This window comes from Microbacterium sp. NPDC058389, from assembly GCF_042722305.1.
Classification (GTDB): Bacteria; Actinomycetota; Actinomycetes; order Actinomycetales; family Microbacteriaceae; genus Microbacterium.
The window spans coordinates 57672-113676 of record NZ_JBHXJQ010000003.1; the positions used below are offsets into that span (position 1 = coordinate 57672).

52 protein-coding genes (2 of these 52 only partly in view) are annotated in these 56005 nt (G+C 71.1%); 20 read left to right on the forward strand and 32 right to left on the reverse strand.

What is annotated here, in order from left to right; translation table 11 throughout:
- Positions 1–201, forward strand: partial view of a metallophosphoesterase gene (locus ACFWJ8_RS05485; RefSeq protein WP_378809692.1) — the 3' end only. The gene continues 3732 nt to the left of window position 1, outside the view; only the last 201 of its 3933 coding nucleotides appear in the window; the start codon falls outside the window, past its left edge; the stop codon is at positions 199–201.
- 64 nt (positions 202–265) lie between these two features.
- Here the strand turns inward: ACFWJ8_RS05485 and ACFWJ8_RS05490 are convergent, their stop codons facing one another.
- The 4 genes from ACFWJ8_RS05490 to ACFWJ8_RS05505 are packed head-to-tail and all read right to left on the reverse strand — an operon-like array spanning position 266 to position 3590.
- The gene (locus ACFWJ8_RS05490; protein ID WP_378809694.1) at positions 266–1132 is read right to left on the reverse strand and encodes a hypothetical protein; all 867 of its coding nucleotides are present in this window, start codon (positions 1130–1132) and stop codon (positions 266–268) included.
- Between the two features lie 33 nt (positions 1133–1165).
- Positions 1166–2026, reverse strand: a complete 861-nt coding sequence (locus ACFWJ8_RS05495) for a hypothetical protein (protein WP_378809695.1) — start codon at positions 2024–2026, stop codon at positions 1166–1168.
- 29 nt (positions 2027–2055) lie between these two features.
- The gene (locus tag ACFWJ8_RS05500) at positions 2056–2808 is read right to left on the reverse strand and encodes a cache domain-containing protein (protein ID WP_378809696.1); all 753 of its coding nucleotides are present in this window, start codon (positions 2806–2808) and stop codon (positions 2056–2058) included.
- Entirely contained in the window at positions 2805–3590 is a 786-nt protein-coding gene (locus ACFWJ8_RS05505; RefSeq protein WP_378809697.1) for a FadR/GntR family transcriptional regulator, read from the reverse strand. Before ACFWJ8_RS05505 ends, ACFWJ8_RS05500 begins: the two co-directional genes overlap by 4 nt.
- A 127-nt stretch (positions 3591–3717) precedes the next feature.
- Here ACFWJ8_RS05505 and ACFWJ8_RS05510 point away from each other — a divergent pair, with 127 nt between their 5' ends.
- The 5 genes from ACFWJ8_RS05510 to ACFWJ8_RS05530 all read left to right on the forward strand — a co-directional run bounded on the left by ACFWJ8_RS05510 (position 3718) and on the right by ACFWJ8_RS05530 (position 8640).
- A complete protein-coding gene (locus ACFWJ8_RS05510) occupies positions 3718–4752 on the forward strand; it encodes an ABC transporter ATP-binding protein (RefSeq protein ID WP_378809698.1) in 1035 nt (344 codons plus the stop codon).
- An 83-nt stretch (positions 4753–4835) separates the two neighbouring features.
- Complete coding sequence (locus ACFWJ8_RS05515) at positions 4836–6014, forward strand: ABC transporter substrate-binding protein (protein WP_378809699.1); 1179 nt, start codon at positions 4836–4838, stop codon at positions 6012–6014.
- Positions 6015–6091: 77 nt separating this feature from the next.
- Positions 6092–7015: an ABC transporter permease gene (locus ACFWJ8_RS05520; protein ID WP_378809700.1), complete on the forward strand. Its 924-nt coding sequence runs from the start codon at positions 6092–6094 to the stop codon at positions 7013–7015.
- Between the two features lie 9 nt (positions 7016–7024).
- Positions 7025–7825 carry an ABC transporter permease gene (locus tag ACFWJ8_RS05525; RefSeq protein ID WP_378809702.1) on the forward strand — a complete coding sequence of 267 codons (801 nt, stop codon included), beginning with the start codon at positions 7025–7027 and terminating at the stop codon, positions 7823–7825.
- A gap of 164 nt (positions 7826–7989) precedes the next feature.
- Positions 7990–8640, forward strand: a complete 651-nt coding sequence (locus tag ACFWJ8_RS05530; protein ID WP_378809704.1) for a PadR family transcriptional regulator — start codon at positions 7990–7992, stop codon at positions 8638–8640.
- Between the two features lie 11 nt (positions 8641–8651).
- Here the strand turns inward: ACFWJ8_RS05530 and ACFWJ8_RS05535 are convergent, their stop codons facing one another.
- From ACFWJ8_RS05535 to ACFWJ8_RS05595, 13 genes are all read right to left on the reverse strand, one after another.
- The gene (locus ACFWJ8_RS05535; protein ID WP_378809705.1) at positions 8652–9605 is read right to left on the reverse strand and encodes an NAD(P)/FAD-dependent oxidoreductase; all 954 of its coding nucleotides are present in this window, start codon (positions 9603–9605) and stop codon (positions 8652–8654) included.
- Complete coding sequence (fdxA, locus tag ACFWJ8_RS05540; RefSeq protein ID WP_378809706.1) at positions 9598–9927, reverse strand: ferredoxin; 330 nt, start codon at positions 9925–9927, stop codon at positions 9598–9600. Before fdxA ends, ACFWJ8_RS05535 begins: the two co-directional genes overlap by 8 nt.
- On the reverse strand, positions 9924–11342 hold the full coding sequence (locus ACFWJ8_RS05545; RefSeq protein ID WP_378809708.1) for an FAD-dependent oxidoreductase: 1419 nt from the start codon (positions 11340–11342) through the stop codon (positions 9924–9926). The genes fdxA and ACFWJ8_RS05545 overlap by 4 nt, the downstream gene beginning before the upstream one ends.
- On the reverse strand, positions 11339–12157 hold the full coding sequence (gene cobA, locus ACFWJ8_RS05550; RefSeq protein ID WP_378809710.1) for a uroporphyrinogen-III C-methyltransferase: 819 nt from the start codon (positions 12155–12157) through the stop codon (positions 11339–11341). Before cobA ends, ACFWJ8_RS05545 begins: the two co-directional genes overlap by 4 nt.
- Positions 12154–13062, reverse strand: coding sequence for an ABC transporter permease (locus ACFWJ8_RS05555; protein ID WP_378809712.1), 909 nt, complete (start codon positions 13060–13062; stop codon positions 12154–12156). Before ACFWJ8_RS05555 ends, cobA begins: the two co-directional genes overlap by 4 nt.
- On the reverse strand, positions 13052–13930 hold the full coding sequence (locus ACFWJ8_RS05560; RefSeq protein ID WP_378809714.1) for an ABC transporter ATP-binding protein: 879 nt from the start codon (positions 13928–13930) through the stop codon (positions 13052–13054). Before ACFWJ8_RS05560 ends, ACFWJ8_RS05555 begins: the two co-directional genes overlap by 11 nt.
- Before the next feature lie 3 nt (positions 13931–13933).
- Complete coding sequence (locus ACFWJ8_RS05565) at positions 13934–15022, reverse strand: ABC transporter substrate-binding protein (RefSeq protein WP_378809715.1); 1089 nt, start codon at positions 15020–15022, stop codon at positions 13934–13936.
- Positions 15023–15078: 56 nt separating this feature from the next.
- Positions 15079–16389, reverse strand: coding sequence for a sulfate adenylyltransferase subunit 1 (locus tag ACFWJ8_RS05570; RefSeq protein ID WP_378809717.1), 1311 nt, complete (start codon positions 16387–16389; stop codon positions 15079–15081).
- Positions 16389–17390, reverse strand: a complete 1002-nt coding sequence (gene cysD, locus ACFWJ8_RS05575) for a sulfate adenylyltransferase subunit CysD (protein WP_378809718.1) — start codon at positions 17388–17390, stop codon at positions 16389–16391. Before cysD ends, ACFWJ8_RS05570 begins: the two co-directional genes overlap by 1 nt.
- Positions 17387–18130, reverse strand: a complete 744-nt coding sequence (locus ACFWJ8_RS05580) for a phosphoadenylyl-sulfate reductase (protein WP_378809720.1) — start codon at positions 18128–18130, stop codon at positions 17387–17389. Before ACFWJ8_RS05580 ends, cysD begins: the two co-directional genes overlap by 4 nt.
- Positions 18127–19857 carry a nitrite/sulfite reductase gene (locus ACFWJ8_RS05585; protein WP_378809722.1) on the reverse strand — a complete coding sequence of 577 codons (1731 nt, stop codon included), beginning with the start codon at positions 19855–19857 and terminating at the stop codon, positions 18127–18129. Before ACFWJ8_RS05585 ends, ACFWJ8_RS05580 begins: the two co-directional genes overlap by 4 nt.
- 162 nt (positions 19858–20019) lie before the next feature.
- Positions 20020–20712 (reverse strand): sirohydrochlorin chelatase, encoded by a 693-nt coding sequence (locus tag ACFWJ8_RS05590; RefSeq protein WP_378809724.1) that lies wholly within the window; start codon positions 20710–20712, stop codon positions 20020–20022.
- A 137-nt stretch (positions 20713–20849) separates the two neighbouring features.
- Positions 20850–21701: a MarR family winged helix-turn-helix transcriptional regulator gene (locus tag ACFWJ8_RS05595; RefSeq protein WP_378809725.1), complete on the reverse strand. Its 852-nt coding sequence runs from the start codon at positions 21699–21701 to the stop codon at positions 20850–20852.
- Between the two features lie 114 nt (positions 21702–21815).
- Here ACFWJ8_RS05595 and ACFWJ8_RS05600 point away from each other — a divergent pair, with 114 nt between their 5' ends.
- Complete coding sequence (locus ACFWJ8_RS05600; protein ID WP_378809727.1) at positions 21816–22436, forward strand: MarR family winged helix-turn-helix transcriptional regulator; 621 nt, start codon at positions 21816–21818, stop codon at positions 22434–22436.
- 18 nt (positions 22437–22454) lie between these two features.
- Here ACFWJ8_RS05600 and ACFWJ8_RS05605 read toward each other — a convergent pair whose 3' ends face one another.
- The 3 genes from ACFWJ8_RS05605 to ACFWJ8_RS05615 form a co-directional block, all read right to left on the reverse strand.
- Complete coding sequence (locus ACFWJ8_RS05605; RefSeq protein ID WP_378809728.1) at positions 22455–24590, reverse strand: substrate-binding domain-containing protein; 2136 nt, start codon at positions 24588–24590, stop codon at positions 22455–22457.
- 122 nt (positions 24591–24712) lie between these two features.
- Entirely contained in the window at positions 24713–25270 is a 558-nt protein-coding gene (locus ACFWJ8_RS05610) for a hypothetical protein (protein WP_378809729.1), read from the reverse strand.
- 127 nt (positions 25271–25397) lie between these two features.
- Positions 25398–26855: an MFS transporter gene (locus ACFWJ8_RS05615; protein ID WP_378809730.1), complete on the reverse strand. Its 1458-nt coding sequence runs from the start codon at positions 26853–26855 to the stop codon at positions 25398–25400.
- 212 nt (positions 26856–27067) lie between these two features.
- On the opposite strand from ACFWJ8_RS05615, the gene ACFWJ8_RS05620 reads away from it, so the two are divergent.
- Together ACFWJ8_RS05620 and ACFWJ8_RS05625 are read left to right on the forward strand one after the other, a co-directional pair.
- Positions 27068–28801: a sensor histidine kinase gene (locus ACFWJ8_RS05620; RefSeq protein WP_378809732.1), complete on the forward strand. Its 1734-nt coding sequence runs from the start codon at positions 27068–27070 to the stop codon at positions 28799–28801.
- On the forward strand, positions 28792–29442 hold the full coding sequence (locus tag ACFWJ8_RS05625) for a response regulator (RefSeq protein ID WP_378809734.1): 651 nt from the start codon (positions 28792–28794) through the stop codon (positions 29440–29442). Before ACFWJ8_RS05620 ends, ACFWJ8_RS05625 begins: the two co-directional genes overlap by 10 nt.
- 197 nt (positions 29443–29639) lie before the next feature.
- Here the strand turns inward: ACFWJ8_RS05625 and ACFWJ8_RS05630 are convergent, their stop codons facing one another.
- From ACFWJ8_RS05630 to ACFWJ8_RS05640, 3 genes are read right to left on the reverse strand one after another with little or no spacing between them, the layout of a single operon-like run.
- The gene (locus tag ACFWJ8_RS05630) at positions 29640–30218 is read right to left on the reverse strand and encodes a dihydrofolate reductase family protein (RefSeq protein ID WP_378809736.1); all 579 of its coding nucleotides are present in this window, start codon (positions 30216–30218) and stop codon (positions 29640–29642) included.
- Positions 30219–30231: 13 nt separating this feature from the next.
- On the reverse strand, positions 30232–31047 hold the full coding sequence (locus tag ACFWJ8_RS05635; RefSeq protein ID WP_378809737.1) for an alpha/beta fold hydrolase: 816 nt from the start codon (positions 31045–31047) through the stop codon (positions 30232–30234).
- 53 nt (positions 31048–31100) lie between these two features.
- Positions 31101–31823 (reverse strand): AraC family transcriptional regulator, encoded by a 723-nt coding sequence (locus tag ACFWJ8_RS05640; protein ID WP_378809739.1) that lies wholly within the window; start codon positions 31821–31823, stop codon positions 31101–31103.
- A 69-nt stretch (positions 31824–31892) separates the two neighbouring features.
- On the opposite strand from ACFWJ8_RS05640, the gene ACFWJ8_RS05645 reads away from it, so the two are divergent.
- Positions 31893–32498 carry a hypothetical protein gene (locus ACFWJ8_RS05645; protein ID WP_378809741.1) on the forward strand — a complete coding sequence of 202 codons (606 nt, stop codon included), beginning with the start codon at positions 31893–31895 and terminating at the stop codon, positions 32496–32498.
- Between the two features lie 111 nt (positions 32499–32609).
- Here the strand turns inward: ACFWJ8_RS05645 and ACFWJ8_RS05650 are convergent, their stop codons facing one another.
- Complete coding sequence (locus ACFWJ8_RS05650) at positions 32610–33185, reverse strand: GNAT family N-acetyltransferase (RefSeq protein ID WP_378809742.1); 576 nt, start codon at positions 33183–33185, stop codon at positions 32610–32612.
- The gene (locus ACFWJ8_RS05655) at positions 33182–33607 is read right to left on the reverse strand and encodes a VOC family protein (protein ID WP_378809744.1); all 426 of its coding nucleotides are present in this window, start codon (positions 33605–33607) and stop codon (positions 33182–33184) included. The genes ACFWJ8_RS05650 and ACFWJ8_RS05655 overlap by 4 nt, the downstream gene beginning before the upstream one ends.
- Before the next feature lie 230 nt (positions 33608–33837).
- Between ACFWJ8_RS05655 and dnaK the strand changes: the two genes are divergently transcribed.
- The 7 genes from dnaK (at position 33838) to ACFWJ8_RS05690 (ending at position 40138) form a co-directional block, all read left to right on the forward strand.
- Entirely contained in the window at positions 33838–35703 is a 1866-nt protein-coding gene (gene dnaK / locus ACFWJ8_RS05660) for a molecular chaperone DnaK (protein ID WP_378809746.1), read from the forward strand.
- A gap of 2 nt (positions 35704–35705) precedes the next feature.
- Positions 35706–36290, forward strand: coding sequence for a nucleotide exchange factor GrpE (locus ACFWJ8_RS05665; protein WP_378809748.1), 585 nt, complete (start codon positions 35706–35708; stop codon positions 36288–36290).
- Between the two features lie 24 nt (positions 36291–36314).
- Positions 36315–37310, forward strand: coding sequence for a DnaJ C-terminal domain-containing protein (locus tag ACFWJ8_RS05670; RefSeq protein WP_378809750.1), 996 nt, complete (start codon positions 36315–36317; stop codon positions 37308–37310).
- A 115-nt stretch (positions 37311–37425) separates the two neighbouring features.
- Positions 37426–37890 (forward strand): heat shock protein transcriptional repressor HspR, encoded by a 465-nt coding sequence (locus tag ACFWJ8_RS05675; RefSeq protein ID WP_378809751.1) that lies wholly within the window; start codon positions 37426–37428, stop codon positions 37888–37890.
- A 49-nt stretch (positions 37891–37939) separates the two neighbouring features.
- Positions 37940–38341 (forward strand): YciI family protein, encoded by a 402-nt coding sequence (locus ACFWJ8_RS05680; RefSeq protein WP_378809752.1) that lies wholly within the window; start codon positions 37940–37942, stop codon positions 38339–38341.
- Positions 38338–39636 (forward strand): RNA polymerase sigma factor, encoded by a 1299-nt coding sequence (locus ACFWJ8_RS05685; protein WP_378809753.1) that lies wholly within the window; start codon positions 38338–38340, stop codon positions 39634–39636. The genes ACFWJ8_RS05680 and ACFWJ8_RS05685 overlap by 4 nt, the downstream gene beginning before the upstream one ends.
- Positions 39637–39676: 40 nt before the next feature.
- Positions 39677–40138 (forward strand): VOC family protein, encoded by a 462-nt coding sequence (locus ACFWJ8_RS05690; RefSeq protein ID WP_378809754.1) that lies wholly within the window; start codon positions 39677–39679, stop codon positions 40136–40138.
- Between the two features lie 56 nt (positions 40139–40194).
- On the opposite strand, the gene ACFWJ8_RS05695 is transcribed toward ACFWJ8_RS05690, so the two are convergent.
- On the reverse strand, positions 40195–43566 hold the full coding sequence (locus tag ACFWJ8_RS05695) for a DUF5979 domain-containing protein (protein ID WP_378809756.1): 3372 nt from the start codon (positions 43564–43566) through the stop codon (positions 40195–40197).
- A 132-nt stretch (positions 43567–43698) separates the two neighbouring features.
- On the opposite strand from ACFWJ8_RS05695, the gene ACFWJ8_RS05700 reads away from it, so the two are divergent.
- Complete coding sequence (locus ACFWJ8_RS05700; protein WP_378809757.1) at positions 43699–44109, forward strand: MmcQ/YjbR family DNA-binding protein; 411 nt, start codon at positions 43699–43701, stop codon at positions 44107–44109.
- Positions 44110–44116: 7 nt separating this feature from the next.
- Here ACFWJ8_RS05700 and ACFWJ8_RS05705 read toward each other — a convergent pair whose 3' ends face one another.
- The 3 genes from ACFWJ8_RS05705 to ACFWJ8_RS05715 all read right to left on the reverse strand — a co-directional run bounded on the left by ACFWJ8_RS05705 (position 44117) and on the right by ACFWJ8_RS05715 (position 49573).
- On the reverse strand, positions 44117–45505 hold the full coding sequence (locus tag ACFWJ8_RS05705) for a DUF2252 domain-containing protein (protein WP_378809759.1): 1389 nt from the start codon (positions 45503–45505) through the stop codon (positions 44117–44119).
- Between the two features lie 92 nt (positions 45506–45597).
- Positions 45598–47100 (reverse strand): arylsulfatase, encoded by a 1503-nt coding sequence (locus tag ACFWJ8_RS05710; RefSeq protein ID WP_378809760.1) that lies wholly within the window; start codon positions 47098–47100, stop codon positions 45598–45600.
- 148 nt (positions 47101–47248) lie between these two features.
- On the reverse strand, positions 47249–49573 hold the full coding sequence (locus ACFWJ8_RS05715; protein WP_378809761.1) for an arylsulfatase: 2325 nt from the start codon (positions 49571–49573) through the stop codon (positions 47249–47251).
- Positions 49574–49753: 180 nt separating this feature from the next.
- Between ACFWJ8_RS05715 and ACFWJ8_RS05720 the strand changes: the two genes are divergently transcribed.
- Both ACFWJ8_RS05720 and ACFWJ8_RS05725 read left to right on the forward strand, forming a co-directional pair.
- On the forward strand, positions 49754–50425 hold the full coding sequence (locus ACFWJ8_RS05720) for a GAP family protein (RefSeq protein ID WP_378809763.1): 672 nt from the start codon (positions 49754–49756) through the stop codon (positions 50423–50425).
- 18 nt (positions 50426–50443) lie between these two features.
- Entirely contained in the window at positions 50444–51358 is a 915-nt protein-coding gene (locus ACFWJ8_RS05725; RefSeq protein WP_378809764.1) for a formylglycine-generating enzyme family protein, read from the forward strand.
- 19 nt (positions 51359–51377) lie between these two features.
- Here the strand turns inward: ACFWJ8_RS05725 and ACFWJ8_RS05730 are convergent, their stop codons facing one another.
- The 3 genes in view from ACFWJ8_RS05730 to ACFWJ8_RS05740 are tightly spaced (at most 44 nt apart) and all read right to left on the reverse strand, a layout consistent with a single transcriptional unit that may run on beyond the window.
- The gene (locus tag ACFWJ8_RS05730; protein ID WP_378809765.1) at positions 51378–52301 is read right to left on the reverse strand and encodes an HAD family hydrolase; all 924 of its coding nucleotides are present in this window, start codon (positions 52299–52301) and stop codon (positions 51378–51380) included.
- A gap of 44 nt (positions 52302–52345) precedes the next feature.
- On the reverse strand, positions 52346–53704 hold the full coding sequence (locus ACFWJ8_RS05735; protein ID WP_378809767.1) for a DUF2252 domain-containing protein: 1359 nt from the start codon (positions 53702–53704) through the stop codon (positions 52346–52348).
- 41 nt (positions 53705–53745) lie between these two features.
- Positions 53746–56005, reverse strand: the 3' portion of a protein-coding gene (locus ACFWJ8_RS05740; RefSeq protein WP_378809768.1) for a LuxR C-terminal-related transcriptional regulator. It continues 296 nt past the right edge of the window; only the last 2260 of its 2556 coding nucleotides appear in the window; its start codon lies off the right edge, out of view — the gene reads right to left on this strand; its stop codon occupies positions 53746–53748.

Consider the following 56005-nt stretch of genomic DNA (forward strand, 5'->3'; position numbering starts at 1 on the left):
ATCGCGCAGTCGGCCGGCGGCGGTCGCACGGCGTCGCCGCCCAGCGTGTTCGTCACGACCGGGGCGAAGTCGGGCGGCGTGGCGCCCGACCCGGCACCGCGTGCGACGCCGACGCCGACCGGGCCGACCCCGACGCCGTCGCAGTCGGTCACCCCGACGCCGTCGGCGCCTGAACCCACGGGGTCGCCGTCGGCGCGATGACCGGGCGCCGATGACGAGCGGGCGCCGCCTCGACCCCACGAGGGTCGAGGTGGCGCTCCGCGTCTCAGCCGCCGACGGCGGACGAGCCGGGGACGGACGCCGGCGTGGAGGCGCGGATGCCGGGGCTCTTCGCGTACACGTGCACCTGGTCGCCGTCGAGCACGAACTGCAGCGAGGTGCCGACGGGGAACGCGTCGCGCAGTTCGCGCGGCGCGGTCTCGATCACGGTCAGCGAGGCGGCGGCGGGGAATTCGACGTTCCCGCATCCCCACGCGCCGAGGCTGCCGGAGCCGTCCGACGCGGACTGCACCGAGATGCACACCTGGTCCACGCCGCCGCCGAAGCCCTGGCCGAGTCCGAAGACCGACAGTCCGTGGAAGTCCTCGAACCGCAGCGCACCCGGAGGCCGCTCGCCGAACATCTGCGTCGGCCACTCGCCGTCCCGGTCCACGGCGAGCGTGGTGACCTTGCCCGAGGTGATCGCCTGCACCGACAGCGTCAGGCCGACGCCCAGCAGCAGCGCGATGACGAGCGATCCCACCCACACCGCGCGCCGCCGACGCCACCACGGCCGCGCAGGTTCCGGTTGCGCGGGTTCCGGCTCGGGGGAGGGGATGTCGTCCTCCGGGGCGGACGGCGCGTCCGACGTGTCGGCGGCCCGCGCACGGGCGGCCGGGGTGAGTTCATCGGGTGCGCGATCGTCGACCGGCCGGGTGGTCACGGGGACGGCATCCGTCCCCGTCTCCTCGAACAGGGCGAGCGGGGACGGCTCGTCGAGGACGGGTGCGGTGGCCGTCCGGCGCTGCGCCTCGAGCTCCTGCAGACGGGCGAGAGCGGCGGGGTCGGCGTGGATGTCGGCGTCGGGTCCGTAGGCACGGGCCCGCAGGGCGCGCAGCTCGTCGTCGCGGGAGGGGTCGGTCGGCGTTGACATCGACACCATCCTGCCTCACGTCGGAGCGGTGGTTCAGGGCGTCCGCTGCACGACGCCCGGCGCCTTCGCGTAGACGTGCACCTCGGTGTCGTCGAGGACGAACTGCAGCGCCGTGCCCTCGGCGAAGGCGTCGCGCAGGCCCGCCGGCGCAGACCTGTCGACGATGAACGTCGCGGTGGCGGGGAAGGGTCCCGCGCCGCAGGTGCCGCTCGCGTAGGTGATGTTGCCGTTCATCTCGCTGTAGACGATGATGCACGGCGTCTCGGGCTGCGCCTCGGTCCGCCCCGGTTGCGGCTGCGAGAGCACGAACAGCCCGTGGAACGATTCGAACGCCAGCGACCCCGTGGTGGGGCCGCCCCACACCTCGGTCGGCCAGTCCGCGTCGGCGTCTTCGTGCAGCACCGCGATGTGCCCGGCGTCGAGGCTCTGCGTCCAGAGCGTCAGTCCCGCACCGAGCACGAGCGCCGCGACCACCGAGGCTGCCCACAGGAGCGGGATGTGCCGTCGCCACCAGGATCGGCGGGGTCCGCCGGCCGGATCCGGGATGCCGTCGTCCTCCGGATCCGCGTCCTCCGGCGCGGTCCCGCCGTGACTGCTCGCGAACGCGCCCGCGGCGGCGCCGACCGTGGTCGCGGCCGTCGCGGCCGTCGCGGGCCCAGGCGCCGGCGCTGGGCCGTCGTCGGGCACGGGGAGGGGCCATGCCACCGCGGACGCCGAGGCGACGGCATCCTGCTCCGGCTCTCCCATGACGGCGACGGTGACCGCGTTGCGGGCCTCGAGCTCCTGGAGGCGGGCCAGCGCACCCGGGTCGTCCTGGATGTCGGCATCGGGCCCGTAGGCGCGGGCGCGCAGCGCGCGCAGCTCGTCGTACGACGGGTCGGTCGGCGATGGCATCGGACCCATCCTGCCGCAACCGAACGGCTTCAGCGTCCGACGACGAGGGCGAGCGACGTGTCGCCGCACGCGAGGACCGATGCGCCGCCCGGCAGCGTGACCGGCGTCGGCGACAGGGCCTTGACTGCCAGGGTGATCCCATCGTCGCGCAGCATCGATCCCGGTTCCCGGCGGGAGTCCGTCGAGGTCACGACCCGGCAGGACGCGTTGACAAGGGTCGCAGGCGTCGCGCCCGTGCGCAGCACCGGCAGCAGCACGCGCTCCAAGCGGTCCACGAGCGCGTCCGCGCCGACCACGCCCACCATGCGCCCCTCGCGGACGACAGGCGTCGTGATGGTCACGGTGTAGTCGTCGGTGCACACGTAGTCGACGTACGGCCCAGTCAGGTGGCGCGCTCCCGTCGTCGCCGGGACCCGCCACCACTCCAGGGCCGTGTAGTCCCGGAACTGCTCGTGCGACGGGTCGTCGATCGTCGCCAGGCGGCGTGCGACGTGCGGCGACGCCGATGTGCCCAGCCACCATGCCAGGTGCCACTCGGCGTCCTGGAGCGCGCCGGGCGCGGCGACGAAGCCCGCTCCGGTGAGCAGCGTCTCGCCCGAGACCGCCGGCACCGCGAAGGTCTCGACGATCCCGTCGACGGTCTCGGCGGTCAGCGCGTCGGCGGCGGCGAGCCGCTGCTCGAGGAGGTCGCGCCAGCCGTCGATCATGGCGAAGATGCCGTCGATCGTCTCGGCGACGCGGATCGCCACGTCGGCAGGAGACCGGGTCGCGATGGTGGTCATGGCATGTCCTTCGGGTCGGATGCCGCGCCGTCGCCGCGCGCGTCGATGCGCGCTCGCTCGTCGATGAGCCATTCGAAGGCGCTGTTGATGTGTGCGATGGTCGTGGTGCGCGCCGCGTCGGGATCGACGTCACGGATGGCCGCGATGACGTGCGTGCGCACTTCGGCACTGCGGTCACGGTACTCCTGCTCGCGCAGGCACATCCAGAGGAGCGAGCCCGCCTCGCCCTGCAGCCGCATCTCCTCATGGACCAGTCGTGGCGACTGGCTGATCGCGGCGACCTCGAGGTGGAAGCGGCTGACCGCCCGGCGCGCCCCGCCCGCCGAGTGCAGGTCGGCGGCGCCGGCGATGCGCACCAGCGTCTCGATGTCGTCGTCGCTGGCCCGGACGGCGGCCGTCTCGGCCGCGGTGCCCGCGATCGCCGACGCGAGCAGCGCGACGTCGCGCAGTTCGATGCGGCTGTGCTCGCGCAGTCGGCGTTCGAGCAGCCGCGTCGCCGACTCGCGGTCGAACGTGACGAAGCTGCCTCCGTCGCGGCCGCGGCGGGTCTTGACGAAACCCTTGTCGCGCAGCACCTCGAGCGCCTCGCGCGCGGTGACGACCGCCACCCCGAGGCTGCGCGAGAGGTCGGCCTCGCTGGGCAGACGCTCGCCGTCGTGGAGCACCCCGGTGACGATGGCGTTCGTGAGGCGCTGCTCCACGAGCTCGGCGCGGCCGGTGCCGTCCAGCGGTGCGAAGACGACGGCGCGCGCGGCGTCGACCCGTCCCGTCGCGTGCGGCATGGAACCCCCGGTTCTGGCGGCGGAGGAGTCCTTCCTCGCGGACCGTGACACGACGGTAACACGCCCGTCCCTCTTTTGACATATGGATCCATATGATTTACTTCCATCGACATCGAAGGAGACGTCCATGACCGAGCAGCAGCCCGCCATCCGGCTGACCGGACTCACGAAGGAGTTCGGAGCCGTCACCGCGGTCGACCACGTGGACCTGGAGATCGCCGCCGGCGAGTTCTTCTCGATGCTCGGACCGTCGGGATCGGGCAAGACCACCGTGCTGCGGCTCATCGCCGGCTTCGAGCAGCCCACCGGCGGCACCATCGAGCTGTTCGGCCAGGACGTCAGCAAGAAGGCGCCGTTCGACCGCGACGTGAACACCGTCTTCCAGGACTACGCGCTGTTCCCCCATATGACCGTGCTCGACAACGTCGCCTACGGGCTGCGCGTGCGCGGGGTGAAGCGGGCCCGTCGCCGCGATCTCGCGATGAAGGCGCTCGCCGCGGTCCGCCTCGACCAGCTGGCCGGGCGCAAGCCGTCGCAGCTGTCGGGCGGTCAGCGCCAGCGCGTCGCGCTCGCACGCGCCACCGTCGTCGAGCCCAAGGTCCTCCTGCTGGACGAGCCGCTCGGAGCCCTCGACCTCAAACTGCGCGAGCAGATGCAGGTCGAGCTCAAGCAGATCCAGCGAGACCTCGGGATCACGTTCATCTTCGTGACGCACGACCAGGAGGAGGCGCTCACGCTGTCGGACCGCATCGCGGTGTTCCACGACGGCCGCATCGAGCAGCTGGGCACGCCGCAGGACCTCTACGAGCGCCCCGCCTCGAGGTTCGTCGCGGACTTCGTCGGCACCTCCAACCTCTTCGACGAGGAGCGGTCGGCGGAGCTGATCGGACGCTCCGGACAGCACTCGATCCGCCCCGAGAAGCTCACGCTCTCCGCCGCCGCCGCGACGGCCCCCGGCGAGCACTCGGCCGAGGGGACCGTGGTGGAGTCGATCTACGTCGGCAGCGGCATCCGCCGGGTCATCGACCTCGACGCGGGTATGCGGGTGACCGTCCTGGAGCGAAACGACCGCACCCGGCGCTCCGACGACGACCGCGGCGATCGCGTCCACGTCACGTGGCACGACGAGGACGTCGTCTCCCTCATCCCTCCCGGCGCCTGAGGCGCTCACAGACCTGGGCGTCCTGCCCCGGAGCACACAGCACGACAGCATCCCGTCGAGGGAGCTTCACAGAGAGGTGGCACATGATGCGCATGTCACGCGGAGCGCGGCTCGCCGCGACCGCACTGGCGGCAGGATCGATCGCGGTCCTTGCCGGATGCGGCACGTCCGGCGGGAGCGGCGCGCAGCCGTCTGCCGAGGCGACCGAGCTCGGGGACTACGAGGGTCAGGTGTCGATCCTGGCCTGGCCGGGATACGTCGAGGACGGCAGCAACGACCCTGCCGTCGACTGGGTGTCGGGCTTCGAGGACAAGACCGGCTGTCAAGTGACGTCGAAGTCGTACGGCACCTCGGACGAGGCGGTCAACCTCATGAAGACCGGCGACTACGACGTCGTGGCCGCGTCGGGCGACGCCACCCTGCGCCTCATCGCCGCGGGCGACGTGGCGCCGGTGAACACCGACCTCATCCCGAGCTACGAGGGGGTCTACGACTTCCTCAAGGAGAAGGACTGGAACTCGGTCGACGGCCAGTCGTACGGCGTTCCGCACGGCTACGGCGCCAACCTGCTGCTGTACAACACGGATGTCGTGACCCCCGCGCCGACGTCGTGGGACGTCGTGTTCGACGGCGCGAGCGCGTACTCGGGCAAGATCACGGCGTACGACTCGCCGATCTACATCGCCGACGCCGCGGTGTACCTCATGGCGCACCAGCCCGATCTGGGCATCGAGAACCCGTACGCCCTCGATCAAGACCAGTTCCAGGCGGCCGTCGACCTGCTCAAGGAGCAGCGCCAGCACGTCGGCGAGTACTGGTCGGACTACCTCAAGGAGATCCAGGCCTTCGAGACCGGCGACTCCGTGGCCGGCACCACGTGGCAGGTCATCCAGAACTCGCTCGAGGCCGAGAGCGCCCCGACGGCGGCGATCCTCCCGGAAGAGGGTGCGACCGGCTGGTCGGACACCTGGATGATCGCCTCCGAGGCGAAGAACCCGAACTGCGCCTACGCGTGGCTGGACTGGATCGCCAGCCCCGAGGTCAACGCTCAGGCGACCGCGTACTTCGGTGAGGCGCCGTCGAGCCAGGAGGCCTGCGACTACCGCGACGACTGCGAGGCCTACCACGCCGGCGACGCCGATTACGCGTCGCAGATCTGGTACTGGACGACGCCCATCGCGAAGTGCGTCGACGGCCGCACCGACGTCGAGTGCGTCGACTACGCCAAGTGGACCGAGGCCTGGGCCGAGATCAAGGGCTGACGCCCGGCATGCACCGGAGCGGGGGCGGCGCCTCTGACGCCGCCCCTGCTCCGCACCCCGACACGACCGGAGAACCGATGACCGACACCCTGTCCGCCCCGCCGCCCGCACGCTCGGTGGCGGCGCCGCGCCAGACGCCCGCCCGCCGAGCCTCCGCGTGGCTCAGCGCGCACCCGCGGTTCCGCCTGGCGTTCCTGCTGACGGCGCCGCTGTTCTGGCTCGGCGTGGTGTACATCGTCGCGCTCGTGCTGCTGCTGGTCACGGCGTTCTGGACCGTCGACAGCTTCACCGGCGAGATCGTCACCGACTGGACCCTCGACAACATCGTGACGGTCCTCACGGGGGCGCTGTATCAGACGGTCACGCTCCGCACCGTGGGCGTGGCGCTGCTGGTGACCCTCATCGATGTCGTGCTGGCGCTGCCGATCGCGTTCTACATGGCCAAGGTCGCGTCGCCGCGCACGCAGCGGTTCCTCGTGATCGCCATCCTCATGCCGCTGTGGGCGAGCTACCTGGTGAAGGCCTACGCCTGGCGGTCGGTGCTCTCGCAGGAGGGCATCCTGGAGTGGCTCCTCGCCCCGTTCGGCCTCCACACCCCCGGGTACGGGCTCACGGCGACCGTCATCACGCTGTCGTACCTGTGGCTGCCGTACGTGATCCTGCCCATCTACGCAGGACTGGAACGTGTGCCGGACTCCCTGCTGGAGGCATCCGCGGATCTCGGCGGGCGGACGTGGCGCACCCTCGCGAGCGTCGTCCTCCCCCTGGCCTTCCCGGCGATCATCGCGGGCACCATCTTCAGCTTCTCGCTGTCGCTCGGCGACTACATCACGGTGAACATCGTGGGCGGCGCGAACCAGATGCTCGGCAACCTCGTCTACACGAACGTCGGAGCGGCCAACAACCTGCCGCTCGCGGCGGCGATCGCCCTGATCCCGATCGTCATCATCTTCGGCTACCTCGCCCTCGTGCGTCGCACCGGCGCCCTGAACAACCTCTAGGACCCGGAGATGCGACTCTCGCGCACGGCCCGCACGGTGCTCGGCATCGTCACCGCCCTCATCCTGCTCGCCGTCTACCTGCCGCTGTTCGTCGTGCTGGTCAACTCGTTCTCGACCTCGACCTCGCTCACGTGGCCGCCACCGGGATTCACGCTGGAGTGGTGGGGCAAGGCGTTCCAGAGCGCGGGCGCGCTGGAGGCCGTGGGCACGAGTGTCGCGATCGCGCTGGTCGCCACGATCGTGTCGCTCGTGCTCGGGACGCTGATCTCGCTGGCACTGCAGCGGTTCGAGTTCTTCGGCCGCGACGCCATCTCGCTGCTGATCATCCTGCCGATCGCCCTGCCGGGCATCATCACCGGCATCGCGCTGAACAACTTCTTCCGCACCATCATGGGCGTGCCCCTGTCGATCTGGACGGTCGTCATCGCGCACGCGACGTTCTGCATCGTGACGGTGTTCAACAACGTCATCGCCCGGCTGCGGCGCACCGGCACGAACCTCGAGGAGGCATCCGCCGATCTGGGCGCCGGGATCTGGACCACGTTCCGGCTCGTGACGTTCCCGCAGCTGCGCTCGGCGCTGCTCGCCGGGGCGCTGCTCGCCTTCGCCCTCAGCTTCGACGAGATCATCGTGACGACGTTCACCGCCGGGTCGGGCGTCACGACGCTGCCGATCTTCATCCTGAACAACATGTTCCGGCCGAACCAGGCGCCGGTCGTCTCGGTGATCGCCGTGGTGCTGGTGATCGTGTCGATCGTGCCGATCTACCTGGCGCAGCGGTTGTCGGGGTCGGAGCAGACGCGCCGCTGACGAGGGCCATGTGCGGCGGGCGGCCCCCAGACGCGCCCGCCGCTCCGACGATCGCGGGCCCCCACAGCCGCTCACGCCGATGGTTACTGCAATCTGCAGTATATGGTCGAAGCGGCGCCGCCGCGCTACTGTTTCTTTTCCGGCCCACGGAATGAGGACACGCTTTGCCCGACCGCGATCTCTCGACGACGGGATACCTCACCCTCGGCCTGCTCGCGGGCCAGGACTGGTCGGCGTACCAGCTCGCCGAACAGCTCGGGCGCGGTGTGGCCGAACTGTGGCCGTCGGCGGATCGCGGCCGGTACGCGGTGCTGAACCGCCTCGCCGAGCTGGAGTACGTGGGCACGCGGCAGGAGCACACCGGCAAGCGCATCCGCACGATCTACTCGATCACCCCCGCAGGGCGCGAGGCGCTCGCCGCGTGGCTGAGCACACCGCCGCGGCCGCCGAGCATCGAGTTCGAGGGCATGGTGCGCGTGCTGCTGGCCGACCAGGGATCGCTCGACGACCTGCGCGCGACGCTGCAGCACACCCGCGAGAGCGCGCTCGCCAACCGCGAGATGTTCGCGCGCTACGCCGCCTACATCAGCGCCACCGGCGGCACGTTCCCCGAGCGGCGACACCTGTTCGCGCTCGCGAACACGTTCATGATCGGCCACTACGACCACATCCTGAGATGGACCGACTGGGCCGAGGGGCAGCTCGCCGATTGGCCCGACACCGTGACGCCCGCGAGCACCCACGAGGCGCAGGTGCGCGACATGCTCACGCCCGGCCGCGAGGCGTGGGAGCAGGACCACTCCGGCAGCGCCTGACGCGCCCGCGATCAGTGCGCGGTGCGCACGCCGATCAGGTCGTGCACGAGCACCGCGGCGGCGCGCGCGCCCTGACCGGCCGCGACGATGAGCTGCTGCGGGCCGGGGGAGGCGGCATCCCCTGCCGAGTACAGCCCCTCGACGGACGTGCGGCCGGAACGATCGGTGACGAGATTGCCGAACGCGTCGCGTTCGAGGTCGATGCTGCCCAGGAAGTCGAGAGCGGGATGCCACTGCGGGCGTACGAAGCCGCCCTCGATGCCGATGCGGGTGCCGTCGGCGAGGCGCACCGCCGACACGATGCCGCGGTCGCCCTCGAGATCGTCGATGCGGCGTCGCTCGACGACGATCCCGGATGCCGCGAGCTCCGCCTCCTCGACGGTGTCGACGGCGTCCGACCCGTTCGTGAACACGGTGAGGCGGTCGGTCCAGCGGGCGATCAGGCGCGCCCGCGACGCGAGGTCGGGGGTCTCGCCGATGAGGGCCAGCGGGCGGTCCTGCAGCTCCCACGCGTCGCACGCGGCGCAGCTGAACACCGTCATGCCGTAGAACGCACGCAGGCTCGGGATGTCGGGCAGCGTCTCACGGAGTCCCGTGGCGACGAGCACCGACCGTGCGGAGACGGCGGGAGGGATGCCGGCGCCCCGGCCGTTGAGCGCCGCGAGGAAGCGGCGGCCCTCCCCGTCGTCCCGCTGCTGCAGCGCCGTCACGACCGTGCGGTCGAGGACGCGGACGTTCGGGTATGCGGCGAGCTCCGCGCGGGCGAGCTTGCGCAGCTCCAGCGGCGGCACGCCGTCGCGCGTGAGGAACCCGTGCGACCGCAGCGTCGCCGCGTTGCGGGGCCGGCCGGCGTCGACGAGCACCACCGAGGCGCGGGCGCGCCCGAGGTTCAGCGCGGCCGAGAGGCCTGCGGGCCCGCCGCCCACGATGACGACGTCGACCTCGGTCGTGGGGGCGTCAGTCATGGCCCTCTCCTTGCGGTGGGAGCGCGGCGATGATCGGGTGATCCTTCGCGAAGACACCCGACTTCGCGGCGCCGCCGGGTGAGCCGATGTCGTCGAAGAACTCGACGTTGGCCTTGTAGTAGTCCTGCCACTCGTCGGGCAGGTCGTCCTCGTAGTAGATCGCCTCGACCGGGCACACCGGTTCGCAGGCGCCGCAGTCCACGCACTCGTCGGGGTGGATGTACAGCGAGCGGTCACCCTCGTAGATGCAGTCCACCGGACACTCGTCGATGCAGGCGCGGTCCTTGACGTCCACGCACGGGAGCGCGATGACGTAGGTCACGGGACGAGGGCTCCGCGGGAGATCTGCACCTGCTCGTCGCGGGGCACGACCTTGACGCGCTCGCGGGTGTGCTCGTGGGTCGCGCCGAGCTCGCGCTCGTGCGCGTCGAGGGCGAGCCAGCCGTCCCACGTCGTGAAGGCCACCTCGCGCTCGTCGAGCAGGTCGAGCACGTCGCCGTCCACCGTGGGGGCGGTCAGGCGCCCGCCTTCAGCATCCGCGACGAGGTGCGCGATCGTCTCCATCGCGTCCGACTTGGTGTGACCGATCAGGCCCACCGGCCCGCGCTTGATCCAGCCCGTGGCGTACAGGCCGGCGACCACCGGTGCGTCCTCGTCGCCCGTGGTGGCGGCATCCCTCACCCGTCCTTCGACGTTCGAGACGACACCCGCGCGCACGTCGAACGGCGCGTCGATGACAGGCGTGCCGTAGTAGCCGACCGCGCGGTACACCTGCTGCACGGCGAACTCGCGGAACTGGCCGGTGCCCTGCACTCTGCCGTCGCCCACGGGCTCGTTGCGCTCGAACCGGATGCCGCTCACGCCGGTCTCGGGCGAGCCCACGACCTCGACGGGCGAGTGGTAGAAGTGCAGGTGCAGGCGGCGGCTCGCTCCCGTGGACTCGCGCGTGCGCCAGCTGTTCAGGATGCGGAGCATCACCTTGAGCTGGTTGTTCGCGGCGTTCGCGGGGTCGGCGTCGGCGAAGTCCTCGTCGTGCACGACGATGTCGACGTCGGGCACCTCACCGAGCTCGCGCAGCTCGATCGGCGTGAACTTGATGTCGCCGGGACCGCGGCGTCCGAACACGTGCACGTCGGTGACCGCCGAGGACTCCAGGCCGGCGAGCACGTTGTCGGCGATCTCGGTGGGGCGCAGATCGACGGCGTGCTTCGCGAGCACGCGGGCGACGTCGAGCGCCACGTTGCCGTTGCCGATGACCGCGACCTCGCGCTGGTCGAGCGGCCACTCGGTGGGGACGTCGGGGTGGCCGTCGTACCAGGCCACGAAGTCCGCCGCGCCGAACGAGCGGGGCAGGTCGATGCCGGGGATGTCGAGCGCCGCGTCGCGGATGGCGCCGGTCGCGAGGATCACGGCGTCGTAGCGCTCCTGCAGTTCGGCGATCGAGATGTCGCGGCCGACCTCGACGTTGCCGATGAACCTCGTGGTGCCGGCATCCAGCATCTCGTGGAGCGAGTTCACGATGCCCTTGATGCGGGGGTGGTCGGGCGCGACGCCGTAGCGGATCAGGCCGTACGGCGCGGGGAGCGACTCGAACAGGTCGATGCGTGCTTCGACAGGCTCAGCATCCGGTCCCTGAGCTTGTCGAAGGGCGTTCGTGAGGATGTTCCCGGCGTAGATGCCGGCGGGACCGGCGCCGACGATCGCGACGCGGAGGTTCTGGAGGTTCGACGAGGTCACTGTGCGGGGGCCTTTCGGATGCTGCCCGCGGTGCGCGCGAGCGGGTCGTACGTGTCGAGTTCGAGGGTCTTCAGGTCGGCGGGCGCGTACGGGCTCAGCCGCACGACATCGCCCACGACCACGACGGCGGGGGAGCGCACGCCGCGCGCGGCGGCCTGGTGCGCGATGGTCGAGAGGGTGCCGACCGTGACGCGCTGGCCGGAGCCGTAGCCGTCCTCGACGATCGCGACGGGGCAGTCGCCGCCGCGCTCGCCGCGGGCCAGCGTGATCGCCGAGTTCGCCAGCGTGCCGACGCCCATGAGCAGCACGACGGTGTGGTCGCGGCCGCCGCCGAGCGACTCGATCTGGTCGTGCGCGGTCGCGACGGTGAACGCCGTCGCGACGCCGCGATGGGTGAGCGGGATGCCGGCGACCGCGGGCACCGAGACGGCACTGGTGATGCCGGGCACCACCTCGACCACGACGCCCGCGTCCTGGCACGCGAACAGCTCCTCGCCGCCGCGGCCGAAGACGTAGGGGTCGCCGCCCTTGAGCCGCACGACCGTCTTGCCGTCGTGGGCGAGCTGCACGAGGAGCGCGTTGATCGCGTCCTGCGGCACGGCGTGGTGACCGGGGCGCTTGCCGACGTCGACGACCTCGGCGGTCAGCTCCACGCCGTCCGCCGCGAGACCGTCGAGCACGGCGCGGGCGCCGAGGCGGTCCGCCACGATCACGTCGGCGGCCTCGAGCGCGCGCAGCCCCTTCAGGGTGAGCAGGCCCGCGTCGCCGGGGCCGGCCCCGACGAGCCAGACCTTGCCGGTGGGTGCGGCGGTCATCGTGCGCCTCCCGTGATGAGGAGCCCGCGGCGCTTCAGCATCCGTCGCTCCAGCGGGCCGAAGAAGACCAGCTCGATGAGCACGCCGATCGCGAGGATCACCAGGATCGTGCCGAGCACGCCCGCGAGATCGGCCAGCTCGCGAGACTGCTGCAGCATCGTGCCGAGGCCGAAGCCGATCGTGCCGCCGACCGTGATGATCTCCGCGGCCATGAGCGACCGCCACGAGAACGCCCAGCCCTGCTTGAGGCCTGCGAGATAGCCGGGGAGCGCGGCGGGGAGGATCACCGAGGTCGCGAGCTGCCAGCGCGAGGCGCCGAGCACCGTGCCGACGCGCCGCAGCTGCGGCGGCACCTGGTCGATGCCGGCGATGAGGCCGTTGACGATCGACGGGATCGCGCCCATGAGGATCACGAAGTACACCGTCGCGTCCGACAGGCCGAACCAGATGATCGCGGCCGGCACCCAGGCCACCGACGGCAGCACCTGCAGGCCCGAGATGATCGGGCCCACGGCGCGCCGGATGGGGCGCACCTCGGCCAGCAGCAGGCCGATGGGCGTGCCGACGACGATCGCGATGAGGAAGCCGATGACGCCGCGTTCGAGGCTCGTCGCGACCGCCTGCTGCAGGCGGCCAGAGTCCCACGCCTCGCCGAGCGCGGCCGCGACGTCGGCCGGACCGGGGACGATGTCGGGGCGCGGGTGGGCGAGGACGACGTACAGCTGCCAGACCACGATGAGCAGGATCACGAACGCGATGGGCGGCAGCACGCTCGACGCGAAGCGGCGCCAGCGGCTCGGGCCGGCGTCGGCGTCGGTCTGGAGCTTGTCGAGACCGGAGGCGAGGCTGCGGAGGTCGCTGTCGTCCTCGGCCGGCCGGTCCAGGGTCACAGTGTCACGCGGCATTGCGACGGATCTCCTTGCGCAGCTGGTCGGTGATCTCGACCGACAGGGCGGCGACCTCGGGCGACTCGATGCGCCGGCCGGTGGTCTTGGCGATCCGCCACTCCTGCACGATGCGCCCGGGGCGGCTGCCCATGAGCACGACGCGCTGACCGAGGCGCGCGGCCTCGCGCACGTTGTGCGTGACGAACACGATGGTGCGGCCGGTGGCGCGCCACACGCGCTCGAGCTCCTCGTGCAGGAGGTCGCGCGTGATGGCGTCGAGTGCCGCGAACGGCTCGTCCATCAGCAGCACGGGCCGGTCCTGTGCGAGGGCGCGCGCCAGGGCGACGCGCTGCCGCATGCCGCCCGAGAGCTCGTGCGGGCGCTTGTCGGCGGCGTCCGCGAGGTTCACCGCATCCAGCAGCGACAGCGCCTTCTCGCCGCGTTCGGAGCGAGGAACACCGCGCAGGCGCAGCGCCAGCTCGACGTTGCGGCGCGCGGTGAGCCACGGCATGAGCGCCGACTCCTGGAACATGACGGCCGAGCCGCCCGCGGGGGTCTCGATGGTCCCGGCCGTGGGCCGGTCGAGTCCGGCGATGAGGTTGAGGAGCGTGGACTTGCCGCATCCCGATGCGCCCAGCAGGCACACGAACTCGCCCGGTGCGATATCGAGCGACACGTCGTCGAGCACGACCGGGCCGTTGCCGAAACGCTTGGACACGCCGTCGATGCGGACGGCGGGGGCGGGTGCCGCGGCGACCGGCGGGACCGGCGCGACGCCGTCGAAGCTCGGGCCGAGCAGGTTCGCGGGCTTGCCGGCCGAAGCCGGCGCGCCCGCCTCCGGGGCCGCGCTGGCGGCCCCGGAGGCGGAAGCGGGAGCGGTGCTCATGTGTCAGTCCTCGCCGAGCCCTGCGGCCGAGACGGTGTCTTCACCCTCGGCCTTGAGCTGCTCGTTGAGCAGGCGCAGGTCGAACAGCCCGTCGATCGAGCCCTTCTTCTGCGTGCCCGCGTCGACGCCGTTCTGGACGAGCGTCTCGAACGTGTCGGCGACCGGGTCGACCGAGAACGTCACGTGCTCCAGCGCGCGCTCGATGACCGCGTCGTCGAGCGGCTTGCCCGTCTCCTTCTCGATCGCGCCGTTGATGACTCCGGGCGCCTCGTCGGGGTTGTCGGCGATCCACTTGACCGCCGCTTCGTGGCCCTTCAGCAGCTCGGCGACCACGTCCGGGTGCTCGTCGAGGAACTGCTTGCGCACGAGCAGCACGGTCGTCGGGAAGTCGCCGTCGTCCCACAGGTCGGCCTCGTCCTGCAGCACGTGCGCGCCGGCGTCGATGATGAGGCGCGACACCCACGGCTCGGGCAGCCAGGCGCCGTCGAGCTGGCCCTGCTGGAACAGGGTCAGGGTCTGCGCGTTCTCGGTGGGCGTGACGTGCACGTCGCCGCCACCGGCGGTGTCGGTCTCGTAGCCCTCGTCGCCGAGCCACTTGCGCAGCGCGACGTCCTGCGTGTTGCCGAGCTGCGGTGAGGCGAGCGTGGTGCCCTTGAGGTCTTCGGGCGAGTCGATGCCGTCGCGCACGACGAGTGCGGCACCGCCGATCGCCGCGCCCGCGACGATGCGCGCCGACTCGCCGCCGGACTGGATGAACGTGTTGATCGACGGGTTCGGCCCGATGTAGGTCGCGTCGATGGCGCCGGCCGAGAGCGCCTCGATCGCGGCGGGACCGGCGTTGAACACCTGCGTCGTGATCTTCACGTCGTCGCCGAGCGCGTCGGCGAACAGGCCCTCCTCCAGGCCGACGAGCGCGGGGGCGTGGGTGACGTTGGCGAAGTAGCCGAGGCGCACCTCGCTGACCGAGGGGCTGTCGGACGTGGCGTCGGCGGCGGGCTTCTCGTCCGCCGCGGCGGAGGCGCAGCCGGCCATCATGGCCGCTACGAGTCCCAGGGTTGTGAGTGCTGTCGTGGTGCGGATGATCTTGTTCACGGTGTCGCCTCCTTAGGTCGGGTGTTGCTCGATGGATGGGGTTGAGCGCGACGGGTTCAGTCGCGCACGATGCCGGCGGCGAGCGTCGCGCCGTCGGACGGATGGATCACGAGGAACGAGCCCCCGTGGCGGCTGGTGCGGTAGGGCTCCAGCGGCAGGTCGGCCGCCAGGCGCAGCCGTACACGGCCGATGTCATTGGTCTGCAGGGTCTGCGCCGGCTCGTGGGTCAGCGCGTCCAGGTCGTAGCGGGACTCGATCTGCGCCACGATCGCCTGCACGGTCGCGGTGCCGTGCTTGACGAGGACGCGGATGCCGGGGGTCAGCGCCCGTGCGTCGAGCTGGAACAGCTCGGCGTCGACCTCGCGCTGCGCGGCCGGCAGCGTGCCGGCCGCGACGACGAGCGCTCCGCGGGCCGCGTCGATGTCGGCGTCGAACTCGAGCGACACGGACTGGGGCGCCGTGGCCTCGGCGACCTCGACACCGGCCGAGCGGATGCCGCTGACCGTCGCGGCGGTCCCCGCGGGGAAGAGCTCGACCCGGTCGCCGACGCGCACGACGCCGCTCGCGATGCGGCCGGCCACGGCACGGTAATCGCGCAAGCGCTCGGCCTCGTCGGGGGCGATGCCGGGCGCGAGCCCGCCCTGCGGGCGCAGCACCAGCTGGACCGGCAGGCGCAGCGGCTCGAGCTCCTGCTCGAGCTCATCGGCAGCCGGGAGGGTTTCGAGGAGCTCCAGCAGCGCCGGGCCGTCGTACCAGGGCGTGCGCGCGGAGCGCTCGACGATGTTGTCGCCCTCCAGCGCCGACACGGGCAGCACGTGCAGCCCCTCGATGCCGAGCTCGGTCGCGACGGCCTGGGCCTGTGCGGCGACGTCGGCGAAGGCATCCGCCGAGAAGCCGATGAGGTCGATCTTGTTGACCGCCACGATCACGTGCGGCACCCGCAGCAGCGCGACCACCGCGAGGTGGCGGCGCGTCTGCTCCAGCACGCCCTTGCGGCCGTCGACCAGCACCACGACGGCGTCGGCCGTCGTCGCACCGGTGACCATGTTGCGCGTGTACTGCACGTGGCCGGGGCAGTCGGCGAGGATGAACGACCGCGCGCCGGTGGAGAAGTACCGGTAGGCCACGTCGATCGTGATGCCCTGCTCGCGTTCGGCGCGCAGGCCGTCGGTCAGCAGCGCGAAGTCGAACGCGCCGTGCGCGAAGCCGCGGTCGGCCGACGTGCGGGCGACCTGCTCGAGCTGGTCGGCGAGGATCGCCTTCGAGTCGTGCAGCAGGCGGCCGACGAGCGTCGACTTGCCGTCGTCGACCGACCCTGCCGTGGCGAAGCGGAACAGCGTGGGGGTGGCGGTGAGCGTCGCGGTCATCAGAAGTACCCGTCCTTCTTGCGGTCCTCCATGGCCGCCTCGCTGAGGCGGTCGTCGGCGCGGGTGGCCCCACGCTCGGTGAGGGTGGAGACGGCGACCTCGGCCACGATCGCGGCGAGATCGGCGGCATCCGATTCCACCGCGCCCGTGCAGCTCATGTCGCCGACGGTGCGGTAGCGCACGGTGCGCACCTCGACGCTCTCGTCCTCGCGCGGCGGCGAGAACGGGCCGACGGGGCGCCACATGCCGTCGCGCTCGTAGACCTCGCGCTCGTGGGCGAAGTACAGCGGCGGCAGCGCGATGCCCTCGCGCTCGATGTACTGCCACACGTCGAGCTCGGTCCAGTTCGAGATCGGGAACGCGCGCACGTGCTGGCCGGGCGTGTGGCGGCCGTTGTACAGGCTCCACAGCTCCGGGCGCTGGTTGCGCGGATCCCACTGACCGAACTCGTCGCGCAGCGAGATGATGCGTTCCTTGGCGCGTGCCTTGTCCTCGTCGCGGCGGGCTCCGCCGAACACGGCGTCGTGCCGGCCGGCGGTGATGGCGTCGAGGAGCGGCACCGTCTGCAGGGGGTTGCGGGTGCCGTCCGCCCGCTCCTGCAGGCGGCCGTCGTCGATGTAGTCCTGCACGCGGGCGACCTCGAGGCGGATGCCGAGGCGCTCGACGGTCTCGTCGCGGAAGGCCAGCACCTCGGGGAAGTTGTGGCCGGTGTCGACGTGCAGCACGGGGAACGGCACCCGGCCCGGCGCGAACGCCTTGGTGGCCAGGTGCAGCACGACGACGGAGTCCTTGCCGCCGGAGAACAGCAGCACGGGCCGCTCGAACTCGGCGACGACCTCGCGGATGACGTGGATCGCCTCGGCCTCGAGCAGGTCGAGGGTCGACAGTCCACGGGCTCGGTCGCCCGGCTCGGAGATATCGCCGTACTCGGAGATCTCGGGTGAATCGGTCCGAGCCTGGCCGGATCTCCGAGTCTCGCGGGCGGTGGTGGAGAGGGTCATTCGTGCAGCCCGCATTCCGTCTTCGAGGATCCGGCCCAGCGGCCGGACCGGGGGTCTTCGCCGGCGGCGACCGGCTTGGTGCACGGCTCGCAGCCGATCGAGGGGTAGCCGAAGCCGACCAGGAGGTTGACCGGCGCCTTGTGCTCGGCGGCGTACTCCAGCACGTCGTCGAAGCTCCACGCGGCGACCGGGTTGACCTTGACGAGGCCGTTGCGCTCGTCCCACGTGACCAGGGGCGTGTTCGTGCGCGTGGGCGCCTCGTCGCGGCGCACCCCGGTGAACCACACCTCGTATCCGCCGAGCGCGTCCTGCAGCGGCGCGACCTTGCGGCGCGCGCAGCACAGGCTCGGGTCGCGCTCGAACAGCTTCGCACCGAACTCCGCGTCCTGCTCGGCGACCGTCTGGTCGGGCGTGATGTCGACGATCCGCACGTCGAGGGCGCGCTGCACCTCGTCGCGCGTCGCGTAGGTCTCGGTGAAGTGGTAGCCGGTGTCGAGGAACAGCACGTCGACGCCCGGCAGCTGCTCGGCCACGACATGGGGCAGCGCGGCGTCGGCCATCGAGCACGCGACGGCGGCGGCATCCACCGAGAAGTTGCGGGCCACCCACGCGACGACCTCGGCGGCGGATGCCTCGTGGTCGGTCAGGCTGCCGAGCTCGAGGTTGCCCTGCTCGGCGAGCGCCTTGAGCTCTTCGTGCGTGCGCGTGACGGCGACACGGGGAGCGAGCGAGACGGTCATTGGAGGGCCTCCTCTTCTGCGCGGTGTGCCCACTGCGCGAACGTCTCGTCGCTGGCGGCATCGCGCTCGGCGAGGAACCGCTTGACGACCCGCTCGGTGTAGTCGGCGATGCCATCGGCGGCGACCTTCAGCCCGCGCACGGTGCGGCCGAGGCCGGCCTCGTCGCGGTCGGCGTTCACAAGCCCGCCGCCCAGATGCACCTGGTAGCCGGGCACCTGCTCGCCGTCGATCGTGACGAGCTGTCCCTTCAGGCCGATGTCGGCGGTCTGGATGCGGGCGCACGAGTTGGGGCAGCCGTTGACGTGGAGCGAGATCGGATGCGGCAGCTCGAACTGCTCGAGACGCTTCTCGAGGTCGAGCACCGCGGCCGTCGCATACGCCTTGGTCTCGACGATGGCGAGCTTGCAGAACTCGATGCCGGTGCAGGCGATCGTGCCGCGGCGGATGAGGCTCGGGCGTGCCGACAGCCCGAGCTCGTCGAGGCCGGCGATGAACGGCTCGACGCTCTCCTTCGGGATGTCGAGGAACACGAGCTTCTGGTGGGGCGTCGTGCGCAGGCGGGTCGAGCCGTGAGCCTCGAGCAGGTCGGCGAGCTTCGCGAGCGTCGGGCCCGAGACGCGGCCGACGATCGGCGTCGCGCCGATGTAGAAGCGGCCGTCCTTCTGCTCGTGCACGCCGACGTGGTCGCCCTGTGCGAGCGGCTTCGGAGCGGCGGGGCCGTCCGGCAGCTCGTAGCCCAGGTACTCGTCCTGCAGCACCTGACGGAACTTCTCGGTGCCCCACTCGGCGAGCAGGAACTTCAGGCGCGCCTTGTTGCGCAGGCGCCGGTAGCCGTAGTCGCGGAAGATCTGCGCGACGCCGTGCCACGCCTCCGCCACGCGCTCGGGCGAGACGAAGACGCCCAGGCGCTCGGCGAGGCGCGGAGTGGTCGACAGGCCGCCGCCGACCCACAGGTCGTAGCCGATGCCGAGCTCGGGGTGCTCGACGGCGACGAAGGCGACGTCGTTGATCTCGTGCACGACGTCCTGGCTGGGGTGGCCGGTGATCGCGGACTTGAACTTGCGGGGCAGGTTCGCCAGCGACGCGTCGCCGATGAAGCGCGACGTGATCGCGTCGATCTGCGCCGTCGGGTCGATGAGCTCGTCGGCGGCGATGCCGGCGACGGGCGAGCCGAGGACGACGCGGGGCACGTCGCCGCACGCCTCGGTGGTGCCCAGGCCCACGGCCTCGAGGCGGCGCCAGATCTCGGGCACGTCCTCGACGCGCACCCAGTGCAGCTGCACGTTCTGGCGGTCGGTGAGGTCGGCGGTGCCGCGGGCGAAGTCCGTGGAGATGCCGGCGATGACGCGCAGCTGCTCGGTGGTGAGCTGACCGCCGTCGATGCGCACCCGCATCATGAGGTACTCGTCCTCGAGCTCTTCGGGCGTGAGGGTCGCGGTGCGGCCGCCGTCGATGCCGGGCTTGCGCTGCGTGTAGAGGCCCCACACGCGGAAGCGGCCGTGCAGGTCGGTGGGGTCGATGCTCTGGAAGCCGCCGACGGAGTACACGTTCTCGATGCGCTCGCGCACGCTCAGGCCGTCGTCGACCTGCTTCCACTCCTCGTTGCCGTTGAGCGGCGCCTTGCCGTCGATCTTCCACTGGCCGTTGGGCTTGGACGACGGGCGCGGAGGGCGCACGGCGGCGCGCGGGCGATCCGCCGCGTGCGGTTCGGTGTCGCTGATGGTCACGGTGCCTCCGGGGTGGATCCCGGGGCGCGGCCCCGGGCGGGACTCTACCGAGTCCATTCCGTGAGGCTAGAAGCGGCGACCGTGTCGGCCTATCCGAACGTCAAGTGACGTTAACCGGCGTAACCGGGCGTCACACAGTTGCAGCGCGACGCCTTTGTGGACTCAGTCCGACAAACCGGCGGACCCGTTGTAGCGATCCACGACGAGGTCGACGAGGGATGCCGGCGGCTCATCGCTCCCGAGCAGCGGCGGTGCGACCGTGGCCGAGCCCGAGAGCGTCACGGCGAGGTCGTGGAAGTACCCCGGCGCCAGCAGATAGTCGGCGACGACCACGCGTTCGCCCGCAGTGGACACGGCGACGTCGAGCCGCGGATCCGCGGCGGCGAGGAACCCGACGGCCACGTCGCGGCCGAGCCGCGCGCCCAGCATCCGCGCGGTGACGCGGCAGTCCTCGTTGGCACGGTCGTCGCTGGACCCCGCGACGGCGAGCACGAGCGCGTCCTCCGGGCGCGGTTCGACGGTCGCGAGCCGTGCGGCCAGGGCGTCGACGAGCCGCGCGTCGGGTCCGAGTGCCGGCGCGATCGTGACGTCGTCGCGACCCGCGGACTGGTGGATGAGATCGACGCGCACGTGATACCCGGCCGACAGCAGCAGCGGCACGATGACGACGGGCGTCCCGGCGGGGATCGCATCGAGGGATGCCGCCACGTCCGGCTGCTGCACATCGACATGGCCGAGTCGCACGATGGTGCCGGGCAGGCGGGCGGCGACGGCGTCGACGAGGGCGGCCACGGCCGCCTGGCCCGCGGGCGAGGACGTGCCGTGCGAGATCGCGAGGAGCGCGGGACGTGTCACGCACTCATCATGCCCGCACGATGTGACGCCCGTGTGACGCCGGGTGCGGCATCCCCCGTCTGCCGGGGTGCGAGAGAGGGCGGGTCCGCCGCGCCGAAGCGCCGTGGACCCGCCCTGTAGGAGAGGGATGCCGCACCTCAGGCGTCGCGGTCCTCGCGGCCGCGGGCGAACCCGGCGTCGAAGCCGCGCTCGTACGCCTCCTGTGCGCGCCGGCCGCCGCCCTGACCGCGGCCGTGCCCGCCGTAATGCGGGTGGTCGTGGTGGCCGTGGCCGCCGTGCGGGTGGTCGCGGCCTTCGTCGCAGCCGGGCTGCGGCCCGTGACCGCGGCCGCGCATCTGCTCGTCGCCGCGCTCGGCCGGACGTCCGGGGCGACCCGGGCCGAAGCCGCGGTGGCGGTTCGGGCCGAATCCGTCGCGGATCTCGGGCTCGAACGGGCGCGGGCGCCCGCCGAAACCGAAGCCCGGGCCGAAGTCCGGACCGAAGCCCGGAACGCCGAACGGCGGACGGCCGAAGCCGGGACGGCCGAAGCCCGGGCGACCGAAGCCGCGCTCGGCGGCGGTGGTCTCGTCCCAGCCCAGTTCGCGGGCGATGGCCTCGAGCGAGGTCGTGAGCTGCGTGTACGCGTCGTCGCCGACCGCGCCGGTCACCCGCGAACGGATGCCGTCGACGATGGCGCCGATGCGCTCCTTCTCGGCGCGGCCGAGGTCGGTGAGCTCCCAGGTGCCGTCGCCCTTCTCGAGCACCCAGCCGCGGTCTTGGAGCGACCGCAGGCGCTTGCCCTTGCGGGCGAGGCGCTCGGCGAGGCCGGGCGCGTCGACGTCGCCGGACACCACGTTGAGCAGCATCCAGTCGCGACGGGAGACGCCTTCGGCGTCGAGCGCCTCGGCGAAGGCGCGGGTGAGCAGACCGTCGACGGCGCGCAGCCAGTAGCCGAGCGGGCGGGCGGGCGGGGGAGTGTCGTTCTCTTCGTTCAGATTCATGTCGTCCATGAGAAGTCCTTTCGTGGCGGCCGAGGTCCGGCCGCGGATTACATGTCTTAGTGCATGTACATGCAGTGTGACATGCACTTGGAGTACATGTCAAGTCACATGTAAATTGGGATGATGCCGGCCACACCTGACGACCCCTCCGACGCCATCGCCGCCGCCCTCGCCCGGCTGCGGGGTCGCCGCCCGCCACGGCCGCCGTGGGCGGAAGGGCCTCACGGCGGCGGGCCACATGCGCACGGCGGCCCGGCGCCCGGCGCCCGCGGTCACGGGGGACCGCACGCAGCGCCCGGCTTCGACGCGGACGGCGCCGGCGCCTTCCCCGGGCGCGGCGGTCCCTGGGGCCGCGGCATGCCCGGCGGGCACGGGGGTCCGCCGTGGGGCGGAGGAGGGCGCTTCGGCGGCCCCGCGCGCATGCGGCTGCTGGAGGCGCTGGCCGCGGCATCCCATCCGCTCTCGGTCGGCGAGATCGCCGAAGCCGTCGGGGTCGATCAGCCCCGCGCGTCGCGGCTCGTGCAGCAGTCGGTCGAGCTCGGACTGGTGCGGCGCGAGGCCGACCCCGACGACGCGCGGCGCACGCGCGTGGCGCTGACGGATGCCGGCACGCGGCTCGTGCGCGGGTTCCGGGGCGAGCGGCGCGAGGCGATCGACGCCGCGCTCGCCGCGTTCACCGACGCCGAACGTGCGGAGCTGGCGCGCCTGCTCACCAAGCTCGCCGACTCCTGGCCCGGCGCCTGACGCACCGGGCCCGCAACGTCAGAAGCTCGTGACGAGGTCGCCGAGGACGGCCTCGAGCTTGGACGGGTCGGTCGCGTCGTAGTAGTGCGCACCGGTCGCGCTGGAGATCGACTGCAGCGTCGGCACGTCGGCGTCGGCGCCGTACGCGAGCGTGAAGATCAGCACCGGCGTGTCGTGGTGCATGCCCTTCAGATCGGCGATCATCTGCTCGGCGCCGATGGTCGGTGCGTTCGGGGTGTCGTTCTTGCCGTCGCTCAGCAGCACGATGGCGTTGATGTGATCGCTCGACCACGTCGACGCCTGCTGCTTCGCGAACTCGTCGACCGCCTGGTACAGCGGGGTGTCGCCCATCGAGGTGATGCCGTTCAGCGCGCCGAGGAACCCGTCGCGCGACGTGCCGATGTCGGACACGGGCGCCACGAGGCCCGGCACCATGGCGCCGTCGGGCGCCTGCGCGAACCCGGCGAGGCCGACGTCGTCGCCCGTCGTGAAGTGTCCGAGCGCCGCCTCGATCGCCTTGCGCGCCTGGCTCAGCTTGGTGTCGCTCGGCGAGATGGGCTCGTCCATCGAGCCCGAGACGTCGAGCAGGAACAGCACGTTGGCGCGCTTGCGGACGTCGGGGAACGAGGCTTGCACGGCCGTCACGACGTCGGCACCGGGGAACGCGAGAGCGGTGGTCAGGTCCGCCGAGAGCTGGCCGACCTTCTGTACGCTCTCGTCGAGTGCGCGGTTGAGGTCGCGGTAGCCGGCTCCGCGCACGACGGACTGGCCCTGCGCCGTGAGCGCGTAGCGGATGAAGTCGGCGGCGGCCTCGGACTCGACCGGGTCGATCCAGGCGCCGGTGAGGCGCATCGCCGGGTTGTCCGCGGCGTAGTAGCCGTCGGTCGGGTAGATCGGGATCAGCTGCTCGGCCGGAGGCTCGGCCTGCGTGCGGTTGATGCCGTCGCGGCTCGTGATGCCGCGGTTGTAGTCCCACACCGACTTCTCGTCGACGATCACGGCCGACAGGAAGTCGGCGGACGAACCGGATGCCTCGGCCTGGCGCGCGTGCCACAGGAAGTGCTCGGGCGTGGCCATGTAATGGCTCGTCGCCGTCTCGTTCTCGTGCACGGTGCTCTGGATCGCGGGGTCCTCGACCTGCGCTGCGGTCAGGTCGGCGACGGAGCCGGCCGCGGTGCCGTACGAGGCGTACATGGCCGCCTCGCCGGAGGTGGCGACGAGCGGGCTGGTCTTGCCGAGCTTGAATGCGCCCCACTCGGGGTGGCCGAGGCCGCTCCACAGGTCGGAATCCCCTGCCGCCTCGAACACATCGGTCCAGCTCGGCGCCTCGGACGACCACCCGATGGCCTGGGCGAGAGGCTTGGGCATGGCGAGCACGATGTTGGAGATCGCGACGCTCGTCCCCTCCTTGCCGATCGAGGTCGCGCCCTCGGACTGCGCGACGTCGATCCACGTCGACGAGTCGGGCAGCCACACGGTGGGCTTCTGGTCGTCGGCGGAGTTCGGGAAGCCGGTGGCCACGACGGCCGCGGCAGCGCCCGACTTCTCCTTGCTGGAGGTGACGGTCACGCACGAGCCGGCGACGTTGCGGGGCTGCGCGTTGTAGGCGGTGGCGAGGCTCTCGACCATCTCGGCGTTCTCGTACGACGAGAGCACCCGGACGGTGACGCACAGCTCGGCGCCGGCCGTGGCGGCCGGCTCGTCCTGCGGGAAGGTGATCGGCTTGACGGCGGCGGGGACCGCGGGCGGCGCGTCGGCGGCAGCCGGGCCGGAGCCGGCCAGGTTCGACACGATCGCGTACGACACGGTGCCGATCGACCCGACGAGCACGACGATGCCGAGGACGGTCGTCCACAGCACGATCTGCTTGCGCCGACGGCGGCGGCGCTCACGGCGCTCGTCGATCGCGGACGGGCGGCCGGGCTTCGCGCCCGCGGGCTTCGTCGCCGCCGAGCCGAATGCGGCCGCGGCAGGGGTTGCGCCGGCGGGGGCCGATCCGGTCGGGGTCCAGCCGGCGGAGGCGGTCGCGGAGGGGACCGGCGCCGGCGTCGGATCGGGGGTGGAAGAGGTCGGCAACGCTGCCGTCGGGGGCGGGGAGGACTGGCCGCGGCGAGGTCCGGGCGCGTCCTCGTCGCCGCGCGTGCGATCGCGCATGAAGGCTTCCTCGAGGTCGGTCTGGCCGTGAGGCCGATCGGGGGGTTACCGGCCGGGTCGTCCGGTAAAGCCACAGCCTAACCAGGATCAAGCCGCGAGGCGAGTGAGAGCAAGCTGTGAGATCACCCGGAGGCGGTGTTCAGCATCCCGATCAGCACGGCCGTCCACCAGCCCGCCTGGGACACGACCGCGCTCCACACGCACCACACCCGAAGCCGGCCGGGGAGCATCGCGAACCGCACGCGCGGGGGGAGCCGCGCGAGCTCGTCGGTGAGCCGCGTCATCGCGACGCCGTTCATGGCCGCCACGAGCACCGCCGCCATCTTGAGGTCGGTGAGCGGATTGGTGAGGTCGGGCTGCAGGAACGCGCCCGAGAAGAGGAGCCCCGCGATGCCCAGCCAGGCGAGCCCGCTGACCGTGCGCTCGACGCGGCGGAGGTCTTCGAGGTGGGTGCGGCGCAGCATCCACAGCAGTCCGCTCATCTCCAGCAGCACGGCGGAGCCGAGGCCCACGATCACCGACGCGAGGTGGACGAACAGGGCCGGGCGGTGCACCCAGTCGTGCGGGACGACCTGCGAGCCGACCCACAGCGACAGCGCCAGCGAGAGCAGGACCGCCCAGTAGCCGAGTGCGCGACGGTGCCGCGCCGCACGGCGGTTCTCGATGAGCGTGACGGACACGATGCCTTTCGGGGGTGGGCTCGGCGCAGGGAATGCGCGACCGCCCCCAATCGCACCGGTGATTCCCCGAGAGCGAGATTATCGGATGCCGCGACCCCCGCGGCCCGCGAACAGGACGCCGGCCGGCTCAGGCGTCGATGGCGACCCGCGGCGGCGCCTTCACGAACACCAGCGGCACGAATCCGACGGCAAGGACCAGGGCGATCGCGAGGATGCCGTACAGCGTCTGATTGCCCGCCGCGGCGATGAACACGCCCCACAGCAGCGCCGCCATCCAGCTTGCGGCGCGGCCCGTGGTGGCGTACAGACCGAAGATCTCGCCCTCGCGCCCGGCCGGCGTGACGCGCGCCAAGAACGAGCGCGATGCGGCCTGCGCCGGTCCGACCAGCGCTGCCAGCACGATACCCGCGACCCAGAACAGCGCGCGGCCCGCGCCGGCGCCGACGAAGACGGCGAGGCAGCACACGATGATGCCGCCGATGGCGGTCAGGATGACGGGCTTCGGCCCGAAGCGGTCGTCGAGACGTCCGGCGGAGATCGTCGAGACGCCGGCGACGAGGTTCAGCACGATGCCGAAGACCACGAGGTCGGTGAACCCGAACCCGAAGACGCGCGCGGCGATGACCGAGCCGAACGTGAACACGGCGGCCAGGCCGTCGCGATACACGGCCGACGCGAGCAGGAACCAGAAGGTGGGCCGGCTCTCGCGCCACAGGCGGATGATCGAGCGGACGAGCTCGACGTAGCCCTCGAAGAAGTTGACCTTCTTGGTGTCGCTGCTCGGGGGCGGCTCGGGGACGCTCCGGAAGATCGGGATGGAGAACAGGATCGTCCACACCGTCGCGCCGGCGGCGATGAACTGGAACGTCGAGCCCTGCGTGCCGTCGAGCACCCCGCCGAGGATGAGCCCGACGACGATCGCGAGCGCCACGATGCCGCCGAGGTAGCCGAAGCCCCAGCCGAGCCCCGAGACGCGTCCCACCGTCTTCGGCGTCGACACCGACACGAGCAGCGCGTTGTAATTCGCGCCGGCGATCTCGCCGACGACGCTGCCGAACGCGATCATCGCCACGCCGAACCAGAACAGGTCGGCGGTGCCGCCGACGAACGCCATGCCCAGCTGGCACAGGATCAGCAGGCCCGTGAACACCCCGAGCATGAGCTTGCGATGCCCGGTCGCATCGGCGCGCTGGCCGAGCACGGGGGCCAGCAACGCGATGAGGATGCCGGCGGCCATGATGCCCCAGCCGAGATTCGCATCCAGCGCACCGAGCGCGCGACAGTACTCGGTGACGGTGTTGGCGGCCGTGTCGCAGTCGATCGTCTCGCCGTCGACGACGCCGGAGGCGGCGACCACCGGGTCGAGGAAGAAGGGCGACACCAGGAAGCTCGGCACCCACACGAACGTCAGCAGCACCGTGTTGAACGGCTGCGTCGCCCAATCCCACAGCGCCCACGCGAACACCCGGCGGCGGGGGACGGGGGTGTCGGACAGGGCGCCGGTGTTCAGCGCCGCGGTCGACAGCACGGGTTCGGACGGACGGGTCGCGCCCGGGGCGTCGGCGTCCGGCGCGGAGGAGCTCATGTCGCTCAAGGTAGGGCCCTTCGGTGAACGGCGGGTGCCGCCGCAGCGCGTCACTTCGGCGTGGCGCGTGGCCAGACTACGGGAGGGGAGCGGATGCCGGTGCCCGGCGGTGCGCGAGCCGCGGGCCGCGGCATCCGGTCATCCGCCGAGCGGCGAGATCCGCCGGCCGCCACGCAGGGCATGATGAGGAGAGGACTCTGGAGAGGGGCCGCATGACGGCAGCACCGCCCGTGCGCTCGGAGATGGCGCGGTCTCTGCAGCGAGCCCTGTGGGTGGTCGCGACGATGGGCGTGGTGCTCACGGTCCTGCTGGTCGCGCTGCTGCCGATCCACGAGCCGGGCGGACTGCCGCTGATCGTGCTCCCGGTCATCTTCGTCATCTACGTGGTCGCCGGCGGCCTGGCGTGGCGGCGTCGGCCGCGCAGCGACATCGGCTTCCTCATCGTCGTCGCCGGCGTCGCCGTGTACGCGGGGAGCCTCTACAACACCGGCGTGCCGTCGCTCGTGGTGATCGGCTCGGTCTGTGCGACGCTGATGGTCGCCGCGATCGTGCACCTGCTGCTCGCCTTCCCGACCGGGCGCCTGCCGGACCGCCTCTCGGTGTTCCTCGTCGTCGCGACATATGCCGTATGCCTCCTCTTCGAGGCGCCGCGCTACCTCTTCGCGGCCGACGGGCCCTTCGACGTGCCGCGTGCCGCGACGTTCTTCAGCCTGCTCCAGACGATCGTGGCCACGGCCTTGATGATCGTGGTCGCGGGCGTGCTGTGGGGCCGGCTGCGGAGAGCGGATGCCGCTCACCGGCGCGTCCTCGTCCCGCTGTTCTCGTACGGCATCTTCACGGTGCTGTTCATGCCGCTCATCGCGATCGTGATGGACCGGGTGCTCCACATCGACCCCACGATCCGCGGGTTCCTGCAGTACGGGGTGATCGCCGGCATCCCGATCGCGTTCGCCGTGGGGATCGTCCGCGGCGGGTTCGCGCGCACCGGAGAGCTCGACGAGCTGGCCGCGTGGCTGGGAGCAGGCGGGCCCGCCCGCGAGTCCCTGGCGGTGGGGTTGGCGCGGGTCCTGGGCGACCCGTCGCTGCGGCTGTACTTCCGTGTGGCGGACGCCGGAGCGCTCCTCGACGCCGACGGCCGGCCGGCCGACGATCTCGCGCGCTCGGATCCCCGCCGCGGATGGCAGCCGGTCGTGCTCGACGGGCGTGAGATCGGCGCGATCGAATACGACGCGGCCCTCGTCTCGAGCGCTGAGCGCGTGCGCGCGGCCGGCAGCGTCGTGGCGATCGAGGTCGAGCGCGAACGCCTCACCGCGGAGCTGCGGGCGAGCCGTCGCGCGCTGCTGGAGTCCCGCGAGCGACTCGTCGAGGCGGGCGATCGCGAGCGGCGTCGCATGGCCCGCGACCTGCACGACGGGCTGCAGGTGCAGCTCGTGCTCCTGGCGCTGGAGGCGCAGCAGATCGCGTCGACGCCCGCAGACGCGGTGTCCGAGCGCGCGACCCGCCTTCGCGTCGACATCGACGCGGCGGCGGCCGACCTGCGTGCGCTCGTGAGCGCCCTCGTGCCGGCCGCCCTCATCGAGCGGGGGCTCGCGGCCGCGGCCGAGGACCTCGCCGACCGCATGCCCATCCCGACCGAGTTCGAGGCCGACATCCCGGGAGCCGCGCTCGGCGACCTCGTCGAGGCCACCACCTACTTCGTGCTGACCGAGGCGCTCGCGAACGTCGTCAAGCACGCTCGAGCGTCGGTCGCCCGCGTTCGGCTGGCACTGCACGGCGGACGCCTCCGGCTCGACGTCGAGGACGACGGCGTCGGCGGTGCGTCGATGGATGCCGGCACCGGACTGCGCGGCCTCGCCGACCGCGTCGAGGCCATCGGCGGCACCATCTCGGTCACGAGCCTGCGCGGCCACGGCACCCATGTGCGGGCGGAGGTGCCGTGCGCGTAGCCATCGCCGAGGACGAGGCGCTCATCCGGCGCGGCATCGAACTGGTGCTGCGCGACGGCGGCCACGAGGTGGTCGCCGCCGTCGGCGACGCCGGCGAGCTGATGGATGCCGTCGCCCGCACCGCTCCGGACCTCGTGGTCACCGACATCCGCATGCCGCCCACGCACACGGTCGAGGGGCTCGAGGCGGCCCTGCGGATCCGCCGCGACCACACCGGCACCGCGGTCGTCGTGCTGTCGCAGCATGTGCAGCGACGCTACGCGCAGGAGCTGCTCGCCGACGGCGCTGGCCACGTCGGCTACCTGCTCAAGCAGCGGATCGCCGACATCGGCACGTTCCTCGACGACCTGGAGCGGGTCGCCGGCGGCGGCACCGCCCTCGACCCCGACGTCGTGGCGGTCATGGTCGGCCGTGCGCGGCACTCCGAAGCCGCGATCAGCGAGCTCACGGCCCGTCAGCAGGAGGTCCTGGCCCTCGTCGCCGAGGGGCGCAGCAACGCCGCGATCGCCGCGAAGCTGTTCCTCACCGAGAAGGCGGTCGTGCAGCACGTGTCGCGCATCTACGACGCGCTCGGCATGCCGCCCGACGCCGACAGCCACCGTCGCGTGCAGGCCGTCGTCCGCTACCTCAACCGCGACTGAGCCTGGGGACCTAGGTCGCCAATCCGGCCCGACCCCTGTGTGCGCCGCGCACCGCTTCGCTACGGTGCGAGGAAGGGACAGCCCGTCTGGGGCGGCTGTCGGCGAGCCTGTTCGCGACACGGCTCGTCACGTGGACCTGGGGTACACGCCATCGACGACGGCGGCTCGTGATCGAGCCGCCGTCGTCGCGTATGCGGTCAGCGGCGCGGGTCCGCGGGTTTCGCGCGAGGGGTGCGCTCGAGGATCGTCACCAGCACGCCGTCACCGTACGTACGGGCGTCCGCGAGCCGCCAGTCGGTCTTGGCAGGAGTGGCGGCCCACAGCGTGCGCCCGTGACCGAGGATGACCGGGAACGTCATGAGGTGGATCTCGTCGACGAGATCCTCCGCGAGCAGGGCCTGGGCCAGCTGGACGCTCCCCGCCACGCAGATGTCGCCCGCGACATCCTGCTTGAGCTGTGACACCGCCGGGACGAGGTCGTCCGCGAGCACCGTCGTGTTGGTCCATGCCGGATCGCGGAGCGTGCCGGAGACGACATACTTCGGCATGCTGTTGTACTTGTCGGCGAGCCTCCCCTCATACTGCGGCCACGCCGACGCGAAGCCTTCGTACGTCCGGCGCCCCAGCAGCAAGGCTGCGGACCCGAGAGCCTCGTCCTCCTTGAACGCTTCGCCGTCGTCGCCGCGGTCGACCTCGAGGCTCCAGTCGGGGTACGTGAAATCCTCCCCGCCCGGCGCCTCGACGACGCCATCGAGCGAGATGAACTCGGTCAGCACGAGCCGACCCATCTCAGTCGCCGTCCATGAACCGGCGCAGGACCGGCGCGAGCGTCACGGCGGCGGCGCTGTGATTCTCCCCGGGCACGGGCAGGAGCGTCGCGTCGCGCAGGTGCTCCGCCACCGCCCGCGAACCGCCGGCGAGATGCGGCCACGTGTCGATGCCGTGCAGCACCAGGACGGGCACGTCGACACGATCCCAGAGCTCGGCGCGAAGCGGCCGGCCCGACATCGTGTCGCCGACGATGCGCCCGTCGTAGGCGATCGTGGGTGCGATCGACTCGAGCCCGCCCCAGAACTCGGCCTGACGCATGCCGGCGACCATCTCCGGCGGCATTCCCGCCGCGGCGGTCAGGAAGAGCTCTACGGCATCTCCGCGGCGTCCCTCGGCCACGGCCTCATCGAGCTGTTCGACATAGTCGGCGGGAAGGGGCGGGCGCGCGTCATCCACGACGACAGGAGGTTCGAACAGCGCCAGCCGTGCGACGGGCGCGCCCGCCTGCGCGGCGTGGAGCGCGAGGAGCGCGCCGGAGGACCAGCCGAAGAGGGTCACCGGGCGGCCGTCACCCGTCGCGGCGATGAGTGCCGCGAGATCCTCGATCTCTCGTTCGACGGCGTACGGCGCCGTGTCGCCGCTTCCGCCGCGACCGCGCCGGTCGTAGTTGACCACGCGGAATCCGTCGGACAGCAGTGCGGCGATCTCCGCGTCCTCGGGAGTCGTGGCGCGGGAGGCGGTCGCGCCGTCGATGAGGATGAGGAGGTCTCCCTCACCCGCGACGCTGTAGGCGATGGTGGTTCCGTCTGCGGATGTGACCGTGTTCTCGGACAACTGATCGAGCCCTTCTCGTCTGAGCGCGGCACTGCGCCGCGACGGGCTCCACGCTAGGTCTGCTCCGCGGATGCGGGCTTGTACAGAAGCGACAGCGCGCCACCAGGATCGGCGCCCTTGCCCAGCTGCGTCGCGGTGCGCCCGATGAAGCGCTGCAGCGACCGCGCGAGGTGAGGCTGGTCGTAGAACCCGAGTCGGTTCACCACCTCCAGCGCAGCGCGCCCCTCGCCGAGGAGCACCGCCGCGTGCCTCGCGCGTTCGATCTGACGGATCGAGCCCTGGGTGAGTCCCGTCGTGGTGGCGACGCGTCGCTGCACCGAGCGGGCACCGACCCTTGCGACGCCGCCCCACATCACGTCGTCGACGAGCGGGTCGCGCACGAGCACCCCCGCTCGGACGAGGCGATCGACGAACTGCTCGGCATTCTCGTAGCGCGGAATCTCCCACTCCTCGCCGTGAAGCACGAACGCGCGGGCGGTGACGTGGGGGCTCTCCAGGCCGCCGTCGACGAGCCGGTCCAACTGCAGGTGAGGCATGTGGGCGCCATGCGCGAAGGTGATGCCGAACGAGGCCGAATCGCCGGACACCTCGACAGCCGATGCGGCCGTCTCCGGACCGCGGACGGCGACGCGCACCACGCCCTGTTCCTCCCAGAACGCCAGCTCCCAGTTCGACGTCGCGACGGACGTCATGCGCTCCACGCCGGAGGTGCGCCCGTGCCACACCCGAGCCACGTACGGTGAGTCAGCCGCGCGGTGGTCGCTCTCGATCGGCATGCGCTCAGGGTCGCACAGTTCGACCGCAGCAGGGCGCCGGCGACCGCACGCCTGGGCTAGTCTCGCGGCATGTCCGACGCGCCGATCGAGCCGACCGACCCCGCTGACCGCAGGGATGCTCCGCCGGCTGCCCGCCGCCCGCGCGGTCGCTCGGCGCGGGCGCGCGCGCACCTCGAGGAGCTCGACGGCCGCGAAGAGGCGTACGTCATGTACTTCAAGGAGCGCGTCTACGCCACGTTCACGGGTCTTGCGATCGTTCTCGTCGTCGCCGCGAACGGCCACGCCGACCCCGAGCATGCGCTCTTCGCACTGGTGCTCGGCGTGCTCGGCATCGTCGCCGCCGGCTTCGTCTCGGATGTCATCTCGCACCTCGCGGTGCACCAGACGTTCCCGGTCGGCGCCGACCTCATGATCCTGCTGCGCGTCGCGGGCGGTGCGCTCAGCACCGTCGTCACGCCCGGCATCCTGCTCCTGCTCGCGTGGCTCGACGTGATGCCGCTGGATGCCGCGCTCCGCGCCTCCTCGATCGTCTACATCGTCACGCTCGGCGTGATCGGCTGGTTCGCCGTGCGCCGGTCGCGGCTGACCTGGGCGAAGCAGCTGCTGGTGCTCGGCATCCTCATCGCCCTCGGATTCGCCGTGATCGGCCTGCAGACCCTCGCGCACTCGATCTGACCCGGCGCCGGCGCGCCCCGCTCGGACATCTCGCGAAACTCGGACCGATGGGGGTCGAGCGTCCGAGATACGCGAGATCGCCGAGTCAGCGGCGCGCTCAGCCCGAGGCGCTCAGCCCGAGGCGCCCTGCGCGGCCTGCCATTCGCGCTCCAGCAGGGCATAGTGGCCGGTGTCGGTCCACTCGCCCTTGAGCCACATCTGTTCGACGAAGTGGCCCTCGTGCCGCATCCCGAGGCGTTCGCAGATGCGCACCGACCCGGTGTTGCGGGGGTCGAGCTCGGCGTACACGCGGTGCAGTCCCAGCTCGTCGAAGGCCAGGGAGAGCAGCAGGCGGGCGGCCTCGGTCGCGTAGCCGTGGCCCTGCGCGCGCGGGGCGAGGATCCAGCCGATCTCGGCTGTGCGGTCCTCGACGCTGTGCAACTCGAAGTACATCGTGCCGAGGAACTCCCCGGACGCGGACCGGATCGCGGGCTGCAGGTAGTCGCCCTTGGCGGCGAGACGGGTGGCCGCGGCATCGCGTTCCAGGATCTCGGCCACCTTGTCTCGCGACCGCGCCTCGTACAGGAGGTACCGGCACACCTCGGGGTCGCCCTGCATCGCGGCGAGGTCGTCGAGGTCGTCGGGACGCAGCGGGTCGAGCGTGACCCGATCGCCGCGCAGTTCGCGGAAGGTCCAGTCGAGCGTCATGCCTCCATACTGTCGGCGGCCGCAGCCTCGCGCGGCGGATTGTGCATGAACTCGAGGCGGATGCCGTCGGCGTCCTCGACGAACGACGCGTAGTAGCGCTCGTTGAAGCGGGGATAGAGCCTGGGGTCGCGCACGGCCGTCCAGCCGGCATCCATCGCGATCGCGTGCAGCCGGTCGACCTCGGCGCGCGAGTCGACGGCGAACGCGAGGTGCTGCCACCCCACCCGCCCGTGGCGGTGCGGCCCGGTGCCGGGCTCGCGGGCGGGGAAGAGGATGAGCTCGACCTCGCCCTCGGTCCACCACGAGACGCTCGCGTCCGCGTCGGTGCGGGTGAATCCGAGCGCCTGCATGATCGGGTCGTACTGCGCGATGCCGCGCTGCAGGTCATCCACAGTGATGCCCAGATGGTCGAAGACAGCCATGGCGCCAGCCTGGCACATGCGAACTTGAGTCTTGTCGTATCAACTTTGACTTGACGGATGCCGCACCCCGGGTTTATGGTTGAGTCATCGCGACTCAACCCTTCGACAAGCTCAGGGAACGGCTACCGAGTTCAGGGACCGGTTGCTGAGCCAGTCGAAGTGCGCGAGCAGACTTCCCATCAACCCCGGGCGCCGGCATCCGTCGCCGCCCACAAGAAGGAGAGAACAACATGGCACGTGCTGTGGGAATCGACCTGGGTACGACCAACTCGGTCGTGAGCGTCCTCGAGGGCGGCGAGCCCAAGGTCATCGCCAACGCCGAGGGCTTCCGCACGACCCCGTCGGTCGTCGCGTTCACCAAGGACGGCGAGGTGCTGGTCGGCGAGACCGCCAAGCGCCAGGCCGTCACCAACGTCGACCGCACCGTCTCGTCGGTCAAGCGCCACATGGGCACCGACTGGAGCTTCGACGTCGACGGCAAGAAGTGGACGCCGCAGGAGATCTCGGCCCGCATCCTGCAGAAGCTCAAGCGCGACGCGGAGGAGTACCTCGGCGACACCGTCACCGACGCCGTCATCACGGTCCCCGCGTACTTCAACGACGCCGAGCGTCAGGCCACCAAGGAGGCCGGCGAGATCGCGGGCCTGAACGTCCTGCGCATCATCAACGAGCCCACCGCCGCCGCGCTGGCCTACGGCCTGGACCGCGGCAAGGAGGACGAGCTCATCCTCGTCTTCGACCTCGGTGGCGGCACGTTCGACGTCTCGCTGCTCGAAGTGGGCAAGGACGACGACTTCTCGACGATCCAGGTCCGTGCCACCGCCGGCGACAACCGCCTCGGCGGCGACGACTGGGACCAGCGCCTCGTCGACTACCTGATCAAGCAGTTCAAGGACACCACGGGCGTGGACGTCTCGGGCGACAAGATCGCGCTGCAGCGCCTCAAGGAGGCCGCGGAGCAGGCGAAGAAGGAGCTCTCGTCGTCCACCTCGACGAGCGTGAACCTGCCGTACCTGTCGCTCACCGACTCGGGCCCCGTGTCGCTGAGCGAGACGATCACGCGCGCCAAGTTCGAGGATCTCACGAAGGACCTCCTCGACCGCACCAAGAAGCCGTTCGAGGACGTCATCCGCGAGGCCGGCATCAAGGTCGCCGACATCGACCACATCGTGCTCGTCGGCGGATCGACCCGCATGCCCGCGGTCGCTGAGCTCGTGAAGCGCGAGACCGGCAAGGACGCCAACAAGGGCGTCAACCCGGACGAGGTCGTCGCCGTCGGCGCCGCCCTGCAGGCCGGTGTGCTGAAGGGCGAGCGCAAGGACGTCCTCCTCATCGACGTCACCCCCCTGAGCCTCGGCATCGAGACCAAGGGCGGCATCATGACGAAGCTCATCGAGCGCAACACCGCCATCCCGACGAAGCGCTCGGAGACCTTCACGACCGCCGACGACAACCAGCCGTCGGTCGCGATCCAGGTCTTCCAGGGCGAGCGCGAGTTCACCCGCGACAACAAGCCGCTGGGCACGTTCGAGCTGACCGGCATCGCGCCGGCTCCGCGCGGCATCCCGCAGATCGAGGTCACCTTCGACATCGACGCCAACGGCATCGTGCACGTGTCCGCCAAGGACAAGGGCACCGGCAAGGAGCAGTCGATGACCATCACGGGCGGCTCGTCGCTCGCGAAGGACGACATCGAGCGCATGGTGCGCGAGGCCGAGGAGCACGCCGCCGACGACAAGAAGCGTCGCGAGGCCGCCGAGGTGCGCAACCAGGCCGAGACGCTCGCGTACTCGATCGAGAAGCTCATCAAGGAGAACGACGACAAGCTGCCCGCGGACGTCAAGTCCGAGGTGCAGGGCGACGTCGACGCGCTCAAGACGGCGCTGGCCGGCGAGGACGACGAGGCTGTGAAGGCCGCGTTCGAGAAGCTCAACCAGAGCCAGGGCAAGCTGGGCGAGGCCATCTACGCCTCGAACCAGGCTTCGCAGGCCGCTCCGGATGCCGCTCCCGACGCGTCGGCCGACGGTCAGGGTTCGTCGAACCCCGACGAGGACGTCGTCGACGCCGAGGTCATCGACGAGGACGAGACGAAGTAACCATGGCCAAGGACTTCGAGAACGAGGTCCCCGCCGGCGAGGACCCGGAGGCGAACGCCTCCGGGTCCGACCCGCAGGAGGGGACCGACGCCGATGAGCTCACGGTGGACGACATCCTCGGCGCGGCGCAGAACGCCGACGCCGCGGCGGAGGACGCCGTGCTCGCCGACCTCGAGTCGGCGCTGCTGACCGACCTCAAGCGGCTGCAGGCCGAGTACGCCAACTACCGGCGCCGCACCGAGGAGCAGCGCGAGGTCGAGATCGAGCGCGCTCAGGGCGCGGTCGCCAAGGGCCTGCTGCCTGTGCTCGACGATCTCGACCGCGCCGAGAAGCACGGCGACCTCGAGGCGGGCTCCGCGTTCGCCGCGATCGCCGAGAAGCTGCGCGGCGTGGCCGAGCGCATCGGTCTCACCACGTACGGCGAGGCCGGCGAGGTGTTCGACCCGCAGCAGCACGAGGCGATCTTCCAGGTGCCGACCCCGGGTGCGACCGAGCAGACGATCATCGAGGTCGTCGAGATCGGATACCGCCTGGGATCGGTGGAGCTGCGTCCGGCGAAGGTCGTCGTCGCCGTTCCCGCCGATTAAGCCCGAGAACGAGAAGGAGGATCCATGGCCAGTCAGGACTGGTTCGACAAGGACTTCTACTCGGTGCTGGGGGTCGCGAAGGACGTCAGCGACGCGGACCTCAAGAAGACGTACCGCAAGCTCGCGCGCAAGTATCACCCCGACTCCAACCAGGGCGATGCCGCCGCCGAGGCGAAGTTCAAAGAGGTCAGCGAGGCCTACTCCGTGCTCTCGGACGCCGAGCAGCGCGCGGAGTACGACCAGATCCGCGCGATGGGCTCGGGTGCCCGGTTCACGTCCGGCGCCCAGGGCGGCACGGGTGGCTTCGAGGACGTCTTCTCGATGTTCAACCAGGGCCGCGGCGGCCGTCAGCAGGCGCAGGACTTCGACGACATCTTCGCGATGTTCAACCAGCAGCAGGGTGGTGGCGGCTTCGGCACAGGACGCTTCGGTCAGTCGACCGGGGGGTTCCGCGGCTACGGCGGGCCCACCCGCGGCGCCGACGTCACCGCCCGCACGACGATCGACTTCGTCACCGCGACCAAGGGCGAGACGATCACGCTGCAGGGCGAAGACGGCAAGCCGTTCAAGGTGAAGATCCCCGCCGGCGTCGCGGACGGGCAGAAGATCCGGCTCCGCGGTCGCGGGCGCCCGTCGCCCGATGGCGGCGAGTCCGGCGACATCGTCGTGCAGATCACGGTGCGTCCGCACCCGGTCTTCACGCGCGACGGGCTCAACCTGCGCGTGACCGTGCCGGTGACCTTCACCGAGGCCGCGCTGGGCGCCACCATCGAGGTGCCGACGCTCGGCGGCGATCCCGTCAAGCTGCGGGTCGCGCCGGGCACCCCGTCCGGACGCGTGCTGCGCGTCAAGGGCCGCGGCGTCGAGACCGCGAAGGGCACCGGCGATCTCCTCGCGGAGGTGCAGGTGGCGGTGCCGTCGCACCTCGACGATGCCGCGCGCGAGGCGCTCGAGCGCTTCCAGAGCCTGGAGCCCAAAGAGAACCCGCGTGCCGAGATGATGTCGAAGGCCCGGGGCTGACATGCTTTCTCAGAACAGGGGATCCGGCGAGCACAGGATGATTCCGCGCGAATCGACCTGTCTTCGCCGGATCCCCTGCTCTGGGTGACGCGATCGACGCCGGGGAGGTGACGAAATGACCGAGGACGACATCGACGACGACGCTCCCATCTTCGCGATCGCCGTCGCCGCCGAGCTGTCGGGCATGCATCCGCAGACCCTCCGGCAGTACGACCGGCTGGGCCTCGTCGTGCCCGCCCGCACGCAGGGCGGCTCACGCCGGTATTCGCTGCGCCACGTGGAGCAGCTGCGGGAGGTCGCCCGCATGTCGTCGGACGGCATCGGCCTGCCCGCGATCACCCGCATCCTCGAGCTCGAGGCCCGCGTGCACGAGCTGCACGGCCGTGTCCGTGACCTCGAGGACCGCGTGCGCGCTGAGCTCGAGAAGCGTCCCGGCGCCCGCGTGTTCGCGGCGGGCTCGACCGGTGCGGTCGTCACACTGCGCCATGGCACGCGAGTGCGCCGCGCCACAGAGGTGGTCGTGTGGCGCCCGCGCACGCCGATCGAGCCGCCCGCGGACCCGGCCGACGACGCGGGCTGAGCCGCTGCCCCGGGTTCCGTGACGGGACCGGCACTGCCAGGATGACGGCATGCGCTTCATGCTGCTGCAGACCTATGGGCCCACGGCCTCGGACGCCCCGCCGATGACGGAGTGGACGGCATCCGACGTCCATGCGCACATCGCGTTCCAGCAGGAGCTCAACGCGCGGCTGGCGGAGCTCGGCGAGCTGATCGACGCGGTCGGGCTCGCCGGCCCCGAGGCAGCGCGCATCGTCACCAGTGACGGACGCACGCCGGTCGTCACCGACGGGCCGTTCCCCGAGACGAAGGAGCTGCTGGCGGGCTACCGGCTCGTCGACGTCGAGTCGTGGGACCGGGCGCTGGAGATCGCGGCGCTCGTGTCGGCGGCGCCCGGCCCGGACGGTGCACCGGTGCAGGCGCCCATCGAGGTGCGCCAGGTGATGGGCGCTCCGGCGACCGACGACCAGTGACGCCGGAGGCCGGCATCCGCGCCGTGGAGGGGCTGCTGCGCGAGTACGCACCCCGTGCCCTCGCGATCGTCGCGAGCCGCTACCGCGATTTCGACGGAGCGGAGGATGCCGTCCAGGAGGCGCTCATCGCCGCCGCCGAGCAGTGGCCGGCCGGTGTGCCCGACGACCCGCGCGCGTGGCTGGTGACCGTCGCGTCGCGGCGACTCGTCGACGCGTACCGTTCGGCCGACGCTCGGCGGAGGCGCGAGCGCGAGGCGTGGGACGACCGCGAGGCACCGGCGGCCGACGAGCCCGTCACCGGCGATGTCGACGACTCGCTCACGCTCGTGCTGCTGTGCTGTCACCCGGCGCTGACGCCCGGGACAGCGATCCCGCTGACGCTGCGTGCGGTCGGCGGGCTCACGACGCGCGAGATCGCGGCCGCGTTCCTCGTGCCCGAGGCGACGATGGCCCAGCGGATCAGCCGTGCGAAGGCGACGCTGCGCGCCGCCGGTGGCCGCTTCGAGCCGCCGCCCGATGATGCGCGCGATGCGCGCACGCGATCAGCGCTGCACGTGCTGTATCTGATGTTCAACGAGGGCTACGTCGCGAGCGAGGGCGACGACCTCGCACGCCCAGACCTCGCCGCCGAGGCCATCCGGCTCACCCGCATGCTGCGTGCGTCCCTGCCGGCGGATGCCGAGGTCGCCGGACTGCTGGCCCTCATGCTCCTGACGGAGGCGCGACGGCAGTCGCGCGTCGACGACGCGGGGCGCCTCGTGCCGCTCCCTGCACAGGATCGCACCCGCTGGAACCCGGTGCTCATCGCCGAGGGGGTCGTGCTGCTCACCGACGCGATGCGCCGCGGCGAAGTGGGGGAGTACCAGCTGCAGGCGGCCATCGCGGCGGTCCATGACCAGGCGCCCTCGTACGCCGACACCGACTGGACGCGCATCGCCGGCCTCTACCGGGCGCTCGCACGTCTCACCGACAACCCCATGGTCGGCCTCAACGCCGCCGTCGCCGTCGCGATGACCGACGGCATCCCCGCGGCCATGGAGCACGTGGATGCCGCCTCCGCCGTGCTCGGCGACCACCACCGTGTCCACGCCGTGCGGGCGCATCTGCACGAACTCGCCGGCGAGCCGACGCGTGCGGCGGACGAGTTCCGGGCGGCCGCGGCGCGCACCGCGAACGAGGCGGAGCGGCGGTATCTCGCGGATGCGGCATCCCGGCTCTCCGGGTCGGCGGGCGAAGAAGCCGCAGGAATCTCCGTCGCGGATGTCGAGAACGGCGGATCGGCTCCGACTCCCTGATGAAGCCGCCGAGAGGGCGGCCACGACGGAAGGAACCGAAATGCCTCGCATCACCCCCAACCTCTGGTTCGACGGTCAGGCCCTCGACGCAGCGGAGTACTACGTGTCGGTCTTCCCGGACTCGCGCATCACCGACGTGAGCCGCATGGGTGAGGACGGCCCGGTGATCACGGTCTCGTTCGAGCTCGACGGTCAGCCGTTCCTCGGGCTGAACGGCGGACCGCAGTTCACCTTCACCGAGGCCGTCTCGTTCGTGATCGACTGCGCCGACCAGGCCGAGGTCGACCGCTACTGGGACGAGCTCGTCTCGGACGGCGGCGAGGAAGGCCGGTGCGGCTGGCTCACGGATCGCTACGGCCTGTCATGGCAGGTCGTGCCGCGTGCCCTCGTCGAGCTGCTCACCGACGCCGACCCCCGCAGGGCCATGGCTGCCGGCACCGCGCTGCAGGGCATGAGCCGCATCGACGTGGCCGCCCTGCACGCGGCCGCGGACGCCGCCTGAACGACGGAGAGTGGATGCCGCACCCGCCCGATGAGGCCGGGCGCGGCATCCACTCGTCACATGTCGTGCGTGCGGCGCGTGCGCCGGATCGTGAGGAAGGCGCCGAGCGCGATCGCGGCGAGGGCGCCGAGCGGAATCAACGGCGAGATCCCGCCACCGCCCGTCGCCGGCAGCGGAGCCGGAGGCGTCGGGGTCGGGGTGAGTGTGGGGTCGGCGGTGTTGGTGAGCGTGACCATCACCGTCGCGCCACGCAGCAGGGGTGTGACGGGGAGGGTGTAACGGCCCTGGTCATCCGGCGTCAGCGGCTGTCCGTCGACCGTCCAGGTCGGTGCGCCCCAGTCCACACCGGGCACCGCGGGCAGATCGCCCTCCCGAACGGCGACGATGGTGCCGGCGGGGTAGTAGGGGGAGAACGCGACCACGTCGGGTTCGAGCCGCACGGTCGGCTGGGCGAGGTCGTCGACCCACCAGTCGAGCGGGAACGTGGTGCCCGCAGGGACGGCGGACGCGGCATCCCCGTCCAGCCTCTTGACCGCGGCATAGCGCGTGAGCTGGACGACCGAGTTGGTGACCTGGAGCGTCGGCGTCTCGTCCGGGCCGATGAGCACCCAGCTCGCAGGCGTCCAGGTGGCGCTGCCGCTCCACGCGTAGCCCTCCGGCAGTTCGGCGGGGTCGGGCGCGACCTCGGTCAGGTTCACGACGGTCCCGACCGGGAACTGCAGCGGCTCGCCCGCCTCGTCGACCGGCCCGGCCGGGGTGCCGTCGGCAGGGATGTCGAAGCTGCCGGTCTGCGGGTCCCGCCCCGGGAAGTGCGCGGTGTAGTCGATCGTGAACGCGTCGACGGGAAGGAGATCGGGATCGATGCCCGCCAGCGCCTTGGACACCTGGAAGGTGCCGGTGATGAGCGTCGCGCTGTTGGTGAGCGTCGTGTGGACGACGGCTGCGCCGTCGTCGCCGATCACGAGCTGCTCCGGATCGAACGTCCGGGTATCCCAGGCGATCTGCTGCGGCGTCGGCGCGGTGAGTTCGCCGAACGAGATGATCGTGCCGTACGGGAAGGTCGCCAGCTCGCCGTCGCCTCCCTCAGGACCCACGGCCGTGCCGTCAGCGGGGACCCGCAGTGTGCCGCGCTCGACCTCGCCGGTCGGCAGCGTCGCGGTCCACGTGACGCTGAACTCGAGATCGACGGGGATGAGCTCCTCGGGGAGGTTCGCGAACGCCTTCGAGACGTCGAAGGTGCCCTCGCGCAGCGCGTTGTCGACCTCGATGGCGATGTCGCCGGACGCGGGCAGCTCGATGTCGACGATCGCGCCGGTGAGGTCGTCCTGGCCTTCGTCGAACGCGGTCGGCTGGTACTCGGTGGTGACGCCGTCGACCGTGACGAGGATGACCGGGAGCTCCCAGTCCGCCGCGTCGGTGGGCTGGCCGTCGAGCGTCGGCACGAGTTCGGCGAGCTCGAGCGTGTCGGCCTCCGGATCGATGTCGGCGATGAGCTGCGGGTCGCCGACCGGCAACGGCATGGTCCCCCGCGTGTCGGCCCCGGTGTTGTAGCTGACCGCGTAGCCGTACGCGGGATCGGAGGCCGCGCCGGTCGCCGACTTCACGATCGAGATCGATCGCCCGTCGTCGATGGGTGTGACGCCGTTGGTCAGCTCCACCGAGACGGTGCCGGTCTCGTCGATGACGAACGTGCGCCCGGGGTCCCAGCCGGCCGTCGCCCATTCGAAGCCGTCCGGCGGGGTGACGCCGGAGAGGTCTTCGGTGAGGACGATCCGCGTTCCGACGGGGAACTGCTCGCCGACGTCGACGACCGTGCCGTCGAGCGGCACGTTCAGCGTCCCCTCGTCGAGCTGGGTCAGGCCGTTCCACGCAGACCAATGCACGGGGACGGTGACGCCCACGGGGAGATCGACCGGATCGCCGGAGAGGAAGTCGACCGACTTCGTCACGCTGAACGTGCCCGTCTGCGCGGTGGCGGTGTTCGTGACCACGACGTCGGCCGTCCCCGAGCCGATCGTGAGCGGGTTCGGGGTCACGGTCGCCGGCCCCCACTCCCATCCCGGAATCGTCTCGGGGTCGATCTCTTCGAACACGACCACGGTGTCGAGGGGGAACTCCAGGCCGGCGTCGACAGAGGTGCCGTCGGCCGGGATCTCGAGCGTGCCCGGCACGACGGTGCCGTCGGGCTCGGTCGCGGTGTAGTTGACGGTGAAGGTGGTGCCCTCCGGAAGGTCGGCCGGGTCGATGCCCGACAGCTCCTTGCGCACCGAGAACGTGCCGCTGTCGGGAGCGCACGGGACCTCGCTGGAGAACAGGTACGAGTGCACCTCACCGCCCTCGATCGTCACGTCGCGGCCGATGACCTGACCGTCGAGCGGGGCGGCGTTCACCGTGACGTCCGCGTCGGGTGCGTAGATCGAGCCGTCGATGCGAGCCTGCGCCGCGGTGACCGTGACCTGGCCGGTCAGCTGGGACAGGTCCCACAGCATGTACGGCGAGTACATGCCCTGTGGATCGGCGCGCGCGCCGATCACCTCCGTCGTCCCCGCAGGCACGCGGATGATGAGCGGGTTCGCCGCGCCCGGGGTGGGCCCGTCCGAGAACTGGATGAGGGCGGCCCCTGCGATGTCGGCGTAATCCACCACGTTCGGCATGTCGGGGCTGAGGGGCTCGAGGACGACGCGGTCGCCCTGGTCGTCCGCCACTCCGACGGGATAGCCGATGCCGGTCGTGGGGTCGGCGATGTCGCCGAGGCACATCGCCGCCTCCTCCCACGACGCTTCCCGATTGGCCTCGACGTAGTTCGCCACCGCGTCCGCGGAGGTGTCGAGCGTGTAGATGCTGTGCGCGCCGTCGGCGTTCGCCGAGCCGTTGGGGGGCTCGGCATTCTGCGGATACCTCTGATGCGTCGCGTCGATGAGCGGCGTCTGATCCGGGCTCGACGGGTTCTCGTTCAACCGGAGCCAGTCCGAACGCTGGAACGCCTGCCAGGGCCCGTCGCGCTGCACCATCTTGAGGTCGCCCAGCAGGTCGGGGTCGGTGGTGCCAGCGCTGGTGATCGCGAGGATCCCGGTGCTGTCCGTGCTGTATCGGCCGACGAGGAAGCGGGTGGGGTTCCTGTCGACGTCCGGCAGCGTGTAGGCGCCGGTGCCGGCCGAGACATGGATGATCGTGTACTGACCGCTGCTGCCCTGCACCGTGGCGGTGTCGCCGACGGCGATGCTGCCCTCGGTCTCCTGGTTCTGCAGCAGGGCGTCCTCGCGCGCATAGATGGTGAAGCCGCCGGCGATCGCGAACGGATTCACGCTCTCGGGGTACGCCGCGGCTGCCGGTGACGCCGTGAGGGCGACGGCGCCGGTGGCGACCAGTGCTGTCGAGAGGGCCGCGGCCAGGAAGCAGCGCAGACGGGGACGTTCGATCGTGCTCACAGACAGTGCTCCTCTTGCGCTGCGGCGGAGGTCCGCGCAGCGCCACGCAGTCGGGCGGCCGTGGGATCAGTACACCACACCGCCGTACCGGGGTCACGTGACGCGGCGCCGCAACCGGCGCATGATGGGGGCATGGCGACCCTCGACGACGTGCGTGCCATCGCTCTCGCCCTCCCCGGGGTGGTGGAGCGCCTCGACGGACAGCGCGGCGGCGTCTCGTGGCGGACCCCGTCGGGCGGCTTCGTGTGGGAGCGCGGGCCGAGCGGCCACGACCTGCAGCAGCTCGACGCCCTCGGCCGCGAGTGGCCGGACGCCGTCGTGGTCGGCGTCCGCACCGACGGTGAGCAGGCGAAGCTGGCCCTCATCGAGACGTACCCCGACGCGTTCTTCACGATCCCGCACTTCGACGGCTATCCGGCGGTGCTCGTCCGGCTCGACACGATCGACCGCGACCTCCTGCGCGAGGTCGTGACCGACGCGTGGCTGCTCAAGGTGACGAAACGAGTGGCGGACGCGTGGCTGGCCGAGCACCCGCCCGCCTAGACCGCCGTCACAGGCCGCGATGCGCGCGGAACAGCTCCCAGTCCGCGCGCGAGAGATCGGCGTAGGCGTACGCCCACTCCAGGAGTGCCTCACCCGCCGCGCGTCCGCTGCCGACGTAGCCCGACACCGTCGCCGCCAGCGGGGACTGCCCGTGCGCGCGGGCGAGCGTCGCGGCGCACGCCTCGGCGTACCAGCGGAACGCGGCATCCTCCAGCGTGTCGATCTCGAAGCCGCCCTTCATGTCGTGGAACTGCCGCACGTAGTACGAGCGGATGCCGCCCGCCCTCCGCTGCTCGTTCACATGCCCGAGGAACGGGTCCGACACCGCCTGCAGCACGCGTTGCATCGCGACGACGCGGGCGCCGTCCGCGAACGCGTCGATGTACCGCTGGACGGCACGGGGCTGGCGCACCGCACCGTGGTCGGCGAGCACGCTGCGGCCGGCCTCCTTCGCCTGCAGCACGATGACGTGGCCGTCGGCATCCTGCAGGGCGATGAGATAGCAGCGGGTGCCGACGCTGCCGACGCCGACGACGCGCCGCACGACGTCGACGACGGCGTACTGCGAGAGCAGCAGACGGATGTCGATGTTCGCGGTGCGCAGGTAGTCGTCGTAGACGTGCTCCACGCGCTCGACGAGTTCGCGGGCGACGTGCGTCATCGTCGGCGGTGCTTCGACGAACCGGATGCGATCATCGGCGCTGCGCTCCGTGAGGCGTCGCGCCGCCCGTGCGCCGGTGCGCTTGGTGGCGTCCTTGACCGCCGCGCGGATCGCCTTGGCCGTCGTCGAGTCCACTGCGGCCTCGGCGGCGCGGGCGTCGAAGTGGTCGTAGTACCGCTCGAGCGGGCTGCGCGTGACCCCGGCGCGCAGCGAGCGCGCGTACGTCCGCACGGCGGCGAGTGCGGCATCCCGCACCACCGCCTCGTCGCGGGAACCGGCCTGCCCGGCGATGACGATGCTCGTCACGAGGCGCTTGACGTCCCAGTCCCACGGCGCCCATGCCGACTCGTCGAAGTCGTTCAGATCGAACACGAGGGTGCGCTGCGGCGAGGCGTAGAGCCCGAAGTTCGACACGTGCGCGTCGCCGCACGAACCCACGATGAGGTCGGTGCCGGGGCCGCTCGCGAGGTCGGCCGCCATGAGCGCGGCCGTTCCGCGGTAGAACGCGAACGGGCTCTCGGCCATGCGTGCCGCACGCAGCGGCACGAGGTCGCGCACGCGCGAGGCGTCCTGTGCGTCGAGGATGCCCAGCGGATCCCGCGCACCCGCAGGTGGCCCGGCCAGCATGCGCCGGGGCAGCCTCTCGCGCAGGCGCTCACCGCGAGCGAACTGCGCCTTCACCGGCTCGAGGGCGATCCAGTCCTCACGCAGCGACTCGCCGCCCCCGTTCCCCATGGCGACAGTGTGGCACGGGATGCCGCCCCGAAAACGCCGATCGGCGCCGGGCCCTCGCGGGCCCGACGCCGATCGATGGCGCGGGCGTCGTTTCAGGACGCGCCGCTGGCACCTTCCTGCAGCCTGGCCATCACCTGTTCCATGTTGAAGGTGGCCGGCTTCTGCCGCGGCGGGAACTCGCCGAAGCTCTGGAGCATCTCGGCGACGTATGCCTGCGCCGGCACGAACAGGAAGATGTGGTCGAGCACCCAGTCCCAGTACGTGTTCGAGGTGATGTCCGCCCGCTCGAACGGGTCAGTGCGCAGATTGAACAGCTTGGGGAACCGCAGCTCCGTGTACGGCTCCTGCCAGACCCGCAGGGTACCGGTCGCGCGCTGCTCGAGGAACACGAACTTCCAGTTGTCGTAGCGCAGCGCCGTGAGGTCGCCGTCGTCCGAGGCGTAGAAGAAGAAGTTGCGCGGACTCTCGTCGACTTCGCCGGTTATGTAGTCCAGCTGATTGTGCCCGTCCAGGTGCACCTTGAACTCGGTGCCGTTGAGCTCGACGCCGGCGAGGAGCTGATCGGCGATGTCGGGGTTCCCCACCGCGGCGAGCAGCGTCACGAACCAGTCGTTGTGGCTCACGATCCCGTTGAGCGTCGTCCCGGCCGGGATCCTTCCCGGCCAGCGCACGAGGCACGGCACGCGGTAGGCGCCCTCCCAGTTCGAGTTCTTCTCGTTGCGGAACGGCGTCATGCCCGCGTCCGGCCAGCTGTTCATGTGCGGGCCGTTGTCGGTGGAGTACATCACGATCGTGTTGTCGGCGATGCCCAGCGCCTCGAGCTCGTCGAGCAGGTCGCCGACGATGTCATCGTGGTAGAGCATCGTGTCGTGGTACGGGGACTGCCAGCGCCCCGAGCGCCCGAGATCCTGTTCGCGGGTGTGCGTGCGGAAGTGCATGTGCGTCGAGTTGAACCACAGGAAGAACGGGGTCTCGGTCTCGTTCTGGCGCCGCATGAAGTCGACGGCGGCGTCGCGGAACTCCTCGTCACAGGTCTCCATGCGCTTCTTCGTCAGCGGGCCGGTGTCTTCGATGCGCTGCGTGCCGTCATCGTTCGCCCAGGTGTGCAGCACCCCGCGCGGCCCGAAGCGCTTGCGGAAGTTCGGGAAGTCCGCCTCGGTCGGGTAGTCCGGCAGCTCGGGCTCCTCTTCGGCATTCAGGTGGTACAGGTTGCCGAAGAATTCGTCGAATCCGTGCGCCGTCGGCAGGAACTCGTCGCGATCGCCGAAGTGGTTCTTGCCGAACTGGCCGGTCGCGTACCCCTGCTGCTTGAGAGCGGTGGCGATGGTGGGATCCTCGGCGCGCAGGCCGAGATCCGCACCCGGCAGGCCGACCTTCGTGAGCCCCGTGCGATACGGATTCTGGCCCGTGATGAACGCGGCGCGACCCGCCGTGCAGCTCTGCTCGCCGTAGTAGTCGGTGAACTTCACGCCCTCATTCGCGATGCGGTCGATGTTCGGCGTGCGGTAGCCCATCACCCCGTCCGAGTAGGCGCTCAGGTTCGTGATCCCGATGTCGTCTCCCCAGATGATGAGGATGTTCGGCTTGTCAGGCATGGGGGCTCCTCGCTCGCGATGACGGGCGATCGACGGTGACGCCCCGGACAAGATCAAAGCACGACGTGCGGTCCGCCTGCCACCGTTCCGGGAACAGCGAGAGGCCGGATGCCGCGCTCCGCAGCATCCGGCCTCTCACAGTTCCCGGCTACTCCCGCGCGAGGGCGGCGAGAGCCTCGAGCTCGAGGTCGAGGTACTGCTCCTCGCTGACGTCGACGCCCACGCCCAGCAGCTTGCCGCCGGAGAACGGGAAGCTGCCGGAGTACTGGCCGCTGACCGAGTCGCCGCTGTCGAAGCCGACGCACAGGCCGTCGCCGGCGAGCGTGAACTTGCCGATCTGCGCGCGCATCGGGCCCTCCGCGACGACCTGGTCGTCGACATAGAGCTTCGCGGTGCCCAGCGACTCGCCGTGCTCGCCGGCGCTCTCGCGGATGAACTCCACGCCGAGCGCGTGCTTGCCCGGCGTCAGCTCGCCGGACGTGAACGTCTGCTCCGGCGGGATGCCGAGGAAGTTGTACACGTAGGTGAGCTTGTTGTCCTTGATGAACAGCGCGTGCCCGCCGAAGCGCGACCCGTGCGCGAACAGCACGCCCTCGGCGCCCTCATCGAGGATCACGTCGGCGATGATCTTGTACGACCTGCCCCGCACGTTGACCGCGACGGACTCGGCGACCGCCGTGGTGTCGGGGTAGTAGATGTACCGGGTGCGCGGCGGTTCGGACTGTGGACGCTCGATCGTGAGCTGGTCGCGGGCGGAACGGTCGTCGAGCGGCAGCACGAAGTTCTTGTCGGCCTCCTCGAACCACGCGGCGATGAGCTCCTGGAGCTTCTCGGGGTGCTCGGCGGCGAGGTCCTTCGACTCCGAGCGGTCGACGTCGACGTGGTACAGCTCCCAGCGGTCCTCGTCGAAGCGGCCGTGACCGGTGAGCGGCGCGTGGATGGCGGCGGCCTTCCAGCCGTCCTTCCAGACGCCGCGCGTGCCGAGCATGGCGTAGTACTGCACCTTCTTGGCGGTGGGGCCGTCGGGCGCCGCGTCGAACGAGTACTTCATCGACACGCCGTCCAGCGGGCGCTGCTCGACACCGCGGAACACCGCGGGCATCTCGATGCCGATGACGTCGAGCACCGTCGCGACGATGTCGGTCGAGTGGTGGTACTGATGGCGGATCTCACCCTTGGCCGTGATGCCGGCCGGCCAGTGGATCACCATCGGGTCGCACGTGCCGCCCGAGAACTGCGAGTAGCGCTTGAACATCTGGAACGGGGTCGAGAACGCCGTCGCCCACCCTGTCGGGTAGTGGTTGTACGTCTCGGGACCGCCCAGCACGCCGATCTTGTCGAGGTTCTCCTTCAGGTCGTCGGGGAACCCGTTGAAGAACTTGTTCTCGTTGACCGAGCCGTCGGGCGACCCCTCACCCGACGCGCCGTTGTCGGCGCAGTAGAAGATGAGCGTGTTGTCGAGCTGCCCCGAGTCCTCGAGGTAGTCGATGATGCGGCCGATCTGCACGTCGGTGTACTCGCTGAAGCCCGCGAACACCTCGGCCATGCGGCTGAACAGGCGCTTCTCGTCGTCCGACAGCGTGTCCCACGGCTTGACGTAGTCCGCGGCGTTGGCCTGGTCCTCGGGCATCGGGTTGATCGGGGTCAGCGCGGTGCCCTGGGGAACGATGCCGCGCTCGACCATGCGGGCGAGCACCCACTCCCGGTAGGCGTCGTAGCCGTCGTCGAACGCGCCCTTGTACTTGTCGATGTACTCCTTCGGCGCGTGGTGCGGGGCGTGGTTGGCGCCGGGGCAGAACCACGTGTACCAGGGCTTGGAAGGGTTCGAGGCGTTCTGGTCGCGGATCAGCCGGATCGTCTGGTCGGCGAGGTCCTTGGAGAGGTGGTAGCCCTCCTCCGGCGAGTACGGCGGCTCGATGAAGTGGTTGTCCTCGGCGAGGTCGGGGTACCAGTTGTTGGTCTCGCCGCCGATGAAGCCGTAGAAGCGGTCGAAGCCCATCGCGAGCGGCCATTGCTCCTTGCTTCCGCCGGTGGAGACGTCCTCTTCGGGCACGTTGTGGTTCTTGCCCACCCAGAACGTCGAGTAGCCGTTCTTCTGCAGCGCCTGGCCGATCGTGGCGCACGACTCCGGGATGTGACCCGACAGCCCCGGGAACCCGTTCGTGCCCTCCATGATGTTGCCCATGCCGTTGACGTGGTGGTTGCGGCCGGTGAGGAATGTCGAACGCGTCGGAGAGCACAGCGCCGTGGTGTGCCACTGGGTGTAGGTGAGGCCGTTCTTCGCCAGCCGGTCGAGCGTGGGCATGTTGATGCGGCCGCCGTACGGCGACCATGACGCCATGCCGGTGTCGTCGTACAGGATCACCAGCACGTTCGGCGCACCGGCCGGTGCCTTCGGGCGTTCGTACGGGGCCCAGTCTGCGACCGAATCGCGGACGTCGAGCTTGATGGTCCCCTTGAACTCTGCGGCCATGTTCTCTCCTACTTCGTTCCCGGCGCGCCGTGCGAGGGTGCGGCGCCATCCCGACGCTATCCGGTCCGCAAGAACGGTGAAAGGAACGACGCGAGAACCGGATGCATCGACGTATCGCATCGATGGGACGCTACGGTGAGTCCGACAGCCGGTCCGCACCATCCCCCAGGAGGCACGCCCATGGGCGCCGTCATCGGTGACATCCTTCCGCTCGCCCTCGGTGTGGCGATCAGTCCGATCCCGATCATCGCGGCGATCCTCATGCTGCTCTCGCCGAAGGCGCGGGTCACGAGCGTCGGGTTCCTGCTGGGCTGGGTGCTCGGCATCGTCGTCGCGGTGACCGTGTTCACGCTGCTGTCCTCGATCCTTCCCGACCAGGACCCGGATGCCTCCAAGCCGATCCAGGGCGTGATCCAGCTCATCCTCGGGGTGCTGCTGCTCCTGCTCGCGGTGTCGCAGTGGCGCAAGCGGCCGAAGGCCGGGGAGGAGCCGGTGATGCCCAAGTGGATGCAGGCGATCGACAAGATCACCTTCCCCGTCGCGTTCGGCCTCGGCTTCCTGCTGTCGGCGGTCAACCCCAAGAACCTCCTCATGGCCGCCGGTGCCGGCGTCGACATCGGCTCGGCGGGACTGGACACGGGGTCGATCGTGCTCGTGATCGCGATCTTCACGCTGCTGGCGGCATCCACCGTCCTCGTCCCCGTCGTGGGGTACCTCATCGCCGCCGACAGGCTGCGGGGAACGCTGGACGCGCTGCGCGTGTGGCTCGCGAAGGAGAACGCGATCATCATGGCCGTGCTGCTGCTGGTGATCGGCGTCTCGCTCATCGGCAAGGGCATCGGCAGCTTCTAGCCCGGCTACGGTAGGCGGGTGACGTCAGCGATCCACGACCAGGTGCTGCTCCCCGGTGGCACGTTCACGATGGGCTCGGACGAGTTCTATCCCGACGAGCAGCCGGTCCACGAACGAGAGGTCGCGCCGTTCCGCATCGACCGCTGCGCCGTCACCAACGAGCAGTACGCCGCCTTCGTCGACGACACCGGCTACGTCACCGTCGCCGAGCGGGAGCTCGACCCGGCGAACTTCCCCGGTGCCGACCCCGCCGACCTCGTCCCGGGAGCCATGGTGTTCACCCCGACGCGGGGGCCGGTCGACCTGCGCGACTGGCGCAACTGGTGGCGGTGGCAGCCGGGCGCGCACTGGCGCCGCCCGTTCGGACCGGAGTCGTCGATCGACGAGCGGCTGCGGCATCCCGTCGTCCACATCGCGTTCGAGGACGCCCAGGCCTACGCCGACTGGGCCGGGCTGCGCCTGCCCACCGAGGCCGAGCACGAGTACGCCGCGCGCGGCGGGCTCGAGGGCAGGCGGTTCGCGTGGGGCGACGAGCCCTACCCGGACGGGGTCGCACAGGCGAACTCGTGGCTCGGCCGCTTCCCGTACGACAACCAGGGGGTGGGGGATGCCGCCCCCGTCGGCTCGTACCCTCCCAACGGCTTCGGGCTGTACGACATGACCGGCAACGTGTGGGAGTGGACCACCGACTTCTACACGCCGCGGCACCTGCGGTTGTCGGACAAGCCCGTCGACGCCGGCAAGCGCGCGAACCTGCTGGCCGCTGCGAGCGCGCAGGACGGCTTCCCGTCGATCCCGCGCCGCGTGCTCAAGGGCGGCTCGCACCTGTGCTCGCCCGACTACTGCCTGCGCTTCCGTCCCGCGGCGCGCTCGCCGCAGGCGGAGGACACCGGCATGTCGCACATCGGGTTCCGACTGGTCGGCGAGGCCTGAGCGGCCCGCCATCGCGGGCTCACGCCGTCGGGAACACCTGCTCCCAGTCGTCGCGGACGCTGACGACCGTCACGCCGTCGGCGGTGAGCGCCTGCTCGGCGCCCTTGTCGTAGGGGGTGTCGCCGCGGCCGGTGTCGTCGTCGTGATGCACGAGCAGCGCGAGGCTGCGCGGGCTGCCCTGCGCGAAGCGCAGCATCGGCAGGTCGCCGTTGGAGTTGCCGGCGGCGAGGATCGGGCGGCGGCCGGTGCGCATCCAGATGCGCACCGGCTTCTCGGGGCCGTCGTCGAAGAACGCCAGCTGGGGGGCGTAGCGCACGGCGTTCGCGTCGGCGTCGTAGGTGAGGCCCATGCCGGTGCCGACCACCCGCTCGGCGGGGATGCCGTAGTTGGCCTCGGTCATCGGGCGCATGAAGTCGCGCTCGCCGCCCGACACGATGTAGGTCGTGAACCCGTTCGCCTCGAGGAAGCGGATCAGCTCCACCATCGGCTGATATACAGCCTGCGCGTACGGGGTTCCGAGGGTCAGGTGGCGCGCGTCGCGATAGAACTCGGCGACGGATGCCGCGTACTCGTCGACCGTCATGCCACCCGACGTGCCCGCCACGGCGCCGATGAGGACGCCCAGGTCGGAGTCGTCGCCGGCATAGTGCTTGTCGACGGCGTTCGCGAGCCACGACAGATCGCCGGTCGCGGCCGCCTGGTACGGCTGCTTCTCGGCGAGCGACGGTTCGGCGGCCGCGGCCGCCTTCCACTGCTGCAGCAGATAGTGAAGCTGGGTCACCAGCGGCTTCTCGGTCCACAGCGTGCCGTCGTTGTCGAACACGGCGACGCGGGCCTCCGGTGCGACGAAGTCCGGTCCGCTCTCATCGGTCACCGCGGTGACGAACTCCAGGATGGCGGTGCGGGTCGCGGTGTCGCGCCACGAGGGCAGGGAGTCGCTCATGGACGCGACTCTAGCGGGGCTCGGCCACGCAGCGCCGGGAAGCCTCAGTTCGCGGCGACGAAGGCCTCGTAGTCTGCGCGCGACAGGTCCGCATAGGCCCGAGCCCACTGCAGGATGGCCTCTGCCACAACGCGCCCGTTGCCGATGTAGCCCGCCAGCTGTGTCACCGTCTCGGACTGCGCGTGCGCGCGAGCCAGTGTGACCGCACAGGCCTGTGTGTACGTGCCGAACGGCACGTCCTCGAGCGTCTCGGCCGCGACGCCGCCCTTCATGTCGCGGAACTGGCGCACGTAGAAGTCGCGGCCCTCGGGCCCCCGGGCGTGACCGAGGAACGGGTCCGAGAACGCCTGCAGGGTCTTCTGCAGTGCGACCACGCGGGCCCCCTGGCCCTGTTCGGCGATGTACTGGTCCGCCTTGACCGGCTGCTCGATGCCGCCGTACTCCGCGAGCACGCTGCGGCCCGCTTCTTTGATCTGCAGCAGCAGGGGGCGTCCGTCGCCGTCCTGGAAGACGGCGATCCAGCAGCGTGTGCCGACGCTTCCGACCCCGACGACGCGCCGTGCGATGTCGGCGAAGACATAGTCGTGCAGCAGCACGCGGACGCTGATGTCCGCGCTGGCGAGGTACGTCTCGATGTAACCCTGCAGACGGTTCGCGAATTCGGATTCGACGTGGGTCATGGTCGGGGGCTCGTCGACGAAACGGCGCCGCCCGTCTTCGTCCAGCTGCGTCAGCTTGCGCGCCGCCTTGTCGCCGGTGCGCTTCTTCGCCTCGCGGATCGCGACTCGCATCGCGCGCCGGGACTGCGGGTCCATGACCGCGAGCGCCGCATCCAGGTCGGAATGCCGGTAGAACCGCTCGAGAGGCGACGCCCCGACCAACGAGTGGATCGCGCGCGCATAGGCGTAGACGGCGGCGCGGACCGCGGCATCCACCACCGCGTCGTCGCGCGAAGTGGCTTGACCGGCGATGACGACGCTGGCGATCAGGCGCTTGAGATCCCACTCCCAGGGCGCCCACGCGGCCTCGTCGAAGTCGTTGAGGTCGAACACCAGGGTGCGCTGCGGAGAGGCGTAGAAGCCGAAGTTGGCGACGTGCGCGTCGCCGCACGAAGCGACGAGGATGCCGCTGTGCGGATCGCGCGCGAGGTCGGCCGCCTGCAGTGCGGCGGTGGCCCGGTAGAAGGCGAACGGGTTCGCCGACATCCGCTCGGTGCGCAGCGGGACGAGCTCCGGCACGCGTGTCCGGTTCTGGGCGGCCAGGATCGACAGCGGGTCGCGCCCGGTCGTCGTCAGAGCCGAGAGCGAGCGGCGCGGCGTCTGTTTCCGGGCCGCGAGCCCGTGTTCGAGGTGCTCGGGTGTGCTCGTGGGAGCTGCCCATCCGTCGTCGAGGATCGTGCTCACGCGTACATCATGGCGCTCCGGCCGCGCCGTCGACAGTCCCCTCAGCCCGCGTGTCGATCGCCGCGGACGTCGAACAGCCCCAGCTCGGTGGCCCGTTCGATCGCGCCGTCGCGGGACGCGACGCCGAGCTTGCGGTAGATGTGGGCGAGATGGGTCTTGATCGTGTTCGTCGACAGGAAGCAGCGCTCGGCGATGTCGGCGATCGTGTATCGGGTGGGCAGGTAGCCGATCAGCTCGAGCTCGCGGGGGGTCAGTTCGTCGGCCAGGCGCTCGCCGCGAGGCACGGCCGCGCCGCGCAGACGTTCGGCGACGAACCGGCCGAACTCGGATCGTCCCGTGGGCACCTCGTCGATGAGCTCGAGGAGCACGGGGCCCACCCGCAGGAACGGCTGCGCGAGGCGTTCGTCCTGCGCCCGCGTCAGGGCGGTCTCCAGGTGCTCGCGCGCCTGCACGCGGCGTCCCTCGGCGATGCACAGCCACGCCGTGAGTGCCTCGACCTCGATCTCGGCCATCGGTCGAGGCTGACGCCCCGCGGCCACCAGTTCTGCGAGCCGCTCGCGGGCCGAGACCTGGCGCCCCGAGGCCACGAGTCCTGCGATCTCTTCGAAGGCGAGGGCGGACCACGCCGAGGCCGGCGGAGGCGCAGCGGAGGGCATCCCTCTCAGTCGTGACTCGCGGAGCGCGATCGCGGCGAGCGCGTCGCGGACGAGGGGCGGCGGAGTGCCGAGCGAGTCGAGGTTCGCGAACTCCTGCTGCGGAGCGATCAGCCGTGACGCGAGGTGCGCGAGCCATAGCAGCTGCGTCCGGTTGTTGGCCGCTGCGCCGGCGATGGCCGTCATGAGCGGCGCTGCGCCTTCGTGCGGCTCGCCGCGCTGGATCGCGACGAGCGCTCGGGCGAGGTGCGCGTCCGCGGGGGCGGGGCGGCCGTGCACACCGATCTGCTGTGCCAGATCCAGGGCCTCGCCCGCGTGATCGGACGCGCGGCGGAGCAGCCCTGAGAGCGCCTCCGCGACTGCGAGCGAACCGAGGGTGTGGACCCGGTACGGCGCGAAGGCGAGGTCGGCACGTGCGAGAGCCGCGCCGATCTCTTCGCGCGCTTCGTCGACGCGCCCGAGCAGCAGCAGCGCGCGGCCCATAGCGACCCGGGTCACGAGCAGCAGCAGGCGGCGCGACGTCAGCCCGACCAGGTCCGGCAGCTCGGCCTCGGGGTGGGATTCGAGCAGCGCCGTCGCCTCGGCGGCGAGTTCCTGGAACGTCTCGGGGTTCGGGCTGTACTGCACCTGGGCCGCCAGATAGCTCAGCGCGATCTGACGGCGGCCAGTCGTCATGCCGCGCGCGACCACGAGCCGCTGCAGCGCGCCGGCAGCAGGGATCACGCGACCGCTCATGGTGTCCGCGATCGCCAGCAGCAGCTCGGCATCGTGTCGCGTGGTGCGGACGTCGACCGGGACGAGCGACAGCCAGCGGGCGATCCGTGTGGTCCCGACATCCTCGTCCGGATCGGGGCGACGGCGAAGGATCAGGTCCATCGCGCGATCCCACAGGCGTGCCCGCAGCAGGTACTCGATGGCCGTGTCGGTGTCGCCGGAGGCGAGGAACCAGCCCGCCGCGGCATCCAGCACCTGCTCCTCCGCCGCCGCGTCCGTGGCGCGGAGCCGGTAGATCAGGAGATCGCGGAAGAGCCGGTGGAAACGGAACCAGCCGGTGTGTCCGGGAGTGCGGACGATGAACAGTGAGTCGCGCTCGAGGCGGGCGAGGAACTCGTCGCCGCCGCCCGGCAGCACCGCCACCGCCTCGCCGAGCCCCACACACACCTCGTCGAGGAGCGCGAGGCGCATGAGCGCGTCGCGGCGCTCGGGCCTCAGCACGTCGAGCACCTCGGCGCTGAGGTAGTCCATGACCCGTTCGTCAGGATCGGTGAGCTGGTCGACGACGCGGTCGGGATCGGCGGCGAAGCGCAGCCGCAGTGCCGTGAGCTGCACGCCGGCGGCCCAACCCTCGGTGAGTGCCGTGACGGCGGTCACCGTCGCCGGCTCGAGGTCTCGGCCGGCGATCGCCGCGAGGACCCTGCCCGTGGTCTCGTCGTCGAACGCCAGCTCGCGCTGGCGGATCTCGACGAGGCCGTGCTCCAGCCGATGCCGGTTCCATCCCAGGTTCAGGTCCACCCGGGACGAGAAGACCGCGTGCGCGTTCGGGGGGAGGAGATCCACGAGCCGCCACAGGTCGGTGAGGATCGCGGTCTTGGCCAGATGGTCCAGGTCGTCGAACACCAGGACGATCTCGCCGACCCCGGCCAGACCC

Bases quoted from the DNA above. Each gene is read 5' to 3' on its own strand.
- ACFWJ8_RS05490 (WP_378809694.1), bottom strand. From the start codon at position 1,132: ATGTCAACGCCGACCGACCCCTCCCGCGACGACGAGCTGCGCGCCCTG.
- ACFWJ8_RS05495 (WP_378809695.1), bottom strand. From the start codon at position 2,026: ATGCCATCGCCGACCGACCCGTCGTACGACGAGCTGCGCGCGCTGCGC.
- ACFWJ8_RS05500 (WP_378809696.1), bottom strand. From the start codon at position 2,808: ATGACCACCATCGCGACCCGGTCTCCTGCCGACGTGGCGATCCGCGTC.
- ACFWJ8_RS05505 (WP_378809697.1), bottom strand. From the start codon at position 3,590: ATGCCGCACGCGACGGGACGGGTCGACGCCGCGCGCGCCGTCGTCTTC.
- ACFWJ8_RS05510 (WP_378809698.1), top strand. From the start codon at position 3,718: ATGACCGAGCAGCAGCCCGCCATCCGGCTGACCGGACTCACGAAGGAG.
- ACFWJ8_RS05515 (WP_378809699.1), top strand. From the start codon at position 4,836: ATGATGCGCATGTCACGCGGAGCGCGGCTCGCCGCGACCGCACTGGCG.
- ACFWJ8_RS05520 (WP_378809700.1), top strand. From the start codon at position 6,092: ATGACCGACACCCTGTCCGCCCCGCCGCCCGCACGCTCGGTGGCGGCG.
- ACFWJ8_RS05525 (WP_378809702.1), top strand. From the start codon at position 7,025: ATGCGACTCTCGCGCACGGCCCGCACGGTGCTCGGCATCGTCACCGCC.
- ACFWJ8_RS05535 (WP_378809705.1), bottom strand. From the start codon at position 9,605: ATGACTGACGCCCCCACGACCGAGGTCGACGTCGTCATCGTGGGCGGC.
- cobA (WP_378809710.1), bottom strand. From the start codon at position 12,157: ATGACCGCCGCACCCACCGGCAAGGTCTGGCTCGTCGGGGCCGGCCCC.
- ACFWJ8_RS05555 (WP_378809712.1), bottom strand. From the start codon at position 13,062: ATGCCGCGTGACACTGTGACCCTGGACCGGCCGGCCGAGGACGACAGC.
- ACFWJ8_RS05560 (WP_378809714.1), bottom strand. From the start codon at position 13,930: ATGAGCACCGCTCCCGCTTCCGCCTCCGGGGCCGCCAGCGCGGCCCCG.
- ACFWJ8_RS05570 (WP_378809717.1), bottom strand. From the start codon at position 16,389: ATGACCGCGACGCTCACCGCCACCCCCACGCTGTTCCGCTTCGCCACG.
- cysD (WP_378809718.1), bottom strand. From the start codon at position 17,390: ATGACCCTCTCCACCACCGCCCGCGAGACTCGGAGATCCGGCCAGGCT.
- ACFWJ8_RS05580 (WP_378809720.1), bottom strand. From the start codon at position 18,130: ATGACCGTCTCGCTCGCTCCCCGTGTCGCCGTCACGCGCACGCACGAA.
- ACFWJ8_RS05595 (WP_378809725.1), bottom strand. From the start codon at position 21,701: ATGGACGACATGAATCTGAACGAAGAGAACGACACTCCCCCGCCCGCC.
- ACFWJ8_RS05600 (WP_378809727.1), top strand. From the start codon at position 21,816: ATGCCGGCCACACCTGACGACCCCTCCGACGCCATCGCCGCCGCCCTC.
- ACFWJ8_RS05605 (WP_378809728.1), bottom strand. From the start codon at position 24,590: ATGCGCGATCGCACGCGCGGCGACGAGGACGCGCCCGGACCTCGCCGC.
- ACFWJ8_RS05615 (WP_378809730.1), bottom strand. From the start codon at position 26,855: ATGAGCTCCTCCGCGCCGGACGCCGACGCCCCGGGCGCGACCCGTCCG.
- ACFWJ8_RS05620 (WP_378809732.1), top strand. From the start codon at position 27,068: ATGACGGCAGCACCGCCCGTGCGCTCGGAGATGGCGCGGTCTCTGCAG.
- ACFWJ8_RS05640 (WP_378809739.1), bottom strand. From the start codon at position 31,823: ATGCCGATCGAGAGCGACCACCGCGCGGCTGACTCACCGTACGTGGCT.
- ACFWJ8_RS05645 (WP_378809741.1), top strand. From the start codon at position 31,893: ATGTCCGACGCGCCGATCGAGCCGACCGACCCCGCTGACCGCAGGGAT.
- ACFWJ8_RS05650 (WP_378809742.1), bottom strand. From the start codon at position 33,185: ATGACGCTCGACTGGACCTTCCGCGAACTGCGCGGCGATCGGGTCACG.
- ACFWJ8_RS05655 (WP_378809744.1), bottom strand. From the start codon at position 33,607: ATGGCTGTCTTCGACCATCTGGGCATCACTGTGGATGACCTGCAGCGC.
- dnaK (WP_378809746.1), top strand. From the start codon at position 33,838: ATGGCACGTGCTGTGGGAATCGACCTGGGTACGACCAACTCGGTCGTG.
- ACFWJ8_RS05665 (WP_378809748.1), top strand. From the start codon at position 35,706: ATGGCCAAGGACTTCGAGAACGAGGTCCCCGCCGGCGAGGACCCGGAG.
- ACFWJ8_RS05670 (WP_378809750.1), top strand. From the start codon at position 36,315: ATGGCCAGTCAGGACTGGTTCGACAAGGACTTCTACTCGGTGCTGGGG.
- ACFWJ8_RS05675 (WP_378809751.1), top strand. From the start codon at position 37,426: ATGACCGAGGACGACATCGACGACGACGCTCCCATCTTCGCGATCGCC.
- ACFWJ8_RS05680 (WP_378809752.1), top strand. From the start codon at position 37,940: ATGCGCTTCATGCTGCTGCAGACCTATGGGCCCACGGCCTCGGACGCC.
- ACFWJ8_RS05690 (WP_378809754.1), top strand. From the start codon at position 39,677: ATGCCTCGCATCACCCCCAACCTCTGGTTCGACGGTCAGGCCCTCGAC.
- ACFWJ8_RS05700 (WP_378809757.1), top strand. From the start codon at position 43,699: ATGGCGACCCTCGACGACGTGCGTGCCATCGCTCTCGCCCTCCCCGGG.
- ACFWJ8_RS05705 (WP_378809759.1), bottom strand. From the start codon at position 45,505: ATGGGGAACGGGGGCGGCGAGTCGCTGCGTGAGGACTGGATCGCCCTC.
- ACFWJ8_RS05710 (WP_378809760.1), bottom strand. From the start codon at position 47,100: ATGCCTGACAAGCCGAACATCCTCATCATCTGGGGAGACGACATCGGG.
- ACFWJ8_RS05715 (WP_378809761.1), bottom strand. From the start codon at position 49,573: ATGGCCGCAGAGTTCAAGGGGACCATCAAGCTCGACGTCCGCGATTCG.
- ACFWJ8_RS05720 (WP_378809763.1), top strand. From the start codon at position 49,754: ATGGGCGCCGTCATCGGTGACATCCTTCCGCTCGCCCTCGGTGTGGCG.
- ACFWJ8_RS05730 (WP_378809765.1), bottom strand. From the start codon at position 52,301: ATGAGCGACTCCCTGCCCTCGTGGCGCGACACCGCGACCCGCACCGCC.